Origin of the sequence: Stenotrophomonas sp. FSL W7-1447, assembly GCF_037966425.1 — a bacterium.
Lineage (GTDB): Bacteria > Pseudomonadota > Gammaproteobacteria > Xanthomonadales > Xanthomonadaceae > Stenotrophomonas > Stenotrophomonas pavanii.
The window spans coordinates 1-57,671 of the sequence record NZ_CP150199.1; the positions used below are offsets into that span (position 1 = coordinate 1).

Annotated in this window: 50 protein-coding genes and 1 pseudogene (1 of these 51 running past the window's edge); 36 read left to right on the forward strand and 15 right to left on the reverse strand. The window is 66.5% G+C overall.

The genetic code is table 11. From position 1 onward, the window contains the following. The 19 genes from dnaA to NSQ78_RS00095 all read left to right on the forward strand — a co-directional run bounded on the left by dnaA (position 1) and on the right by NSQ78_RS00095 (position 19,031). On the forward strand, positions 1-1,332 hold the full coding sequence (dnaA, locus tag NSQ78_RS00005; RefSeq protein WP_339207523.1) for a chromosomal replication initiator protein DnaA: 1,332 nt from the start codon (positions 1-3) through the stop codon (positions 1,330-1,332). Between the two features lie 275 nt (positions 1,333-1,607). After that, a complete protein-coding gene (gene dnaN / locus NSQ78_RS00010; RefSeq protein WP_005411731.1) occupies positions 1,608-2,708 on the forward strand; it encodes a DNA polymerase III subunit beta in 1,101 nt (366 codons plus the stop codon). 951 nt (positions 2,709-3,659) lie between these two features. After that, positions 3,660-4,754, forward strand: coding sequence for a DNA replication/repair protein RecF (gene recF, locus NSQ78_RS00015; protein WP_049468404.1), 1,095 nt, complete (start codon positions 3,660-3,662; stop codon positions 4,752-4,754). A 112-nt stretch (positions 4,755-4,866) separates the two neighbouring features. After that, positions 4,867-7,326, forward strand: a complete 2,460-nt coding sequence (gene gyrB / locus NSQ78_RS00020) for a DNA topoisomerase (ATP-hydrolyzing) subunit B (RefSeq protein ID WP_057494892.1) — start codon at positions 4,867-4,869, stop codon at positions 7,324-7,326. 67 nt (positions 7,327-7,393) lie between these two features. Next, positions 7,394-8,239 carry a CPBP family intramembrane glutamic endopeptidase gene (locus NSQ78_RS00025; protein ID WP_064237344.1) on the forward strand — a complete coding sequence of 282 codons (846 nt, stop codon included), beginning with the start codon at positions 7,394-7,396 and terminating at the stop codon, positions 8,237-8,239. Positions 8,240-8,310: 71 nt separating this feature from the next. Next, on the forward strand, positions 8,311-9,117 hold the full coding sequence (locus NSQ78_RS00030; protein ID WP_057494890.1) for a M48 family metallopeptidase: 807 nt from the start codon (positions 8,311-8,313) through the stop codon (positions 9,115-9,117). Between the two features lie 132 nt (positions 9,118-9,249). Then, positions 9,250-10,443 (forward strand): tetratricopeptide repeat protein, encoded by a 1,194-nt coding sequence (locus NSQ78_RS00035; RefSeq protein WP_064237345.1) that lies wholly within the window; start codon positions 9,250-9,252, stop codon positions 10,441-10,443. A gap of 254 nt (positions 10,444-10,697) precedes the next feature. Next, positions 10,698-11,255 (forward strand): energy transducer TonB, encoded by a 558-nt coding sequence (locus tag NSQ78_RS00040; protein ID WP_188238380.1) that lies wholly within the window; start codon positions 10,698-10,700, stop codon positions 11,253-11,255. Between the two features lie 94 nt (positions 11,256-11,349). Next, positions 11,350-12,111 (forward strand): TonB-system energizer ExbB, encoded by a 762-nt coding sequence (exbB, locus tag NSQ78_RS00045; protein WP_005411738.1) that lies wholly within the window; start codon positions 11,350-11,352, stop codon positions 12,109-12,111. A gap of 61 nt (positions 12,112-12,172) precedes the next feature. Continuing rightward, positions 12,173-12,598: a biopolymer transporter ExbD gene (locus tag NSQ78_RS00050; RefSeq protein WP_005421196.1), complete on the forward strand. Its 426-nt coding sequence runs from the start codon at positions 12,173-12,175 to the stop codon at positions 12,596-12,598. Between the two features lie 3 nt (positions 12,599-12,601). Beyond that, positions 12,602-13,015, forward strand: coding sequence for a biopolymer transporter ExbD (locus tag NSQ78_RS00055; RefSeq protein WP_005411740.1), 414 nt, complete (start codon positions 12,602-12,604; stop codon positions 13,013-13,015). 165 nt (positions 13,016-13,180) lie between these two features. Further along, positions 13,181-14,641, forward strand: a complete 1,461-nt coding sequence (gene cls / locus NSQ78_RS00060; protein WP_064237347.1) for a cardiolipin synthase — start codon at positions 13,181-13,183, stop codon at positions 14,639-14,641. A 40-nt stretch (positions 14,642-14,681) separates the two neighbouring features. Next, entirely contained in the window at positions 14,682-14,951 is a 270-nt protein-coding gene (locus NSQ78_RS00065; protein ID WP_014645412.1) for a hypothetical protein, read from the forward strand. Positions 14,952-14,960: 9 nt separating this feature from the next. Beyond that, a complete protein-coding gene (locus NSQ78_RS00070; protein ID WP_064237348.1) occupies positions 14,961-15,704 on the forward strand; it encodes a pyridoxine 5'-phosphate synthase in 744 nt (247 codons plus the stop codon). Between the two features lie 101 nt (positions 15,705-15,805). Continuing rightward, positions 15,806-16,897, forward strand: a complete 1,092-nt coding sequence (locus tag NSQ78_RS00075) for a PA0069 family radical SAM protein (protein ID WP_057495285.1) — start codon at positions 15,806-15,808, stop codon at positions 16,895-16,897. Positions 16,898-16,939: 42 nt separating this feature from the next. Beyond that, positions 16,940-17,560 (forward strand): hypothetical protein, encoded by a 621-nt coding sequence (locus NSQ78_RS00080; RefSeq protein ID WP_231353146.1) that lies wholly within the window; start codon positions 16,940-16,942, stop codon positions 17,558-17,560. 67 nt (positions 17,561-17,627) lie between these two features. Continuing rightward, positions 17,628-17,810 (forward strand): hypothetical protein, encoded by a 183-nt coding sequence (locus tag NSQ78_RS00085; protein WP_049468500.1) that lies wholly within the window; start codon positions 17,628-17,630, stop codon positions 17,808-17,810. A gap of 291 nt (positions 17,811-18,101) precedes the next feature. After that, entirely contained in the window at positions 18,102-18,305 is a 204-nt protein-coding gene (locus NSQ78_RS00090) for a hypothetical protein (protein WP_149901873.1), read from the forward strand. A 117-nt stretch (positions 18,306-18,422) separates the two neighbouring features. Continuing rightward, complete coding sequence (locus NSQ78_RS00095) at positions 18,423-19,031, forward strand: hypothetical protein (protein ID WP_064237349.1); 609 nt, start codon at positions 18,423-18,425, stop codon at positions 19,029-19,031. 95 nt (positions 19,032-19,126) lie between these two features. Here NSQ78_RS00095 and NSQ78_RS00100 read toward each other — a convergent pair whose 3' ends face one another. From NSQ78_RS00100 to NSQ78_RS00110, 3 genes are all read right to left on the reverse strand, one after another. After that, positions 19,127-19,837, reverse strand: coding sequence for a 2OG-Fe(II) oxygenase (locus NSQ78_RS00100; RefSeq protein WP_064237350.1), 711 nt, complete (start codon positions 19,835-19,837; stop codon positions 19,127-19,129). Between the two features lie 108 nt (positions 19,838-19,945). After that, a complete protein-coding gene (locus NSQ78_RS00105; RefSeq protein ID WP_064237351.1) occupies positions 19,946-20,962 on the reverse strand; it encodes a class 1 fructose-bisphosphatase in 1,017 nt (338 codons plus the stop codon). 266 nt (positions 20,963-21,228) lie between these two features. Next, positions 21,229-22,431: an amino acid aminotransferase gene (locus tag NSQ78_RS00110; protein WP_053461746.1), complete on the reverse strand. Its 1,203-nt coding sequence runs from the start codon at positions 22,429-22,431 to the stop codon at positions 21,229-21,231. A gap of 171 nt (positions 22,432-22,602) precedes the next feature. Between NSQ78_RS00110 and NSQ78_RS00115 the strand changes: the two genes are divergently transcribed. Next, a complete protein-coding gene (locus NSQ78_RS00115) occupies positions 22,603-24,693 on the forward strand; it encodes a TonB-dependent receptor (RefSeq protein ID WP_064237352.1) in 2,091 nt (696 codons plus the stop codon). Between the two features lie 205 nt (positions 24,694-24,898). Here the strand turns inward: NSQ78_RS00115 and NSQ78_RS00120 are convergent, their stop codons facing one another. Continuing rightward, entirely contained in the window at positions 24,899-25,243 is a 345-nt protein-coding gene (locus tag NSQ78_RS00120) for a hypothetical protein (RefSeq protein ID WP_049408878.1), read from the reverse strand. Positions 25,244-25,388: 145 nt separating this feature from the next. Here NSQ78_RS00120 and NSQ78_RS00125 point away from each other — a divergent pair, with 145 nt between their 5' ends. The 3 genes from NSQ78_RS00125 to ligD all read left to right on the forward strand — a co-directional run bounded on the left by NSQ78_RS00125 (position 25,389) and on the right by ligD (position 29,359). Next, a complete protein-coding gene (locus NSQ78_RS00125) occupies positions 25,389-25,787 on the forward strand; it encodes a hypothetical protein (protein ID WP_049468440.1) in 399 nt (132 codons plus the stop codon). A 164-nt stretch (positions 25,788-25,951) separates the two neighbouring features. Then, a complete protein-coding gene (locus NSQ78_RS00130) occupies positions 25,952-26,872 on the forward strand; it encodes a Ku protein (RefSeq protein ID WP_049468443.1) in 921 nt (306 codons plus the stop codon). Positions 26,873-26,875: 3 nt separating this feature from the next. Beyond that, entirely contained in the window at positions 26,876-29,359 is a 2,484-nt protein-coding gene (gene ligD / locus NSQ78_RS00135; RefSeq protein ID WP_064237353.1) for a DNA ligase D, read from the forward strand. Between the two features lie 58 nt (positions 29,360-29,417). Here ligD and NSQ78_RS00140 read toward each other — a convergent pair whose 3' ends face one another. The 4 genes from NSQ78_RS00140 to NSQ78_RS00155 form a co-directional block, all read right to left on the reverse strand. Further along, on the reverse strand, positions 29,418-29,810 hold the full coding sequence (locus NSQ78_RS00140) for a hypothetical protein (RefSeq protein WP_339207540.1): 393 nt from the start codon (positions 29,808-29,810) through the stop codon (positions 29,418-29,420). 165 nt (positions 29,811-29,975) lie between these two features. Continuing rightward, the gene (adhP, locus tag NSQ78_RS00145; RefSeq protein ID WP_049468447.1) at positions 29,976-31,004 is read right to left on the reverse strand and encodes an alcohol dehydrogenase AdhP; all 1,029 of its coding nucleotides are present in this window, start codon (positions 31,002-31,004) and stop codon (positions 29,976-29,978) included. Between the two features lie 96 nt (positions 31,005-31,100). Continuing rightward, complete coding sequence (gene eda / locus NSQ78_RS00150; protein WP_064237354.1) at positions 31,101-31,739, reverse strand: bifunctional 4-hydroxy-2-oxoglutarate aldolase/2-dehydro-3-deoxy-phosphogluconate aldolase; 639 nt, start codon at positions 31,737-31,739, stop codon at positions 31,101-31,103. Beyond that, complete coding sequence (locus NSQ78_RS00155; protein WP_080375592.1) at positions 31,726-32,745, reverse strand: sugar kinase; 1,020 nt, start codon at positions 32,743-32,745, stop codon at positions 31,726-31,728. Before NSQ78_RS00155 ends, eda begins: the two co-directional genes overlap by 14 nt. Positions 32,746-33,028: 283 nt before the next feature. Here NSQ78_RS00155 and NSQ78_RS00160 point away from each other — a divergent pair, with 283 nt between their 5' ends. Together NSQ78_RS00160 and NSQ78_RS00165 are read left to right on the forward strand one after the other, a co-directional pair. Further along, complete coding sequence (locus NSQ78_RS00160) at positions 33,029-35,779, forward strand: TonB-dependent receptor (protein WP_064237355.1); 2,751 nt, start codon at positions 33,029-33,031, stop codon at positions 35,777-35,779. Positions 35,780-35,917: 138 nt separating this feature from the next. Beyond that, positions 35,918-39,721, forward strand: coding sequence for a LamG-like jellyroll fold domain-containing protein (locus NSQ78_RS00165; RefSeq protein WP_064237356.1), 3,804 nt, complete (start codon positions 35,918-35,920; stop codon positions 39,719-39,721). A gap of 39 nt (positions 39,722-39,760) precedes the next feature. On the opposite strand, the gene NSQ78_RS00170 is transcribed toward NSQ78_RS00165, so the two are convergent. The 3 genes from NSQ78_RS00170 to NSQ78_RS00180 are packed head-to-tail and all read right to left on the reverse strand — an operon-like array spanning position 39,761 to position 42,993. Next, positions 39,761-40,348 (reverse strand): cysteine dioxygenase family protein, encoded by a 588-nt coding sequence (locus NSQ78_RS00170; RefSeq protein ID WP_049468456.1) that lies wholly within the window; start codon positions 40,346-40,348, stop codon positions 39,761-39,763. Positions 40,349-40,399: 51 nt separating this feature from the next. Beyond that, on the reverse strand, positions 40,400-42,022 hold the full coding sequence (locus NSQ78_RS00175; protein ID WP_064237357.1) for a carboxylesterase family protein: 1,623 nt from the start codon (positions 42,020-42,022) through the stop codon (positions 40,400-40,402). Further along, entirely contained in the window at positions 42,019-42,993 is a 975-nt protein-coding gene (locus NSQ78_RS00180) for an alpha/beta hydrolase (protein WP_064239577.1), read from the reverse strand. Before NSQ78_RS00180 ends, NSQ78_RS00175 begins: the two co-directional genes overlap by 4 nt. A 173-nt stretch (positions 42,994-43,166) precedes the next feature. Between NSQ78_RS00180 and NSQ78_RS00185 the strand changes: the two genes are divergently transcribed. The 9 genes and pseudogenes from NSQ78_RS00185 to NSQ78_RS00225 all read left to right on the forward strand — a co-directional run bounded on the left by NSQ78_RS00185 (position 43,167) and on the right by NSQ78_RS00225 (position 52,636). Beyond that, positions 43,167-43,994, forward strand: coding sequence for a 2-keto-4-pentenoate hydratase (locus NSQ78_RS00185; RefSeq protein ID WP_049468460.1), 828 nt, complete (start codon positions 43,167-43,169; stop codon positions 43,992-43,994). Positions 43,995-44,034: 40 nt separating this feature from the next. Continuing rightward, entirely contained in the window at positions 44,035-45,036 is a 1,002-nt protein-coding gene (locus NSQ78_RS00190; RefSeq protein WP_053461757.1) for a TRAP transporter substrate-binding protein, read from the forward strand. Between the two features lie 10 nt (positions 45,037-45,046). Continuing rightward, positions 45,047-45,577: a TRAP transporter small permease gene (locus tag NSQ78_RS00195; protein WP_049468464.1), complete on the forward strand. Its 531-nt coding sequence runs from the start codon at positions 45,047-45,049 to the stop codon at positions 45,575-45,577. Between the two features lie 3 nt (positions 45,578-45,580). Next, complete coding sequence (locus NSQ78_RS00200) at positions 45,581-46,864, forward strand: TRAP transporter large permease (protein WP_053461759.1); 1,284 nt, start codon at positions 45,581-45,583, stop codon at positions 46,862-46,864. A gap of 62 nt (positions 46,865-46,926) precedes the next feature. After that, positions 46,927-48,471 (forward strand): annotated as a pseudogene (locus NSQ78_RS00205) (family 43 glycosylhydrolase). A gap of 39 nt (positions 48,472-48,510) precedes the next feature. Then, positions 48,511-49,569, forward strand: coding sequence for a LacI family DNA-binding transcriptional regulator (locus NSQ78_RS00210; RefSeq protein WP_019337388.1), 1,059 nt, complete (start codon positions 48,511-48,513; stop codon positions 49,567-49,569). Between the two features lie 181 nt (positions 49,570-49,750). Next, complete coding sequence (gene kduI, locus NSQ78_RS00215; RefSeq protein WP_053506103.1) at positions 49,751-50,599, forward strand: 5-dehydro-4-deoxy-D-glucuronate isomerase; 849 nt, start codon at positions 49,751-49,753, stop codon at positions 50,597-50,599. An 82-nt stretch (positions 50,600-50,681) separates the two neighbouring features. Next, on the forward strand, positions 50,682-51,437 hold the full coding sequence (kduD, locus tag NSQ78_RS00220) for a 2-dehydro-3-deoxy-D-gluconate 5-dehydrogenase KduD (protein ID WP_339207549.1): 756 nt from the start codon (positions 50,682-50,684) through the stop codon (positions 51,435-51,437). Positions 51,438-51,538: 101 nt separating this feature from the next. Then, positions 51,539-52,636: a GDSL-type esterase/lipase family protein gene (locus NSQ78_RS00225; protein WP_339207551.1), complete on the forward strand. Its 1,098-nt coding sequence runs from the start codon at positions 51,539-51,541 to the stop codon at positions 52,634-52,636. Positions 52,637-52,717: 81 nt separating this feature from the next. On the opposite strand, the gene NSQ78_RS00230 is transcribed toward NSQ78_RS00225, so the two are convergent. Next, positions 52,718-53,368 (reverse strand): DUF4375 domain-containing protein, encoded by a 651-nt coding sequence (locus tag NSQ78_RS00230; RefSeq protein ID WP_080473079.1) that lies wholly within the window; start codon positions 53,366-53,368, stop codon positions 52,718-52,720. A gap of 31 nt (positions 53,369-53,399) precedes the next feature. Further along, positions 53,400-54,293, reverse strand: coding sequence for a phenylalanine 4-monooxygenase (gene phhA, locus NSQ78_RS00235; RefSeq protein ID WP_053461764.1), 894 nt, complete (start codon positions 54,291-54,293; stop codon positions 53,400-53,402). A 125-nt stretch (positions 54,294-54,418) separates the two neighbouring features. Here phhA and NSQ78_RS00240 point away from each other — a divergent pair, with 125 nt between their 5' ends. Further along, the gene (locus tag NSQ78_RS00240; RefSeq protein WP_049468471.1) at positions 54,419-54,904 is read left to right on the forward strand and encodes an Lrp/AsnC family transcriptional regulator; all 486 of its coding nucleotides are present in this window, start codon (positions 54,419-54,421) and stop codon (positions 54,902-54,904) included. A gap of 39 nt (positions 54,905-54,943) precedes the next feature. Here NSQ78_RS00240 and NSQ78_RS00245 read toward each other — a convergent pair whose 3' ends face one another. Together NSQ78_RS00245 and NSQ78_RS00250 are read right to left on the reverse strand one after the other, a co-directional pair. Beyond that, positions 54,944-55,936: a patatin-like phospholipase family protein gene (locus NSQ78_RS00245; protein ID WP_064239579.1), complete on the reverse strand. Its 993-nt coding sequence runs from the start codon at positions 55,934-55,936 to the stop codon at positions 54,944-54,946. A 240-nt stretch (positions 55,937-56,176) separates the two neighbouring features. Then, the gene (locus tag NSQ78_RS00250; protein WP_049468473.1) at positions 56,177-57,193 is read right to left on the reverse strand and encodes a TIGR00266 family protein; all 1,017 of its coding nucleotides are present in this window, start codon (positions 57,191-57,193) and stop codon (positions 56,177-56,179) included. 159 nt (positions 57,194-57,352) lie between these two features. On the opposite strand from NSQ78_RS00250, the gene NSQ78_RS00255 reads away from it, so the two are divergent. Then, positions 57,353-57,671, forward strand: the start of a protein-coding gene (locus NSQ78_RS00255; RefSeq protein WP_064237359.1) for a TonB-dependent receptor. It continues 1,952 nt past the right edge of the window; the window shows 319 of its 2,271 coding nt (coding positions 1-319); it begins with the start codon at positions 57,353-57,355; its stop codon lies beyond the right edge, outside the window.

A 57,671-nucleotide genomic window follows, 5' to 3' on the forward strand; every position in this document is an offset into this window, starting at 1 on the left:
ATGGATGCCTGGTCCCGTAGTCTCGAGCGCCTTGAAGCGGAGTTCCCGCCGGAAGACGTTCACACCTGGTTGAAGCCGCTGCAGGCCGATCTGCGCGCGGACAGCCTGGTGCTGTATGCACCGAATGCCTTCATCGTCGACCAGGTACGCGAGCTGTACCTGGCCCGTATCCGCGAGCTGCTGGCCCATTTCGCCGGCTTCAGCGACGTTTTTCTTGAAATCGGCTCGCGCCCACGGCCGGTGGAAGCGCAGAACGCGGCCGTTTCCGCGCCGTCGGCGCACATCGCCAGTGAGCCGCAGGTGCCGTTCGCCGGCAATCTGGACAGCCACTACACGTTCGCCAACTTCGTTGAAGGCCGCAGCAACCAGCTGGGTCTGGCCGCCGCCTTCCAGGCAGCGCAGAAACCGGGCGATCGCGCGCACAACCCGCTGCTGCTGTACGGAGGCACCGGCCTGGGCAAGACCCACCTGATGTTCGCCGCCGGCAACGCCATGCGCCAGGCCAATCCAGGTACGAAGGTGCTGTACCTGCGTTCGGAACAGTTCTTCAGCGCGATGATCCGGGCCCTGCAGGAAAAGACCATGGATCAGTTCAAGCGCCAGTTCCAGCAGGTCGACGCGCTGCTGATCGATGACATCCAGTTCTTCGCCGGCAAGGACCGCACGCAGGAAGAGTTCTTCCACACCTTCAACGCGTTGTTCGATGGCAAGCAGCAGATCATCCTGACCTGCGATCGCTATCCACGCGAAGTCGAGGGCCTGGAAGCGCGCCTGAAGTCGCGTCTTGCCTGGGGCCTGTCGGTCGCGATCGAACCGCCGGACTTCGAGACCCGCGCCGCGATCGTGCTGGCCAAGGCACGCGAACGTGGTGCAGAGATTCCCGATGATGTTGCGTTCCTGATCGCCAAGAAGATGCGCTCCAACGTGCGCGACCTCGAGGGCGCGCTGAATACCCTGACCGCCCGCGCCAACTTCACCGGCCGCGCGATCACCACCGAGTTCGCCCAGGAAACCCTGCGCGACCTGCTGCGCGCCCAGCAGCAGGCGATCAGCATTCCCAACATCCAGAAAACCGTTGCCGACTACTACGGCCTGCAGATCAAGGATCTGCTGTCGAAGCGCCGGACCCGCTCGCTGGCCCGCCCCCGTCAGGTCGCCATGGCGCTGACCAAGGAACTGACCGAACACAGCCTGCCCGAGATCGGCGACGCCTTTGCCGGTCGCGATCACACCACGGTGCTGCACGCCTGCCGCCAGATCCGGACCCTGATGGAAACCGACGGCAAGCTCCGTGAGGACTGGGACAAGCTGATCCGGAAGCTGAGCGAATGATGCACGGATGCCGATGAGGCGTCATCGCACAAAACGGTGCAGAATCCGGTAGCAAGCGCGGGACACGTTGTGGATAAAAATGCCGTTTGAAATCGCAGCAGATTTATCCACAGCTTTCCCCACCCCTTGGGGGTCGGTAATGCAGAGGGTTTCGAGGTCTGAAATACCTTTAATTACAAAGACTTAGCATTGTTTTCCAGCGATTCTGTCTCTACCAGCACCACCAAGCTTTTGATTTATTCCACATTTTTTAAAGCATAGGGGCACGGAACCACATGCGTTTCACACTGCAGCGCGAAGCCTTTCTCAAGCCGTTGGCACAGGTCGTCAACGTGGTCGAACGCCGCCAGACCCTTCCGGTTCTGGCCAATTTCCTGGTCCAGGTGCAGAACGGCCAGCTGTCGCTGACCGGTACCGACCTGGAAGTGGAGATGGTGTCGCGGATCGCGGTTGAAGATGCCCAGGACGGCGAAACCACCATTCCCGCCCGCAAGCTGTTCGAGATCATCCGCGCCTTGCCCGACGGCAGCCGGATCACCGTCTCGCAGACCGGTGACAAGATCACCGTGCAGGCCGGTCGCAGCCGTTTCACCTTGGCCACGCTGCCTTCGAACGACTTCCCGTCGGTGGATGAAGTGGAAGCCACCGAGCGCGTCGCCATCGGCGAAGCGACCCTGAAGGAGCTGATCGAGCGCACCGCGTTCGCGATGGCGCAGCAGGACGTGCGCTATTACCTCAACGGCCTGCTGTTCGACCTGCGCGGGGATGCGCTGCGCACCGTGGCGACCGATGGCCATCGCCTGGCACTGTGTGAAACCGATCTGGCCAAGCCGAGCGGTTCCAAGCGCCAGATCATCGTGCCGCGCAAGGGCGTGACCGAACTGCAGCGCCTGCTGGAAAGCGGCGATCGCGAGATCGAGCTGGAAGTCGGCCGCAGCCACGTCCGCGTCAAGCGCGACGATGTCACCTTTACCTCCAAGCTGATCGACGGTCGCTTCCCGGATTACGAAGCGGTGATCCCGATCGGTGCCGACCGCGAAGTGAAGGTCGATCGCGAGGCGCTGCGCGCGTCGCTGCAGCGTGCGGCGATCCTCTCCAACGAGAAGTACCGCGGCATCCGCGTGGAAGTCTCGCCGGGCAACCTGAAGATCAGTGCGCACAACCCGGAACAGGAAGAGGCGCAGGAAGAGATCGAAGCCGACACCACCGTCAGCGACCTGGCGATTGGCTTCAACGTGAACTACCTGCTGGATGCCCTTTCGGCCCTGCGCGATGAGGAAGTCATCATCCAGCTGCGCGATTCCAACTCTTCGGCCCTGGTACGTGAATCCAGCAGCGAGAAATCGCGCCACGTGGTGATGCCGCTGCGGCTCTGACAGCGGTCCTGTTCCACGTGGAACCAGACGACGCCCGGGATATTCCCGGGCGTTTTTTTTGGTTCCACGTGGAGCATCGAAACGTGCATCCGCTGCGCCGGTCTGTGTGGCCGGTTTATCGAGCTTCGGATCGGAGTGAAACAGGCGGTAGGTGTCCCAGGCAATCGCTTGCCCCTGGCCAGGACTCCGGTTCGTCGGACGGCCGCCCGATCAAGAACTCAGTGCTCTTTCCTCAGCCGGTCGGGTTTCCCAGCGGAAGGCGCTGACGCAGGTGAAGGCAGCCGACATCGCGGTGCTCGCGCCTCTGCGAAACGACCCTGTCCACAGGCTGCATTTCCGGCAGATTGGGGCTCGCCTAGCTTCTAAATCTGGGTATAAATCTAAAGCATGGTGGTGATGGTAGCTCCAGATCTGGTGGAAAAACAGGCTATGTTTATGATTTAAAAGATCTTTTTAGGGCTGAAACCCCCTGTATATAGGCCCCACAGCCTGGGGGGGAACCTGTGGATAGTTTCGAGGCCGGTGCAAAGCCGCTTTTTTATCCACAGATTGCCCATATCTTGTGTATAAGTCATACAGTGCCGCTGTGGACAGCGTGAAACGATCGGCGCGAATTTCTTGAAATCTGTGGAACCCTCCAGGACCTTGGGTCTCAGATTTGAAGCAATCTGCAGGAACGGTCGCGGGCTCTCCGTCCGTTATCACGAACCGCTCTCCGTAGACGCGCTGATTTCGCTGAGATCTGGGCGGCTGCTCCCGCCATCGCGGTGCAGAATCGAAGGATTTCGAGGTAACCCGCGACGCCATTGCCGCCACGTGGAACAGGGCATCGTTCTGGACTACCCCGCTCCACGCGGTACGTGGTGCCGTCGGCCCCGGCTTGACCGATGCAGTAAGCTGATGGATTCCCCGCCCCCTCTACCGCCCCGTGCGGATGGTCTTTCGCGCCCCATGCTTATCCGCCGCCTCGCCTTGCACCAACTGCGTCGCTTCAGTGCGGTGGACCTTTCGCCCCAGCCGGGACTGAACCTGCTGACTGGCGACAACGGTGCCGGCAAGACCAGCGTGCTGGAGGCCCTGCATCTGATGGCGTACGGGCGGAGCTTCCGAGGCCGGGTACGCGATGGTCTGGTGCGCCAGGGCCAGGAAGCCCTGGAAATCTTCGTCGAATGGGACGAACAACGCGCGGACCATCCGCCGCACCGCCGGAAGGCCGGCCTGCGCCACAGTGGCCAGGACTGGAAGGGACGATTGGACGGTGAGGACGTGGCCCAGCTGGGCAATCTATGCGCAGCGCTGGCCGTCGTGACGTTCGAGCCCGGCAGCCACGCGCTGGTCAGTGGAGGCGGTGAACCCCGTCGCCGTTTCCTCGATTGGGGCTTGTTCCACGTGGAACCTGATTTCCTGTCCCTGTGGCGCCGCTATTCGCGTGCGCTGAAGCAGCGCAACGCCCTGCTCAAGCAAGGGGGGCCGCCACGGATGCTCGATACCTGGGATCATGAGCTCGCCGAGGCCGGAGAACCTCTGACCAGTCGTCGCCAGCACTACCTGGAGCGCTTGCAGCAGCGCACCGTGGCGCTGGCTGCCAGCCTGGCGCCGCAGCTCGGCATCCAGGGCCTGGAACTCAGTGCGGGGTGGCGTCGGCATGAGCTTCCTCTGGCCGATGCCCTGCTTCTGGCACGGGAACGTGACCGCCAGGCCGGTTACACCTCGGTCGGGCCGCACCGGGCCGATTGGAGCGTGGATTTCCACAGCATTCCCGGTCGTGACGCGCTGTCTCGCGGCCAGGCCAAGCTGACGGCATTGGCGTGCCTGCTGGCACAGGCCGAGGACTACGCGGAGCAGCGCGGCGAGTGGCCGGTGATTGCCCTCGACGATCTGGCTTCGGAGCTGGACCGGACCCACCAGGCGCGGGTACTGGAGCGCCTGCTCAGCGGCCCGGCACAGATCTTTGTCACTGCCACCGAAACCCCGGCAGCGCTGCAGGAGCTGACCCATATTGCCCGGTTCCACGTGGAACATGCACAGATCGTGGCTGTGCCATAGTGGGCACACCAGGGCCGCTCGACCCCGGCTGGTATAATTCGGGTTGGAATCCTTTCATTCTCGGCACATCGCTCCCGGCGGTGGCCGACCTGCGGAGCCTACGGCAAGCGCAATGAGCGACGAACAGAACACCCCGGCAAACAACGGCAATTACGACGCCAACAGCATTACCGCCCTGGAAGGCCTGGAGGCTGTCCGCAAGCGTCCCGGCATGTACATCGGTGACGTGCATGACGGCACCGGTCTGCACCATATGGTGTTCGAGGTCGTCGACAACTCGATCGACGAAGCGCTGGCCGGCCACGCCGACCACGTAGCAGTGACCATCCACGCCGACGGCTCGGTTTCGGTATCCGACAACGGTCGCGGTATCCCCACCGGCAAGCACGAGCAGATGAGTGCCAAGCTGGGTCGCGAGGTGTCCGCCGCCGAAGTGGTGATGACCGTCCTGCACGCAGGTGGCAAGTTCGACGACAACAGCTACAAGGTGTCCGGCGGCCTGCACGGCGTCGGCGTCAGCGTGGTCAACGCGCTGTCGCAGAAGCTGCTGGTGGATGTGTTCCAGAACGGCTTCCACTACCAGCAGGAATTCAGCAACGGCGCCGCCGTGACCGCACTGGCCAAGCTGGAAACCACCACCAAGCGCGGCACCACCGTGCGCTTCTGGCCGTCGACCGTTGCGTTCCACGACAACGTGGAATTCCACTACGACATCCTGGCCCGTCGCCTGCGCGAGCTGTCGTTCCTGAACTCTGGCGTCAAGATCGTCCTCGCCGACGAGCGCGGTGATGGCCGTCGCGACGACTTCCACTACGAAGGCGGCATCCGCAGCTTCGTGGAGCACCTGGCCCAGCTGAAGACCCCGCTGCATCCGAACGTCATCTCGGTCACCGGCGAGCACAACGGCATCGTCGTGGATGTGGCGCTGCAGTGGACCGACTCCTACCAGGAGACGATGTACTGCTTCACCAACAACATTCCGCAGAAGGACGGCGGCACCCACCTCGCCGGTTTCCGCGGTGCGCTGACCCGCGTGCTCAACAACTACATCGAGCAGAACGGCATCGCCAAGCAGGCCAAGATCAACCTGACCGGCGACGACATGCGCGAAGGCATGATCGCGGTGCTGTCGGTGAAAGTGCCGGACCCGAGCTTCTCCAGCCAGACCAAGGAAAAGCTGGTCAGCTCCGACGTGCGCCCGGCAGTGGAAAACGCCTTCGGTGCACGCCTGGAAGAGTTCCTGCAGGAAAACCCCAACGAAGCCAAGGCGATCGCCGGCAAGATCGTTGACGCCGCGCGTGCACGTGAAGCCGCGCGCAAGGCCCGCGACCTGACCCGCCGCAAGGGCGCACTGGACATCGCCGGCCTGCCGGGCAAGCTGGCCGACTGCCAGGAAAAGGATCCGGCGCTGTCCGAACTGTTCATCGTCGAGGGTGACTCGGCAGGTGGCTCGGCCAAGCAGGGCCGCAACCGAAAGAACCAGGCCGTGCTGCCGCTGCGCGGCAAGATCCTCAACGTGGAACGTGCCCGCTTCGACCGCATGCTGTCCTCCGACCAGGTCGGTACGCTGATCACGGCGCTGGGCACCGGCATCGGCCGTGACGAGTACAACCCGGACAAGCTGCGCTACCACAAGATCATCATCATGACCGACGCCGACGTCGACGGCGCCCACATCCGCACCCTGCTGCTGACGTTCTTCTACCGTCAGATGCCGGAGCTGATCGAGCGCGGTTACGTCTACATCGGCCTGCCGCCGCTGTACAAGATCAAGCAGGGCAAGCAGGAGCTGTACCTGAAGGACGACCCCGCGCTGGACAGCTACCTGGCCAGCAGTGCGGTGGAAAACGCCACGCTGGTGCCGGCCACCGGCGAACCAGGCATCGAAGGCCTGGCGCTGGAAAAACTGCTGCTGGCCTACGCCGCCGCGCAGGATTCGATCGAGCGCAACGCCCACCGTTACGACCGCAACCTGCTCGAGGCGCTGGTTGATTTCGTGCCGATGGACATGGAGAGCCTGCGCAGTGCCGGCGACGGCGAAGGCCTGGAAGCGCTGGCCAAGCGCCTCAACCAGGGCAGCCTGGGCAGCCCGCGCTTCAGCCTGGAGCTGCAGGAAGCCAACGATGAGCGTCCGGCCGCCGTGCTGGTGACCCGTCGCCACATGGGCGAGCAGCACATCCAGGTGCTGCCGATGTCGGCGTTCGAGAGTGGTGAACTGCGCGCCATCCACCAGGCGTCGAAGCTGCTGCACGGCCTGGTCCGCGAGGGCGCGACGATTTCCCGCGGCGCCAAGTCGATCGAAGTCGACAGCTTTGCCAAGGCGCAGAGCTGGCTGCTCGAGGAAGCCAAGCGCGGTCGCCAGATCCAGCGATTCAAGGGTCTGGGTGAAATGAATCCGGAGCAGCTGTGGGACACCACCGTGAATCCGGAAACCCGTCGGCTGTTGCAGGTTCGCATCGAAGACGCCGTCGCAGCTGACCAGATCTTCAGCACCCTGATGGGCGATGTCGTCGAGCCGCGTCGCGATTTCATTGAAGACAATGCGCTGAAGGTCGCCAACCTGGATATCTGACACAATCGGCAGCCGGCCGGTGCGCGGGGAGGCGCACCGGCCTCTGTCCCTTGAACGCAGGTATCTGATGTCCGTTTCCGCCCCGGCTTCCGCTCCGCCTCCGGTTCCGCCCGCGTCTGTCCCGCCGCGTGCCGTGGCCCCGCTGGCAGGTTTCTTCATCGACCTGGGTATTGCCGCGATCACCGTGATCGGCCTGAGCATGGTCAGTGGCCTGTTCTGGGGCTTCTACCGCGCGATCATGGTCAGCCGTGCCAATGCGGATGCCAACGGCGGCGCGCTGTCGCCGGATGCCGTCGGCGCAGCGGTCGGCCAGCCCGGTGCCCTGGCGCAGATCCTGATGGCGTTGATCGCTACCGGCGGCGCGGCACTGCTGCTGTACTTCTGGCGGCGTCCGGCAAGCGTCAGTGAACGCCAGGCCTCGCGGCAGGCGCTGCTGAGGCCGTCCACGTGGGGGTGGACCCTGCTGATGGCGACCCTGATCGTACTCGGCAGCAACGGCATCGCCTTCCTTTCCAGGCAGTTCGGGATCGAGCCGGTGCCGACCAACGTGGAACTGATGCAGAGCGCGATCGCGCGCTTCCCACTGTTCCTGGTGCTGTTTGCGGTGGTCCTCGCGCCGGCGTACGAAGAACTGCTGTTCCGCCGCGTCCTGTTCGGGCGCCTGTGGCAGGCCGGCCGCCCCTGGCTGGGCCTGGTCCTCAGCAGCCTGGCCTTCGCGCTGGTCCATGAAGTGCCCGGTGTCAGCAAGAACTCGCTGCTGGGCATGGCGCAGCTGTGGCTGGTCTACGGCGGCATGGGCGCCGCCTTCTGCTGGCTGTACCGGCGTACCGGCACCCTGTGGGCGGCCATCGCCGCGCATGCGCTGAACAACGCGGTGGCGCTGGCCGCAATGGTGTTCCTGGGGTCAACGTAACGCTGTGCCCGCTTGACGAAAGATTAAGCAGGTACGCTACACACTGCGCACATGAACACGGGGGCGGACCCATGAAACAACTGCTGCTGGCTCTAGTCATCACCACCGTCGTCAGTGCCTGCGCGACCACGACCTCGCCTACCGGACGACGGCAGATGGTGGGCGGCGTGTCGCAGGCACAGCTGGACCAGCTCGGCGCGCAGGCGTTTGCCGAGACCAAGCAGAAAGAGAAGATCAGCACCGATGGCCGCCAGAACGGCTACGTGCAGTGCGTGGTCAACGCGCTGGTGGCGCAGTTGCCGCCCCAGTACCGTGGCGTACGGTGGGAGACGGCGGTCTTTGTCGACAAGGAACCCAACGCGTTCGCCCTTCCCGGCGGCAAGGTGGGCGTCAATACCGGCATCTTCACCGTCGCCAAGAACCAGGATCAGCTGGCTGCCGTGATCGGCCACGAAATCGGCCATGTGATCGCCCGCCACCACGAAGAGCGCATTACGCGCCAGATGAGCGCGCAGACCGGCCTGGCTGTTGCCGGTGCCTTGGTTGGAGCTTATGCAGGTGAGTCGGCAGCCAACGCACTGAACCAGTTCGGTGGCATGGGTGCGCAGGCGGCCTTTCTGCTGCCAGGCTCGCGGACCCAGGAAAGCGAGGCCGATGTCATCGGCCAACGGCTGATGGCCCAGGCCGGCTTCAACCCGGCGCAGGCGGTCGATCTGTGGCAGAACATGATGGCGGCCAGCGGTGGTCGCAGCCCGCAGTGGCTGTCCACCCACCCCGATCCGGCCAACCGGATCCAGGAACTGCGCCGTGATGCACCGGGCCTGACGCCGGTGTACCAGCAGGCGCAGGCGGCCGGGCTGCGGCCAAAGTGCGGATGAGTGCGCAGTTCTATGCTGTATTGCAGCACATAAAACGATTTCTCACGCCATCTGTTTCTGATACGTTTGGCGGCTCAGATTTTTCTGACAGTCCGACTTTGCCGCTATCCGGCGGTTCGATCGAGGTGAACGATGATTTTCCGTAACCACAAAGCTGTGCTTTCCGTCCTCGTCGCGACCGCCCTGACCGGCGCCGTGGTCACCGATGCCTTTGCGCAGTCCTCGCGTTCCTCCGACCGTGGCAGCCGCGGCGGCAGCAGCAAGCAGGCCAAGGCCGAACCGCTGTACCCGAATGCGACCCGCCAGGAGCCGACCGCCAAGGCCTCGGCCAAGATGGGCAGCAAGCTGCAGAAAATGATTGACACCTACAACAAGGAAAAGTTCCCGGAAACGCGTGAGCAGGCCGACGCGATCCTGGCCGACAGCGCGTCCAACGAGTACGACAAGTCGCTGGCCGCGCAGCTGGCCTCGCAGGCGGCGTACCAGACCGACGACGTGCCGGGCGCGATCGCGTACCTGAAGCAGGCGATCCAGTTCAACGGCCTGGACAACAACGGTCACTTCCAGTCGATGCTGATGCTCGGCCAGCTGCAGCTGCAGGAAGACCAGACCGCCGAAGGCCTGGCCACCCTGGACAAGTACTTCGCCGAGAGCAAGTCGACCAAGCCGGAAGAGCTGATCGCCAAGGGCCAGGCGCTGTACCAGCTGGAGCGCTACCAGGAAGCGATCCCGGTGCTGAAGCAGGCCATTGCCGGTGCCACCGAGCCGAAGGACAACTGGAACCAGCTGCTGATGGCTGCCCTGTCCGAAGCCGGCCAGACCGGTGAGGCGGTGCAGGCCGCAGAAGCGCTGGCGGCCAAGAACCCGAATGACAAGAAGGCCCAGCTGAACCTGGCCAACATGTACATGCAGGCTGACCAGATGCCGAAGGCCGCCGCGGTGATGGACAAGCTGCGCAGCAGCGGCCAGCTCACCGACGAGCGCGAGTACAAGCAGCTGTACTCGATCTATGCCAACACCGAGAACAAGGAAAAGGACGTCATCGCGGTCATCAACGAAGGGTTGCAGAAGGGCATCCTGAAGCCGGACTACCAGGTCTACCTGGCGCTGGCCCAGTCCTACTACTACTCCGACCAGGTGCCGCAGGCGATCGACGCGTGGCAGAAGGCCGCCCCGCTCTCCAAGGACGGTGAGACCTACCTGAACCTGGCACGCGTCCTGCATGCCGAAGGTCGCATCCCGGAGGCTAAGCAGGCCGCCCAGCAGGCGCTGGCGAAGGGTGTGAAGAACCAGGCTGATGCCAAGAAAATCATCAACCTGAAGTAAGTAGGAATAACGCCTGAACGCCTGCTCAGTTGATGCGCAGGCGCTCAGGATTGGTATAAGCTTGGAGGTTCCTGCGGTGTCATGCACCGCTGATCAGGGATTCCGCCCCCGGCATCCCGGCCCCACTATTGAGCTCTTGGCGCATGACGGAACAACTAGTCGTTCACCGGTACGAACAACCCGATGACAAGGGGCTGAGCTGGCCTCGCATCGTCGGTATCGCGTTTGTAATTGCCCTGCATCTGGCCGCCTTCATGATGCTCCTCATTCCCGCCGTGGCTCCCAAGGCCGTCGCGGAGAAGGAGCGCAACGTCATGGTGACCATCGTCGACGCGCCGCCGCCGCCCCCACCGCCGCCGCCGCCGCCGCCGCCGCAGGATACTCCGCCACCGCCGGTGAAGAATCTGTCGCCGCCGAAGCCGTCGCCCGTACCGCCGCCGCCGCAGGCGCCGGTCGTGGACGTGCCGGAGCCGCGCCCGAACGATATCGTCACCCCGCCGTCGCCCCCGTCGCCGCCGGCTCCGCCGACCCAGATCGAGGCCAGCGTGGACATCTCGTCGAAGGCCATGAATCCGCCGCGCTACCCGCCGGCCGCCTTCCGCGCGGGTATCCAGGGCGAAGTGATCCTGATCATTGATGTCGATGCCAACGGCAACGTCACCAATGTCACGGTGGAAAAGTCCAGCCGTAACCGCGACCTGGACCGTGCTGCGATGGAAGCAGCTCGCAAGTGGCGCTTCAACGCCGCTGAATCTGGCGGTAAGAAGGCGGCAGGTCGCGTTCGCGTCCCGGTCAACTTTGCGCTGAACTGATGCGTCCGGGTGGCCCTCCGGCCACCCCCGCTCCCGGTTCGATTGTTTAGCTTAGCTACACCCTTTATCACCACACACAACAAAGGTAAGCGTCATGCTGCAGGAAATTTTCATCGCCGCTGCTGCCGGGGGCAATCCGTCCAACGCCCTGTCGCAGATGGGCTTCGAGCACCTGATCCACGAAATGACCACCAAGCCGGGTGATTTCGCGGTTTCCTGGGTCGTGCTGCTGACCCTGATCGCCATGTCGGCCATGTCCTGGTACTGGACCGTCATCAACATCTTCCGTGCTACCCGCCTGAAGAGCGCCGCTGACCGCGTCGTCAGCCTGTTCTGGGACACCCCGAACGCGCAGGACGCCATCCGTGCGATGGAAGAGCAGCCGGCTTCGGAGCCGTTCTCGAAGATCGCCCTGGACGCTGCCCAGGCCGCTGCCCACCACCAGCGCGCTGAAGGCGGTGCTACCGGCGGCGTCGGTGAGAACCTGAGCCGTTCGGAGTTCGTCGACCGCGCCCTGCGCCAGGCCGTGACCCGCGAAAGCAACAAGCTGCAGTCGGGCATGACCCTGCTGGCCACCGTCGGTGCAACCGCTCCGTTCGTCGGTCTGCTGGGTACCGTGTGGGGCATCTACGGCGCGCTGATCAAGATCGGTGCCACCGGCTCCGCTTCGATCGACGCCGTTGCCGGCCCGGTGGGTGAAGCGCTGATCATGACCGCGATCGGTCTGTTCGTCGCAATCCCGGCCGTGTTCGCCTTCAACTTCTTCAGCAAGATCAACAGCGCGACCATCAGCAAGTTCGATACCTTCGCGCACGACCTGCACGACTTCTTCGCCACCGGTTCGCGCGTCCGCTAATTGCGGCGCGCGTCACCCAGCGACGAAGTAAGTAGTCACCAAGATCTAGACGGAGCCCGTTATGGCTTTCAGTAGTGGTAACAGCGGCGGCCCCATGGCCGACATCAACGTTACGCCCCTCGTGGACGTGATGCTGGTGCTGCTGATCATCTTCATCATCACGGCGCCCCTGATGTCCCACAAGGTCAAGGTGGATCTGCCGGAAGCCAACCTGATCCAGAAGCCGGAAGATGCTGAAAAGCGTCCGAACCCGATCACGCTGGCAGTCAAGGAAGACGGCTCGATCTACTGGAACGACGAAGAAATCAACAAGCAGACTCTCGAGTCCCGCTTGGCGACCGCCGCACAGCAGACCCCGCAGCCGCCGCTGAACCTGCGTGGTGACCGCACCACCAAGATGCGCGTCATCAACGACCTGACCAAGGTCGCGCAGGAACAGGGCATGCTGGACGTCGGCTTCGTTGCAACCAAAGAAAAGGGGCAATAAGCCATGGCATTCAGTAGTGGTGGTGGCAAGGGCCCCATGGCAGACATCAACGTCACGCCCCTCGTGGACGTGATGCTGGTTCTGCTGATCATCTTCATCGTGACCGCGCCGATCATGACGTACCCGATCGCCGTGGACCTGCCGCAGCGCGTGCTCAACCCACCGCCGCAGCTGGTCGAACCGCCGCCGCCGATCGAGCTGAAGATCGACGCCAGCAACCAGGTCTCGTGGAACAACAGCCCGATCAATACCAGCGAGCTGCAGCAGCGGATGGAGCAGGAGGTCCAGCGTGACCCGACCAACCAGCCGGAACTGCGCATCGACGCCAGCCCGGATTCCGAGTACGACGTGATGGCCAAGGTTCTGGCCGCCGCGAAGAACGCTCAGATGAAGAAGATCGGTTTTGTGCAGCAGTAATCGCTACACCGCAACACAACAGTCATGACGCGACTGCAGACGCCCCTGGAGACAGGGGCGTTTTTTTGTGTTTTCGTCGTGGCGCACGGCTTGGGGTCAGATCCCTTTTCCTGAGCAAAAAGGGATCTGACCCCATCCGGCAGCACGCGCCGCTATGATCGGCGGATGCTCGCCCTCTTCGACTCCCTGCGCCACTGGCTTGACGGCGTCGCCCACCTTGGCTCGATCCTGGCGGTGGCCTACCTGCTGTACCTGTTCGCGCTGGCGGGCTGGATCATGCTGCAGAAGCGTGAGCCGGTGGCCACGCTGAGCTGGATCCTGTCATTGGCACTGCTGCCCTACCTGGGGCTCTTCATCTATTACCTGCTGGGCCCGCAGAAGGTGAAGCGGCAGCGCCTGCGTCGCGGCCGCGCGCGCTCGGGCATGGAGCACTACAGCGATGTCTGCCCGCCCGATGCGGACTGCACCGAGCTGGCCAAGGTCGCCCAGGCCACCACCGGGCTGGCACCGAGCAGCGCCATCGAAGTGACCTGGCTGGTGGACGGCGCCGCGACCTATGACGCGCTGCTCGACGCCATCGCGCAGGCCCGCGACCATGTGCACCTGGAGTACTACATCTTCAACCCCGACCACGCCGGCACCGCGGTGCGCGACGCGCTGGTCGAACGCGCCGGCGCCGGCGTACAGGTGCGCCTGCTGCTGGATGCGGTCGGCTCGTCCGCCCTGCCCCGCCGCTTCCTGCAACCGCTGCTGGACGCCGGTGGCGAGGCGATCTGGTTCCATCCGCGGCAACTGCTGAAGCCGTTCAAGCGTCCGTGGCTGAACCTGCGCACGCACCGCAAGCTGGTGATCGTCGATGGCCGCGTGGCCTTCACCGGTGGCATCAACATCACCGACGAAGAGGACGAGCGCCGCAGGCCCGACGCCTACCGCGACCTGCACATGCGTATCCGCGGCCATGTGGTGCGCAGCCTGCAGCTGGTGTTCGCCGAGGACTGGCTGTACGCCAGCGGCCAGGACCACTCCCGATTCGACATCGCCCGGTTGTGGCCGGCCGATGTGCCGATGCGCGCGGATGGACCGATCAACGCGCAGGTGCTGGTCTCCGGGCCCGACTCGGGCTGGGAGACCATCCACCGCCTGCATGTGGCGGCGATCCAGGAAGCGAACGAGCGGGTGTGGCTGGTGACGCCCTATTTCGTGCCGGGTGAAGCGGCGCGGATGGCGCTGACCTCGGCCGCGCTGGGCGGCCTGGACGTGCGCCTGCTGGTACCGAAGATGAGCGATTCCTGGTTCGTGACCCAGGCCGCACGCTCCTACTTCGATGAGCTGTTGCACGCCGGCGTGAAGATCTATGAGTACGGGCCGCGCATGCTGCATACCAAGGCCTTCATTGCCGATGACGATGTCTGCATCGTCGGCAGCGCCAACTTCGACCACCGCAGCTTCCGGCTGAATTTCGAGCTGTCGATGATGATCAGCGACCGCGGCCGCGTTGCCGCCTTGGCTGAGCTGCTGCAGGGCGAGTTCGACCGCGCCACCCGGGTGCATGACCAGGCCGGCCGCTCGCTGTGGCTGCACCGCCTGCCCGAGGCGTTCGCCCGGCTGGCCTCGCCGCTGCTGTGACGCAGCGCTACACTGCGGCGATCATCCGGGGAGCCCGACTATGTACTGGTTGTACCTGCTGCTGGCGCTGGGCTGCTTTGCCTTCGCGCTGAAGACCCCGAGCGCGGGGTTGATGACCCTGTGCCTGCTGGCGGCGCTCGGTTTCCTGCTGGCCTGGGTGCGCGGCCGCTATGTGGCCCGCTTCGGCGACCTGCAGCGCGACCCGGCCACGCTGATCGATGCCGAGGAACTGCGCCGCCTGCGCGAACAGGCCCAGGCCCGCCGCACTGACGACCACAACGACCACGACCCGTCCCCTCTTTCCAAGTAGTTCCGTTCCATGACCCAGCTCAGCGTCAACGTCAACAAGATCGCCGTCCTGCGCAATTCGCGCGGCGGCGCCGAACCGGACGTGGTGCGCGCCGCCCAGGCCTGCCTGGATGCCGGCGCGCATGGCATCACCGTGCATCCGCGGCCGGACCGCCGGCACATCACCGCCGAGGACGTGCTGGCCCTGTCCGCCCTGACCCGCGCGCGTGGCGTCGAGTTCAACATTGAAGGCAATCCGTTCGCGCCGCCGCGCGAGGGCTACCCCGGCCTGCTGGCGCTGTGCGAACAGACCCGGCCCGCGCAGGCCACCCTGGTGCCCGACGGCGACGGCCAGATCACCTCCGACCACGGCTTCGATTTCGAGCGGGACGCCGGGCGCCTGCGTCCGCTGGTGGCGGCGCTGAAAGTGATGGGCTGCCGGGTCAGCCTGTTCGTCGACGCGGGCAACCCGTTGCTGGAGCGGGCAGCCGAGGTCGGTGCCGATCGCATCGAACTGTATACCGGCCCCTACGCGGAGGCGCACGCGGCGGGCGACGCTGCGGCGATGCTGGAACTGTTCGCCACTGCGGCGCGGCGGGCGCAGGCGGTGGGCCTGGGCGTCAACGCCGGGCACGACCTGTCGCAGGACAACCTGCGCGATTTCCTGGCCCATGTGCCGGACGTGCTGGAGGTATCGATCGGTCATGCGCTGATCGGCGAGGCGCTGTATGACGGGCTGGATGCCACGGTGCGGGGCTATCTGGCCCTGCTGTGACCGACGGATGCGAGGGACACGGGTTGCCTTGTAGGGCCGAGCCCTGAACCCTTCATGCGGCCGTCGCAGCCATTGAGACGGCCACGACGTACCCTGCCGCAATGGGTATTGCGATCAAGGGCCGAGGTTCCACGTCCCACCTTGCCGGGCGCTTCGAAAGCACCGTCAGCGAGGCGGTGGACGACGGCTGGGCGGTCGACGAAAGCGAAGAGTTCCTCGCCCCGCGCCTGCGCACCGAAGTACGCGCCGAGACCGCGCGCAGCATCATCACCCGCAACACTTCGCCGGACGTCGGCTTCAGCCAGTCGGTGAATCCATATCGCGGTTGTGAGCATGGCTGTTCCTACTGTTTCGCGCGTCCCTCGCACGCCTATCTGAACCTGTCGCCGGGCCTGGACTTCGAGACCAAGCTGTTCGCCAAGACCAATGCGCCGCAGCTGCTGCGTAAGGAGCTGTCGAAACCCGGTTACGTGCCGCAACCGATCGCACTGGGCATCAACACCGATGCGTACCAGCCGATCGAACGCAAGTTCAAGCTGACCCGCCAGCTGATTGAAGTGATGCTGGAGACCAGGCATCCGTTCTCGCTGATCACCAAGAACGCACTGGTCGAGCGCGATATCGATCTGCTTGCGCCGCTGGCGGCGGAAAACCTGGTCAGCGTGCACTTCTCGGTGACCTCGCTGGACCCGCATCTCTCCGCGAAGCTGGAACCACGCGCATCGGCACCGCACGCACGGCTGCGTGCGATGAAGCGGCTGCATGAAGCCGGCATTCCGGTCGGCGTGATGGTGGCGCCGGTGATTCCCTGGATCAACGACAGCGAACTGGAAGCCGTGCTGGAGGCCGCACACGACGCAGGTGCGAGCACCGCCGGCTACGTGCTGCTGCGCCTGCCGCTGGAAGTGGCACCGCTGTTCCGCGACTGGCTCGATACGCACCATCCTGATCGCGCCGCGCATGTGATGAGCACCATCCAGCAGCTGCGCGGCGGCAAGGACTACGACAGCCAGTTCGGCACGCGCATGCGGGGCCAGGGCGTGTATGCCGATCTGTTGAGCAACCGCTTCAAGCTGGCGCGCAAGCGTCTTGGGTTCAATGCGCAGAACAGCCATTGGCCGAAGCTGGATTGCAGCCGGTTCCAGAAGCCGCTGCCGCCGAAGAAGGAGTCGCCGCAGGGCAGTCTATTCTAGGGCTCTGGACCGCAGCGCGATCCACCGGCAACAATCCACACCTTGCCGCATCGCCTGGTGTTGTACACGATGAAATGCAGTCACTGCTTCCGTGCCAGTGGTCTTCTTCTCTGCCTTGCGACCCTGCAAGTCCAGGCCCGCGCCCTGCACGAGTGCATCGTTGTTCCGCAGGCCGCGGTCGTCACTGACATGCCGGCTGGCCTGGACGAGTTCGAACAACGTTTGTGGACAGCAAATGCAGGCCAGGTGGTGAGCAAGGGCACTGACACCCTTCTTCTGCTTCGCCTGTTCTCGGAATCACCGGGCGTGATGGATTCCCAAGAGTTCACCAAGGTCACCGGCACCCTGTCTGGATACACTCCGTCCTCTGAAGGGATTCCGGCTGTGCTCGGCGCACGCCTGAGCAGTGGCAGTGCGGGCTTCGCGCACAAGGGAGACTACTGGTTGTCCGATTCAGCGGATATCGAACTACATCGGCCGCACAAGGGCGACAGTCGGATCGAAGTCAAAGTGACGGCTGTTGGGTGGAACAGCTATCGAAAGGAGGACCGTTCCTTCTATCTCCAGATCACCTGTCAACTCGAGGAGATCCCTGTCGAGAAGCTCAGTGCCTGGCAAGGCGGCAACGGCAACCTCTTGGGATCCTTTGGTCCTGCCAGATAATCGAGCGGATCAACCTTTACCCACTACTGGCTTAATTCGATGTATCTGGAACAATGCGATAACTGAAATGAAGATCATCCACTGGCTCGGCATCGCGTTCCTTTGGATGCTTCCATTGAACTTTCTTCTGCTGACGACTGCCAAGTTGATGTCAGGAAACGCGCTTGGGAACGAAGAAATCGTGGGCTTCGGCGTCGCCCTCTTTGGTCTGATGGCGGGAGGGATTCTCTATCGCCGCCGCCCTCGGTAGACGTGAGTTCGTTCGACCATGGTCCAGGTCCAGTGCTGAGAAAGCATTGACTGGAGGTCCTGGCATGGCAGCCTTGAAGAGTGGCGGAGCTCTCCTGGGGCATCACAGAGCTAAGGCAGTCAGAATCATTTCTGACTGGACGACCGCTCGCGGCGGATTCAAGGCACTGGGTACATCATCCGCGGTAAGGCGACTGTGCGAGGAACTTATGGCACCGCGAAAAAGCAGGAAAAGAGATCCAGGATTGCCAGTCGTCCAGCACTGCTTTATGCGATCGCGATTTGGAGAGTGATGAAGATTCTACTTTGGGTACCTGTTGTTGTATTTGCTTTGCTGTCATTGAGAGCAATCGCGTTCGTCGCCTATCAAGGGCTAAATGGAACTGCCTTCGAGGAAGAGGAAATCATTGTCGCGGGGATCGGATTGGTCTGCGGCTGGATCGCCTGGGTGATGTACAAGACCTTGATCAGGCCAGGTAAGAAGCCGAGACCCTGATTCTGAGCCGGTGGTTCCGGGGCGAGCTGGTCGGTGTCGACCGCCGTGATTACGACGCGAGCGATATAAACACTCGCACCGTACGAGTAGATTCTTCTGGGGAGCGCGACTGTGCGAATGAGGTTGTTGATTGCGCTTGTTCTAGGCTTGAGCTGCAGCGCGTGCGCGTCGCTGCTTCCTGGTAGCCATAAGATCAGCGCCTTCTACGTGTCTAACGCCGACTCGGATGTGACCGGCTGCGAAAGGTCTGACCACAGGGAAATTTCACTTGCGTGCCATCGGATTGTTGATGGCGACAATGTTGTAGTGGCATTGCGCGAGTACACAGCGACCAAGATTGATAATGAAAGATGCAAGAAGCTGACATTGATCCTTCCCCCGAATCTGGCGGAGGGAGATGTCTTCAGTTTGACGGAGGGTGATACCAGGGCGTTCTACAGCACTGGCCTCAGCCTGAAACCTGGCAGCACTGGATGCTACGGAAAGGCAGTTTCAGGCAGCGTGGAGATCCTCAGAAAATCCAATGATCTGATGCAGCTTCGCATCAACGCGCGTTTTGATCTCGATAGCCCCGCGGGCTGGAAGGACCACTGCAAGGTGCGCGAGCTCAGCTATGAACTGAATGCCATCCGCAGGCCGCTGGGTCAGCTGGGCGCATGGGAAGGCGTGCCAGCCCCCGGAGATTCTCTTATCAGCGAGGGCAGCCCCGATGGCGGTCTGCCTTAGGAGATAACACTAACCGCTCGCACCACAGCACAGGATCTCGGGGCCTGCTTCATGATCCGGACAAGATGCTGAGAACTTCGAGTGACCAATTTGCTTCACCCTCCTCCAAACAACCTCTGCGCACTCTGGAACAGGATCCAGCTCGTCGCGATGAACTTGTCGCCACCCTGTGGCCGATTCCCGCGGTGGGTGTGGGTGAACGCCGTCGGCGCGATCAGCAGGCTGCCGGTGCGTGGCGCGATCTTGCGGCCCTGGAACAGGAACTCGGTTTCGCCTTCGTCGAAGTCGTCGTTGAGGTAGAGCGTCCACAGCACGTGCCGGTGCAGGGTCTCGGCCTGCGCATCCTTCGGGTACAGCTCGCAGTGCCAGTACGGGTAGCCGCCCTCGCCTGCCGCATACCACTGCAGGTTGATCGCGCCCGGGCGCAGGCAGGTGCGGGCCAGGTCGGCCAGCTGCTGCGGCGGCATGTCGGGAAAGTCCTCGGCAGACAGGCGTCGCGGTTGGCCGTTGCTGTCCTGGATCTGCAACATCAGCGGCGCGATCAAGGCCTGTGGATAACGGCGTAGATAAGTCAGCAGGCCGTTGAACACGGCGATCTGCAGCTGCTGGTCGACGTCCTGCCAGCCGTCCAGGCCACTGATGCGCAGATCCTTGCTGTGCTTGAGTTCGGGGAACACGCCACTGCCCACGGCACCGGGCAGCAGGCCACGCGTGGCACGCATGCGCTCGACGATGGCCGCGCAGACCTCACTGGGGACGGCGTTGTGGATGACTTCGATGAAATCGACCGGGCCCTGCTTGTGCATGCGTGCATTCCTTCGGCGGCAACGGCTTGATGGTGCCGTTTGCCGCCCGCGGTGTCACCCTGCGGTCATGTCATCGAACTGCCATGACCGTCGTCAGGCGTCGAGCCGTCAGCCCTTCGCTTCGTCGTGCGTGTGGTGGTAACGCACCGCTTCGGCCACTTCTTCGCGCGAACCGAGGAACACCGGCACGCGCTGGTGCAGCTGATCAGGCTGGATGTCGAGGATGCGCTCACGGCCCGTCGAGGCGGCGCCGCCGGCCTGTTCGACCAGCAGGCCCATCGGGTTGGCTTCGTACATCAGGCGCAGCTTGCCGGCCTTGGACGGATCCTTCTTGTCCCACGGGTAGATGAAGATGCCGCCGCGGGTCAGGATGCGGTGTACGTCGGCCACCATGCTGGCGATCCAGCGCATGTTGAAGTTCTTGCCGCGCGCGCCTTCCTTGCCCGCCAGCAGGTCGCTGACGTAGGCCTGCATCGGCGCTTCCCAGTGACGCTGGTTGGACATGTTGATGGCGAACTCCTGGGTGGCCGCCGGAATCTGCATGTTCTCGGTGGTCAGCACGAACTCGCCCTTCTCGCGGTCGAGGGTGAAGGCATGGGTGCCGTGGCCGACGGTCAGCACCAGCTGGGTGCTGGGCCCGTAGATGCAGTAGCCGGCGGCGATCTGCTTGCTGCCCGGCTGCAGGAACGCGTCATCGCCCGGCAGTTCGACGTTGGTCGGGCAACGCAGCACGGAGAAGATGGTGCCGACGGAGACATTGACGTCGATGTTGGAGCTGCCGTCGAGGGGATCGAACAGCAGCAGGAAATCGCCGCGCGGGTAGATGTCCGGCACCGGCTGGCTGTGGTCCATTTCCTCCGAGGCACACGCGGCGAGATGGCCACCCCATGCGTTGGCCTCCAGCAGGATCTCGTTGCTGATGACGTCCAGCTTCTTCTGCGCTTCGCCCTGCACGTTGCCGGTGCCGGCGTCGCCGAGCACGCCACCGAGGGCGCCCTTGCTGACGGCGATGGAGATGCTGGTGCAGGCGCGGGCGACCACGGCGATCAGCTGGCGCAGGTCGGCATTGATGCGGCCGGCGTGCTGTTCCTGGATCAGGAAGCGGGTCAACGAAGTACGGGACATGGGCGGGCAGGTCTCGGCAGCGGGAAAACGCCTATTGTCGCCCGTCTGGCGGGGGCGTGCGTGAGCGCGGGAAGGCGTAATCGTTTCCAGATGCGTTGCGCCGCAGAAGCGGGGCGCCCTGCTTCTGTAGAGCCGAGCCCGCGCTCGGCTGCGCTTCGTCCTTCATGCCGCACAAGCCGAGCGTAGGCTCGGCTCTACAGAGACCAGGGCCCAAAAAACAAAGGCGCCTTTCGGCGCCTTTGTCTTCAAACCACTGGAGCGTTGTTTCAGCCCTTGGCGACGGTGGCCACGGCCTTGGCGACGTATTCCAGGTTGTTCTGGTTCAGCGCGGCCACGCAGATGCGGCCGGTGCCGACGGCGTAGATGCCGAACTCGTCGCGCAGGCGCTCGACCTGCTCGCGGCTCAGGCCGGAGTAGGAGAACATGCCGGCCTGCTCGTTGATGAAACCGAACTGCGGCGCGCCGGCGGCGGCCAGCTTCTCGACCAGGCCCTGGCGCAGTGCGTGGATGCGCTCGCGCATCTCGGTCAGTTCCTGCTCCCACATCGCGCGCAGTTCCGGGTGGGTCAGCACGCCGGCCACCAGCGCAGCACCGTGGGTGGACGGGCTGGAGTAGATGGTGCGGATCACGCGCTTGACCTGCGACTGCACCGCCTTGGCGTCAGCGGCGGTCGGCGCCACCATCGACAGCGCACCCACGCGCTCGCCATACAGCGAGAACGACTTGGAGTACGAGTTGGCGACGATGAAGCTGTCGATGCCGGCTTCGGCGATGATGCGCACGGCTGCGCCGTCCTGCTCGATGCCCTTGTCGAAGCCCTGGTAGGCCATGTCGATGAAGGGGAACAGCTGCTTGTCCTTCAGCAGCTGGGCGACCTGCGTCCACTGGGTGACCGTGAGGTCGGCCCCGGTGGGGTTGTGGCAGCAGGCGTGCAGCAGCACCACGGTACCGGCTTCCAGCTTGCCGAGGTCGGCCAGCATGCCGTCGAAATCAACCCCATGGGTGGTCGGGTCGAAATAGGTGTAATCCAGCACCTCGAAACCGGCGGCGCTGAACACGGCGCGGTGGTTTTCCCAGCTCGGGTTGCTCAGTGCAACGGTGGCGTGCGGCAGCAGCTTCTTCAGCACGTCGGCGCCGACGCGCAGCGCACCGCTGCCACCGACGGTCTGCGCGGTGGTGACGCGGCCGGCGGCCAGCAGCGGCGAGTCCTTGCCGAACACCAGCTCACGCGTGGCCTGCGTATAGGCCGGCAGGCCATCGATCGGCAGGTAGCCGCGCGGTTTGGCTTCGGCGGCAAGCTGCTGCTCGATCTGCTTGACGGCGCGCAGCAGCGGAATGCGGCCGCTCTCGTCGTAGTAGATGCCCACACCCAGGTTGACCTTGGTCGGGCGGCTGTCGGCGTTGTACGCCTCGGTCAGGCCCAGGATCGGGTCGCCTGGGACCAGTTCCACGTTTGCAAAGAAGGACACGGCGGTACTCGTTCGGTAGACGGAAAGGGGGAGGAAGTGCGCTACGCGGCTTGCGGCCGTTCGGCCGGAAACAGCCCATCGTAACAAAGCCTGCCGGGGCTGGCCGCCGCCATCGTCATCCACGGCCCCGTACCATGGCGTGCGTTGCCACCGGATCCATCAACCTGAATCATGAATGCTGCTGCACGCCGCCGTTGCCTGCCGTTGTCCGTCCTGCTGCTGCCGCCCTGGGCGGTGGTGGCCGCGCCCGCGCCGACCACCCTGCCCAGCGTGCAGGTGCAGGCTGCGAGGGTGCCGGGCATCGACCCGTTCGCGCTGCCGGCCAGCCAGGACACGGTATGGATCGACGCCAGCCGTGCCGGCACCGGCGTGCAGCTGTCCGAGGCGCTGGCCGGCGTGCCGGGGCTGGTCGCGCGCGACCGTCAGAACTTCGCCCAGGACACCCAGCTGTCGATCCGTGGCTTTGGCGCGCGCTCGACGTTCGGGGTGCGCGGGGTGCGGGTACTGATCGACGGCGTGCCGGCGACCATGCCGGACGGCCAGGGCCAGCTGTCGCACGCCAGCCTGCTGGGTGCCGAGCGCATCGAGGTGCTGCGCGGACCATTCTCGGCGCTGTACGGCAATTCCTCCGGGGGCGTTCTGCAGGTCTGGAGTGCACAGGGCCAGGCCGGGGATCCGTGGCGGCTGCGGCTCAACGCCGGTGCCGACAATACGCTCAGCATCGGCGCGCAACTGAAGGGCGCAGGCCCTGCGCTGGACTACAACATTGCCGCCAACCACTTCCGTACCGATGGCTGGCGCGACCACAGCCGTGCGCGCCGTGAATCGCTCAATGCGCGCATCGGCGGGGAGCTGGGCGGAGGCCGGCTGGAGCTGCTGCTCAATGCACTGGATGCCCCGGACGCGCAGGACCCGCTGGGGCTGAGTCGTGCCCAGGTCGCGGCGGATCCGCGCCAGGCCACCGCCGTGGCGCACCAGTACAACACGCGCAAATCAGTGCGCCAGCAGCAGGCTGGCCTGCGCTGGAGCCGCGAAACCGGGGCGCAGCGCTGGCAGGTCACGGGCTATGCCGGGCAGCGCGCGGTGACCCAGTACCTGCCGATTCCGCCCACCGCACAGGCCAACCCGTTGCATGCCGGTGGGGTGATCGACCTGGAGGGCGGTTATGGCGGGCTGGACGCGCGCTGGGGCTGGCACGGTGATCTTGCCGGCCGGCCGCTGGACCTGGTGGCCGGGCTCAGCGCCGACCGCCAGCGCCAGCACCGCACCGGCTACGAGAACTTCGTGGGCAGCGCCCTGGGGGTGCGCGGGCGCCTGCGCCGTGACCAGATCGATACCGTGCAGAACGTGGACCAGTTCGCCCAGGCATGGTGGCAATGGAGCCCGCGCTGGTCGCTGCTGGCGGGCGTACGCCACAGCAGCGTGCGCTTCGAATCGGACGATCGCTACATCACCGATCGCAACCCGGACGACAGCGGCCACCGTCGCTACCCGGCCACCACGCCGGTCGCCGGCGTCAGCTTCGAGGCCAGCCCGCAATGGCGGCTGCACGTGGCCACCGGCCGTGGCTTCGAGACCCCCACCTTCAATGAGCTGGGCTATCGCGCAGATGGCCTGGCGGGGCTGGCGCTGGATCTGGCAGCAGCGCGCAGCCGCAACGTTGAGGTCGGCAGCAAGTGGCGTACCCAGCAGGGAACCCAGCTCGATATCAGCGTGTTCCGCGCAGATACCGACAACGAGCTGGCAGTTGCGAGCAGTAGCGCAGGGCGCAGCACGTATCGGAACATCGGCCGCACCCGCCGCCAGGGCGCGGAGCTGCAGTATCGCCAGCCGTTGGGCGAGCAGCTGGAACTGCAGCTGGCCTGGACCTGGCTGCAGGCCCAGGTGCGATCGCCGTATCTGACCTCCAACAGCGTGGTCGCCGCCGGCAGCCGCCTGCCTGGCGTTCCGCGCCAACAGGGCTTCGCCCGGCTGCAATGGAGCCCCGGTCCATGGCAGTGGGCGCTGGAGGCGTCGGCCAGCAGCGACACCGTGGTCAACGATGTGGCCACCGAACGTGCACCGGGTTACGCACTGCTGAATCTGGAAGCCGGCCACCGCTGGCGCCTGCCGGGCGGCGAGCTGCGCGCCTTCGCCCGGCTGGAGAACGTGCTGGACCAGGCCTACATCGGCTCGGTGATCGTCAACGACGGCAACGGGCGCTTCTACGAACCCGGCCCGGGACGGCGCGCCAACGTCGGCCTGCAATGGTCGTGGCGCTGAAGGGGCTTTGGACGGCAGCGCGCTGCGTGGGACGTCTGGGGAGGTTGCCGGCCAGCGGCCGGCACTACCCAATTCCGGGGGGACTTGGACGGCAGCGCGCTGCGCAGGACGTCTGGGGAGGTTGCCGGCCAGCGGCCGGCACTACCCCGCAAATCTGGGGGCCTTGGACGGCAGCGCGCTGCTCGGGACGTCTGGCGGTTGCCGGTCAGTCCGGTGCCTTGGCTGGCACGAACGGCGATGTCGGGTCGCTGGCCGGGAAGGTCTCCTCCAGCGCTTCGTCCTGGTTGTCACTCGCGCGCTGCTTGCGTTCGCGGCGCTTGAGCGGGCTTTCCTGGCCGCCACGATGGCGGTCGCCGCCATCCTTGCGGTCCTGGGCCGCCTGTTCAGCCTCGTGCTTCACCGGCAGATGGTCGCTCCCGTGCTCGGCATCGAAGAACGGTGCGCCGGTGCCACGGTAGTCCGCGTTGTCGGCGTCGCGCTTGCCACGCTGCTCGCCGGGAATGGGCGGGTGATTTTCCCGCAACGGGTCTCGGGAGGTCTCTCGGCTCATGGTCTGGCTACCTGCGCTGGGGCCTCCACTACACCGCGCCGCAGGTAAAGCGGCTGCGAACCTGGCGTCATGAACATCTCGCTCACCCCCCGGTAACGGCACCGCGCGTATTCCTGCCCACCCGCCCCCGTTGCAGGAGCCGGCCATGCCCCGTCTTGAACGACCCGCGCCGTCCGTGTTCAACGCCCTGCTCGATCCGCTCGGCCAGCGCACCGCGCAACGCCGCACACGCCGGCATGAAGACCCGCAGGCGGTGGCGCAGGACTACCTGCAGTACATGCTCAGCGATTACGAGGAGCGCCGCGGCCAGGGCCATCGCAACTGGCGTGACCTGTGCCCGGTCTATGCGTTCGCGCTGACCACCCATGCGGCCGACTGGCCGCGCGGGGATGCCGCCGATACCTGCGAGGAACTGGCCGAGCACTGGGAACAGATGCGCGGCCAGTCGCGGCTGGGCTGGTCGCAGGCGCGTCCGGTGGTGGAGGATGCCTGGCGCGCGCTCGACCACATCCCCGCTGCGGCGGTGAGGCCGTTGCTGCAGTAGTGCCGGCCGCTGGCCGGCAACCCCAGGAAACTTCAGGCCGCGAGCTCTGCCGGCCAGCAATCGGCACTACCGCATGTGCGTAGAACCCACGTGCACGGCACGGACACGGGTGGTTTACGCCCGTCGGGCCACGCTGGGCACCCTGCCCTAGCAAAGGTGCGTCCATGGCCCGCCCGATCTGGACCGGTACGCTGTCGTTTGGCCTGCTCAACGTGCCCGTGTCGCTGATGTCCGGCGAACGCCGGGTCGATCTGCAGTTCCGCATGCTGGACTCACGCGACCGCAAACCGATCCGCTTCGAGCGCGTCAACGCCGACACCGGCGAGGAAGTGCCCTGGAAGGACATCGTCAAAGCCTACGAGTACGACAAGGGCAGCTATGTCGTGCTGGAGGAAGGCGACATCCGCTCGGCGGCACCGGAGAGCCATGAGGCGGTCGAAGTGGAATCGTTCGTGGACGCGGCGCAGATCGACCCGCGCTACTACGAGAAGCCCTATCTGCTGGTTCCCGGCAAGAAGGCCGAGAAGGGCTACGTGCTGCTGCGCGAAACACTGCGCAGCACCGGCAAGGTGGGCATTGCCCGGGTGGTGGTGCGTACCCGCGAATACCTGTGCGCGGTGATGCCACATGCCGACGCGCTGGTGCTGATGATCCTGCGTTATCCGCAGGAACTGGTGGATCCCGAGGATTACAAGCTGCCCACCGGAAAGCTCGCCGACTACCGCATCAGCAGCAAGGAAACGGCGATGGCCGAGCAGTTGATCGAGTCGATGTCCGGTGATTGGGACCCGTCGCAGTACCACGACGAGTTCCGCGAACGCCTGCAGCAGGTGCTGAACAAGCGCATCAAGTCCAAGGGCGGCACCACGCGGGTGGAGGATGAACCTGCACCGCGTGAGGACGCCAGCACCAACGTGGTCGATTTCATGGCACTGCTGCAGAAGAGCCTGGATGCGAACAAGCGGACGCCGGCAAAGAAGGCCGCGGCGCGCAAGGCAGCCGCAAAGCCGACGGCAAAGAAGGCCGCAAAGAAGACAACGAAGAAAGCTGCAAAGAAGTCCGCACCCCGGCGCAAGGCAGGCTGAGCCATGTCGCTGCACCAGTACCGGCGCAAGCGCCGGCTCGGCGGTGGCGCCGGGCAGACGCCGGAGCCTGACGACATCCCCGCGCACGGCGATCCGAAGCGCCGGCCGACCTTTGTCATCCAGCTGCATCACGCCAGTTCGCGCCACTACGACTTCCGCCTGGAAATGGAGGGCGTGCTGAAGAGCTGGGCGATACCGAAGGGCCCCTCACTTCGGGCCGGCGAGAAGCGGCTGGCGGTGCAAGTGGAAGACCATCCGCTGTCCTACGCCACGTTCGAGGGCGATATCCCCGAAGGCCACTACGGCGCGGGCCATGTCGAAGTATTCGATCAGGGCACCTGGGCCTGCGAAGGGGATCCGCTTGAGGCACTCGCCGCAGGGAAGATCGACTTCGTGCTGCATGGCCAGCGCCTGGCAGGCGCCTGGAAGCTGGTGCGCACGGCGATGAAGGGGCGCCAGGTGCAATGGCTGCTGATCAAGCGCGATGACGATGCAGCACGCGATGCGGAGGCGGACGACCTGCTGGAGGTGCCCGCGTCGAAAGCCCGACCGTCGAAGAAGCGTGCTGCGACGAAAGCGGTTCGCGCTGCTCCGGCCGCGCGCGCCCGCAGCCGCAGGGCCTCAGCGCGCTGGCGTACCCGCGCGCTGGGGCTGGAAGGCGCGCGCGACACGGCCTATCCCCGCGACTTCAAGCCACAGCTGACCGATCACCGCGACAGTGCCCCGGACGGCGAACGCTGGCTGCATGAGATCAAGTGGGATGGCTATCGGCTGCTGGCCGACCTGCACGAAGGACAGGTGAAGCTCCGTTCGCGCAACGGCCTGGACTGGACGGCCGACTTCCCCGAAGTGGCGCAGGCGGTGCAGGCTCTGCCGGTGGATGATGCGCGCCTGGACGGCGAGCTGGTGGTGCTGGACAAGCAGGGGCGCAGCGACTTCGCCGCGCTGCAGCGGGTGATCGACGGCAGTTCGAAGCAGCCACTGCGCTATATCGTGTTCGACCTGCCCGGCGTGGCCGGCACGGACATCAGTCGTGCACCGTTGCTGGAGCGCAAGGCGCTGCTGAAGGATCTCATCGGGCCCGCGCCGGGCATCCTGGCGTTCAGCGAACACGTGATCGACCATGGACCGCAGGTGTTCGACGCCAGCGGCAAGGCCGGTTTCGAAGGCATCGTCAGCAAACAGGTGGATGCCCCGTACGTGAACACCCGTGCACGCAGCTGGGTGAAGGTGAAGCACGAGGACACCGAGGAGTTCGTGATTGTCGGCCACACTGCACCCAAGGGTTCACGGGTAGGATTTGGCTCGCTTCTGCTGGCGGCGCCGGACAAGGGAGGGCTGCGTTACGTGGGACGGGTCGGCACCGGTTTCGACGATGAGAGCCTTCGCGCGCTGGCCCAGGCCTTGCAGCCATTGGCAGTGACGGCGCCGGTACTGCAGCTGCCGGCACACGTCCCGTTCCGCGCGGCCAGCGTGCGCTGGGTCAAACCGGTGGCGGTGGCCGAGGTGGCCTTCCGTGGCTGGGGCAAGGAAGGCCTGCTGCGCCAGGCCAGCTTCAAGCGGCTGCGCAGCGACAAGCAGAAAAAGGACCTGGGCGTGGACGCAGCAGAGGCCGACGCCGGGTCCGGGGTCCAGATCACGCATCCCGAGCGGGTCGTGTATCCCAGGCAGAAGCTGCGCAAGGGTGACGTGGCCGACTACTACCGGCGCATGGCACGCTGGATCCTTCCTGAAATCGCCGGCCGGCCGCTGTCACTGCTGCGCTGCCCGGATGGCGTCGGCAAGGCCTGCTTCTTCCAGAAACACCATGGCCCCGGGCTGGGCGACGCCGTGCATGCGGTGCCCCTGCAGCAGAAAAGCGGCCGCGAGGACTATGTCTACATCGACGATGCACGGGGCCTGCTGCAACTGGTGCAGATGAATACTCTGGAGCTGCATCCGTGGGGCGCGACCGTGGCCGATCCCGAGCATCCCGATCGCCTGGTGTTCGACCTCGATCCCGGCGAAGGGGTGAGCTGGGCACAGGTGAAAGCCGCCGCGCGCGATGTCCGTGACCACCTGCAGGAGGTCGGCCTGGAGAGCTTCGTGCGGCTGTCCGGTGGCAAGGGCGTGCATGTGGTGGTACCGCTGCAGCCCAAGGGCGACTGGGAACAGGCCAAGGCGTTCTGCGAGGCGTTTGCGCGGGCGATGGCGGAGTGGGCACCGGACCGCTACGTGGCGACCATGAGCAAGGCCAAGCGTGGTGGCGTCATCTTCATCGACTGGCTGCGCAACACGCGCGGCGCCACCAGCGTGTGCTCCTGGTCGCTGCGTGCGCGCGACAGTGCCGGCGTAGCGGTGCCGCTGCGCTGGGAAGAGCTGGCCCGGGTCAGAGCGGCCGATGCGTTCCCGATGGAAAAGGCGCTGGCCCGCGCCAAACGGCTGGACAGTGACCCATGGCAGGGCATCGCGCAGGTGAAGCAGACGCTGCCGTCGCTGAAACGGTAGTGCCGGCCGCTGCAGGATGGGAGGTTGCCGGCCAGCGGCCGGCACCCCCTGCATGCGCTCAGCGCGGGTCGCGCGAGGGGCGGCGGCCGAACCACCAGCCCACCAGCAACTGCAACGGCAGCGATGCCAGCAGCGCAATGACGAACCAGAACGGGAAATCCGCGCCCGTGGTCCACATCGCGTAGCCGCAGCCCAGCGCGATCAGCGACCAGATCGAGAATCCGTGCGAACGCGGCCAGCAGGGCGCGTAGTAGGTGGCAAAGGCGATACCCGCGATGCCGCCGAGCACGCTGAAGGCGAGATCCCAGCCCAGCTGCACGCTGTTGTCGCCAGGCGCCATGTCCAGCAGTGGCGGCAGCCAGCCGGCGACGCTGCTGACCAGTGCAAGCGACAGCACGCCACCGATCAGGGCAACGATGGACAGGAACAGGATCTTGAGCATGGCGGGCATGCGCGCATTGTACGGCTGCCACAGAGTGCCCGCGTTGCCGGTCAGCGGCCGGCACTACCGAACCGCCTGGGTTTGCCGGCCAGTGGTCGGCACTACCGATGAATCGGCATGGCCGCCGCGTCCGTGGGAGAGGGGGACGGAGCGACGGCGGCCATGCACGGAGGGTCAGGCAGCGAAGTCCAGTACGACGCGGCCTTCGATGGTGCCGGCATGCATGCGTGCGAACACGTCGTTGATGTTCTCCAGGCGGTCGGTACTGACCGTGGCCGCGACCTTGCCTTCGGCGGCGAACTGCAGCGATTCCTGCAGGTCCAGGCGGGTGCCGACGATCGAGCCGCGCACGGTGATGCCATTGAGCACCATGCCGAAGATGTCCAGCGGGAAGTTGCCGGGTGGCAGGCCATTGAGCGACACGGTGCCGCCACGGCGGACCATGCCCAGCGCCTGCTCGAACGCCTTGGGCGATACCGCCGTGACCAGGGCGCCATGTGCACCGCCGATCTCCTTCTTCAGGAACGCAGCCGGATCGGTGCTGCGCGCGTTGACGGTGACCTGCGCGCCCAGCTGCCGCGCCAGCGCCAGCTTGCTGTCGTCCACGTCCACGGCGGCGACGTTCAGGCCCATCGCGCGGGCGTACTGCACCGCCATGTGGCCCAGGCCGCCGATGCCGGAGATCGCCACCCAGTCACCGGGCTTGGTGTCGGTGACCTTCAGGCCCTTGTAGACGGTCACGCCGGCGCACAGCACCGGCGCGATCTCGACAAAGCCCACTTCCTTCGGAAGCAGGCCGACATAGTTGGCATCGGCCAGTGCGTACTCGGCGAAGCCGCCGTTGACCGAGTAGCCGGTGTTGCGCTGCGTCTCGCACAGCGTTTCCCAGCCACCCAGGCAGTGTTCGCAATGGCCACACGCCGAGTACAACCAGGGGATGCCGACCCTGTCGCCTTCCTTGACGTGCCCGACCCCGCCACCCACGGCCACGACGTGCCCCACGCCCTCGTGACCGGGGATGAACGGCGGGTTCGGTTTCACCGGCCAGTCGCCCTCGGCGGCGTGCAGGTCGGTGTGGCAGACGCCACAGGCCTCGATCCTGACCAGCACCTCGCCCGCCCCCGGGCGCGGTACCAGGACTTCCTCGATCACCAGTGGCTTGCCGAACTCACGCACGACAGCGGCCTTCATGGTCGAATTCATGTTCGGATCTCCGTAGTGCGCTTGCCCACAGAATGACGCCGGCGCGAGGCCGGCGCTTTGATCACGATCAAACCTTTGAAGATCCGTGCGCCGGGTTCAGCTGGCCAGGACCGACGCTTCGCGGGCCAGGCGCTCGATGGCGTCCCAGTCGCGGGTCTGCAGCAGCGCCGGGGTGGTCAGCCACGAGCCGCCCACGCACAGTACGTTGGGCAGGTGCAGGAACTGCGGCGCAGTCTGCGCGCTGATGCCGCCGGTCGGGCAGAACCGCACCTCGGAGAACGGGCCGTGCCAGGCCGCCAGCAGCGCGGCACCGCCGGCCTGCACGGCCGGGAAGAACTTGAACGTGTCATGGCCGTGTTCCAGGCCCAGGATCAGGTCCGAGGCCGTGGCCGCACCGGGCAGGTACGGCAGGTCGGCATCGCGCGCGGCCGCGTACAGGGCCGGCGTGGCGCCGGGGGACACCGCGAAACGGGTACCGGCCTGCTTCGCCGCCTGCATCTGCGCGGAGGTGAGCACGGTCCCGGCACCGATCACCGCGTCCGGTACGGCTTCGACCATGGCCCTGATCGCGTCCAGCGCCCGCGGCGTGCGCAGCGTCACCTCGATCACCGGCAGGCCGCCGCGGAACAATGCCTGGGCCACGTTGACCGCTTCATCCACATCGTCGGGGGTGTACACCGGGATCACCGGTGCCAGTTTCAGGACCGCGCGTACGCGCGGATCAGCGGCGGACATCGAGTTGCTCCTCGCCCATCAGGGCCAGCACGTCAGCTTCGCTGACAGGATTGAAATCGCCGGGAATGGAGTGCTTCAGCGCCCCGGCGGCCAGGCCGAAACGCACGGTGGCGTCGGCATCAAGGCCGGACAGGATGCCATGCAGGATGCCGGCCGCGAAGGCATCGCCGCCGCCAATGCGGTCGACGATGCCCTGCAGGTGACGCACCGGGGCCTGCGCGCGTGTCCCTCCGCGGCCCAGCAACAGCGCGCCCATCGCATGATGGTCCACGCTCAGCACCTGCCGCTGCGTGCATGCCATCCACTGCAGCTGCGGAAAGGCGCTGAACGCGGCCGCCGCCGCTGCGTCGACCCGCTCCACCGGGTCCGGCTGCGTGAAGCGCGTACCCAGCACGACCTCCATGTCGCGGTAGTCGGCGAACACAATGTCGGCCTGCGCGAACAGCGCGCGCAGCACCGCCTGGGCATCGCCGCCCCAGCGCTGCCAGAGGCGGGGCCGGAAATTGCCGTCGAAGGAGACGCGGACACCGGCCTGGCGTGCCGCGCGCGCCGCCGCCAGCGTGGCGGCAGCCACGTCAGGGCCCAGCGCCGGGCTGACACCGGACAGATGCAGCCACTGTGCGTCCTGCAGCAGCGCAGGCCAGTCATAGTCGGCCGCCGTGCTGCGTGCGAACGCCGAATCCGCGCGGTCATAGACCACTTCACTGGCGCGCTGCACCGCGCCGGTGGTGAGGAAATACAGCCCCATGCGGGCATCCGGCACTTCGCGCACATGCCGGGTATCGACCCCGTGCCGCCGCAGTTCGCCCAGCGCGTGCGCACCCAGCGGGTTGCCCGCCACCGCGCCGACCATCCTCACCTGATGTCCCAGCCGGGACAGCGAGACACCGACGTTGGCCTCGGCGCCGCCCACATGGACCTGCAGCTGCGGCGACTGCAGCAGCAGTTCGTGGCCGGGGGCGCCCAGGCGCAGCAACAGCTCTCCGAAACACACGATACGACCCATCTCAGCTCCTTCACGCGTGCCGCCGGCATGGGACACTGCATGGCATGTAAGTGGACCACGCAGGGGGCGTGGCATTGACCATCGGTGTCATTCTAGACCGAAGTCGCCTTGCAGGTGCTCGATCGACATGACGAAACCATTGTCCTGCAAGCGTCTTGGAGACATTACAGATCTGTTGCGGTGCAAGATGCCCGATCCCGGTGGTGCTGCTAACGTCGGCTTTGACCAGCGGTGTCATTCCGCTACACAGCCGCGATACCAGACCTTTGGGAGAGGGAAAGGCATGCAATCTCGGATCCATGGAAAAAAGACACCGGTTACCTTGCTGGCGATGGGCGTGGCACTTGCCCTGTCGGCAAACGCGACCGCCCAGCAGCAGACCGCTACCGACCTGGACACGGTGAACGTCACAGGCTATCGCGCCAGTGTCGAAAAGGCGCTGGACATCAAGCGCGGCGAGGCCGGCGTGGTCGATGCCATCGTCGCCGAAGACATCGGCAAGTTTCCCGACCTCAATCTGGCCGAATCGCTGCAGCGCATTCCGGGCGTGGTGATCACACGCGAAGCCGGCGAAGGCCGCAACATCTCGGTGCGCGGCCTGGGCCCGGATTTCACCCGCGTGCGCATCAATGGGATGGAAGCGCTGACCACCGTCGGCGCCGGTGACCAGAGCGGCGGTACCAACCGCGGCCGCGGTTTCGACTTCAACGTGTTTGCCTCGGACCTGTTCTCGCAGCTGGTGGTGCGCAAGACCGCCTCGGCCGACGTCGAGGAAGGCTCGCTGGGTGCCACGGTCGACCTGCGCACCGCGCGCCCGTTCGACTACGACGGCTTCACCTTCGCTGCAAGCGGCCAGGCCGGCTACAACCAGATGGCCGAAAAGGCCGACCCGCGGCTGGCCGCGCTGGTCTCCAACACCTTCGCCGATGGTACCTTCGGCGCCCTGCTGTCGGTGGCCTACTCCGAGCGCCAGGCGCTGGAGGAAGGCTCCAACACCGGCCGCTGGGCCAACGGCCCGAGCAATGGCAACTTCGCTGCGTCATCGCCGTTCGCCGCCGCACGCGCCGCCGATGTATTCCACCCGCGCTTCCCGCGCTACGTGCAGATGGAACACGAGCAGAAGCGCCTGGGCGTGACCGGCTCGCTGCAGTGGAAGCCGAGCGACGCCAGTGAAATATCGCTGGACATGCTGTACTCGAAGATCGATGCCACCCGCGACGAGCAGTACATCGAAGCGATTTCCTTCAGCCGTGGCAGCAGCAGCACCCCGCGCCTGGTCGGCAAGCCGAGCACCATCGTCAGGAACGGCGAGATCCGCAACGGCGCGCTGCTGTACGGTGAATTCGACAACGTCGACATCCGTACCGAGAACCGCCACGACGAGTGGAGCACCGAGTTCAAGCAGATCAGCCTGAACGGCCAGCACCGTTTCGGCGACGACTTCACCGTGTCCGGCAAGCTGGGCATCTCGCGCTCCAGGCACGAGAACCCGGTGCAGACCACAGTCATCATGGACAAGTACGACGTCAAGGGCTACAGCTACGACTACCGTGGCAACAGCCGCTTCCCGATCCTCAACTACGGCATCGACCCGACCGACCCCAACGGTTGGGAACTGGCGGAAATCCGCCTGCGCCCGCAGTACGTGGACAACGACTTCGATACCGGCCAGATCGACTTCAACTGGAACATCAGCCCCGGCTTCCGCCTGAAGGGCGGCGTGCTTGCCAAGGACTACACGTTCAAGACCACCGAACTGCGCCGTGCCAGCGAACTGGCCGTGCCGACCTTCGCCAGCGGCAGCAGGATCGTGCCCGTGGACATGATCAACCAGGCCGGCCTGAAGGGCATCAATGGCAATCCGTCCAACTGGGTGGTGCCGAACCTGGATGCAATCGCCGACCAGTTCGACATCTACAGCAACAGCGGCATCTATGCCGTCGCGCCGCGCGCCAACAACGTGCGCAGCGTGGAAGAGAAGGACCGTGGTGCCTACCTGATGGGCGAGTTCAGCACCGAAATCGGCTCGCTGCCGCTGTCTGGCAACTTCGGCGTGCGCTACGTGCGCACCAGGCAGACCTCCACCGGGCTGTCGACGCTGGCCAGTGGTACCACCTCCACCACCGCCACCCGCACCTACGATGACACCCTGCCCTCGTTCAACCTGGTGGCCGAGGTCACGCCCGATTTCCTGATCCGCCTGGGTGCGGCCAAGGTCATGACCCGCCCGGGCCTGGGCAGCCTGACGCCAGGTGCAACCGTGGCCGTGGCCGGTGGTGCGCGCACCATCTCCAGCGGCAATCCCAACCTGGACCCGACGCGCGCCACCAATGTCGATCTGGGCTTCGAGTGGTACTTCGCCGAAGGCGCGATGGCGGGCCTGGGCCTGTTCTACAAGGACATCGAGACCTCGGTGCAGACCCTGCGCGAGAACCGCCCGTACACCGACAGCGGCCTGCCTGCCGAACTGCTGACCGGTACCGGCGCCTCGCCCACCGACGACTTCACCTTCACCCGGCCAGTCAATACCCCCGGCGGTGAGCTGTACGGCGCCGAGGCGAACTACACCCAGCCCTTCACGTTCCTGCCGGGCAAGTGGTCGAACCTGGGCGTGCAGCTGAACTACACCTGGGTCGAATCGAAGATCCAGTACATCAACTCGGCTGGCCAGCCGGTGATGAAGAACGATCTGCTGGGCCTGTCCAAATCGTCATGGAACGCAACCCTGTTCTATGAAGGCGAGACCTTCTCCGCCCGCATCTCGGCCACCAACCGCGATGACTACCTCACCCAGGTGCCCGGTCAGGAAACCGGCTTCAACCTGGACGGCTACCACGGCATGACCGGCACCACGGTCATTGATGCGTCCATCCGCTACAAGATCAGCGACCAGCTGGAACTGAGCCTGGAAGGCATCAACCTGACCAACGAAGCCTCGGATGAATGGGTGTACTCGCCCGCCACCGGCCGCCTGCCACTCCAGTACACCGAAACCGGCCGCCAGTTCCTGCTGGGCGTGCGCTACAAGTTCTGAGCAACGCCGGCGGCGCGTGCCGATACGCGCCGCGGTTCGCCATGACCGCTGCTGCGCCGCAAGGTGCCGCTGCGGCGTGGCCTTGCTACGGTCCGGCGGCCCGCCGCCGGCCGTCGCCCGTTGAAAGGAAATGTCTCCATGCCGCACCGCACGACCGTGTTCCGCTGCCTGCTGCTGGCAGTGGCCCTGGCTGCAGGCGCCGCGACGGCCGCCGCCGATGTCCCCACCCTGCTCTTCCATGTGGATGCCAATCACGGCCTGCAGGCCGTGACCGCTCACGGTGAGGCCGTAGCGAACTTTCGCGACAAGGTCGCCGTGGTCGACGACGGCGAGCATGGCAAGGCCATCCAATGGGAGGACGATGGCGTGCTGGCCTGGGATGCGCCGGGCAACATCCTGGCTCAGCGCGGCACGCTGGCCTTCGACTGGCGTTCACGCTACGCGGTGGGCGAAGCGCCGTTCGTGATCTTCCGCGTCGGCTACGCCGACCACAGCAGCTGGGACATGGCCTGGCTGCGCATCGACTGGAACGGGCACGGCTTCGATGCCTTCGTCACCGATGCCAACCTGGCACGCACACGCGTGTCGTTCCGCATGGATGCACTGCCGCGTCCCGAGCAGTGGTTGCACCTGGCCTTCGCCTGGGATGAGGACCACGGCGTGCGCCTGTTCATCGATGGCCGCGAAGTGGCGCGCGCGCAGGCCACCGGCAATTACGATGCCGCGCTGGACCAGCTCGGCCTTGCCGGGCGGGTAATGGCACCGTACCAGGTGCAGAGTCGCTACAACTTCCTGCGTGGGAGCGATTTCCAGCACATCCGGGTCTACGACCGCACGCTGGATGCGCCGGCGGTAGCAACGCTGGCGCGCGGCCGCGAGCCAGCCAGCGCCGTGGCGATCGGCGATGGCACGCGCGCCTGGCGCCACCGCTTCGGCTGGGAAGGGGCTGCACCCCCAGCGTTGGCGGCCGGCGGCACCCGCATCCGCAAGATCGAATTCGCCGACACCCGCGACCTGAAGGCGTGGATGTGGAAGGCCACCGATGGCATCGCCGAAACCACCTGGCCGGGCGTGTACAACCGCTCGCGCCTGCCCGGCCGCAATGACTACTTCCAGCTTCCGGACTGGAACACCTATGTGGAAGGCGGCCAGCACCTGGACCTGACCCTGCCGGCCACTGAAACGGTGAACCGGGTGGAGATCCGCGGTGCGGCCTTCGGCACCCTTTCCCACGGGCCCGACGCCGAACATGCCACCGACGTGCTGGTCACGCGCCCGCGCGGCGTGGTGCGCAGCGTCGACGACATTGCCGCGCAGCGCGGCGGCGTGCTGCGTTTCAGCAACGCCGAGCAGGAAACACCGATCCAGGAAATCTGGGCCTACCACGTGAGCGAGGGCGGCGAGCCGGAAGGCACGGTGAAGCAGACCTACATCATCGACAGCCACGCGCTGCCCGACTACACCAACCTGGACGCATTGCGCCGCTACATCGACGGACGTTTCCCGGCCGCCGAACGGAGCACGGTGATGGCGCTGCCGAAGGGCGCCGGTTCCCGCCGCCGGGATGCCGGCACCCTGCCCGCACATCCGCAGCCGATCGTGCACGTGCTGATTCCTTCCGGGGTGGGTGACGCGCCGGCCAACCAGCCGCTGATCCGCAGCTGGGCCTACAGCTGGGAGAACATGCACGACGGCCTGGACGGCGTGGCCATCGACCTTCCCGCGCTGGACCTGCCGCCCACCCACGATGGACTGATCCCGCTGAACATCCGCATCAAGGATCCGATCTGGCCGGCGCGCGACATGATCGATGTATCGGTGTCGGTGCCGCCACGGCAGGCGCGCACGCTGTGGCTGGACCTGCGCGATCGCATCCTCACCCCGGACAGCCTGTGGCTGAGCATCGCCTCGGCCGCACCAGGCTTCGATGCCGATGCCCTCGACGGTGCGCAGGTCCGGCTGGTGTTCAAGCCGCGTGCCGACGCGCTGAAGGAGCACGTGGCCGACCGCTTCAACCAGGTCCGCGACAACTGGGGCTTCCTGGTGGAAGAGCACACCACGTCCAAGCGCCAGCGCCTGTACGCGCGCGTGTACGCGGACCTGAGCGACCTGCTGCGGGTGGACCCGGACCATGAACTCGGCCGCCTGTACTGGAACTACATCAGCTACAACAGCCAGGGCCGCCCGCCCTACACGGCGCCTGCCGTGCCCAGGGGCGTGCCGGCGTGGGCATTCAACCAGGTGCAGGACCTGGCGCAGGTGCGGCAGTTCGTCGACTGGTGGATCGACGAACGGCAGGTGGCCTACGGTGACTTCGGTGGTGGCATTTCGGACGATTCCGACCTGACCCAGCAGTGGCCGGGGCTGGCCCTGATGGGCGTGCAGCCGGATCGATTGAACGCCTCGCTGACCGCGCTGTCCGACGCGGTGTACCGCAATGGCATGTTCAGCAATGGCCTGAGCACCATCGAGACCGACGAACTGCACTCGTACGAGGAAGGCATCAACACCAACAGCGCCATGCTCTACCTCAACTGGGGCGATCCGCTGACGCTGGAACGCCTGATGGAAACAGTGAAGGCCTTCGACGAGCGCATCATCCTGCGCAACCCGCAGGGCCACCTGCTGTTCTCCAGCAACTGGTTCGGTGGCAACAAGGTGTACCGCGAACCGAACTGGCAGTGGCAGAAGCCGTACTCGTTCCCGGTGCTGCACCCGGCGTTCCTGCTGGGCCAGTACAATGCCGATCCGACCGGTCGCAAGCTGGTGATCGGCCTGGCCGATGGCTACCTGGCCCACGCAGGCAAGGACGACAAGGGGCGCTTCACCCTGCCCAACGAGATCAACTGGGCCAGCGGTGCCACCCGGGGCGGCGAGTTGAACAATGGCTCCGGCGGCGGCGACACCCTGCATACCTTCTGGGCCGCGTGGCGCTGGACCGGCGATGCGAAGTACCTGCAGGCACTGGACTATCGCGTAGCCCGTGGCGGCCCGGGTGCGCTGGCCAACCTGGGCGAGAACGTGGTGGACATCCTGGGGCGGCAACAGGACTGGTATCCGCTGCTGAGCGCCGAAGCCGATGCGGGAAAGACCGGCTTCGCCAGCCTGATGGCGTGGCAGGCCAGCGGCGACAGGGCCTACATCGCCGCGATGCATGCCGACGGCCTGCAGGCGAAAGTGCAGCGTGCGTACATGAACACCGAGGGCCACTGGTGGTCTGACCGCGTGGAAGCACCCAGCGAATTCCTGCAGCGCGCGCGCCTGGGCGGCATCGCGCTGAAGCGCAACCAGAGCTGGCCCGGCCATACCGTCAGCTGGCGCTTCGACCGCGAGGACGCGGCCGAACAGGTCGCCCTGCTGGTACACGCGCCGTCGCGCGAGCGCTTCACGGTGACCAGCTACAACCTGGGCACGCGCACCATCGGTGCGGACATGACTGGCTGGAACGTGGCGAGTGGTACCTGGCGCATTCGCAGCGGCGTGGATGCCGATGGCGACGGGCGCATCGACGGCCCGGCGGCCGCGCGTACCGTGCAGCTGGAAACCAGCACATCGGTGCCGATGCAGTTCCGCCCCGGCCGGACCGAGGTATTCGAATTCGAGCGGATCAGCGCGGGCACGCCGGTGGAAACCCGCCCGGACCTGGGCATCGGCCGTGGCGATGTACGGGTGGACGGCCGCCAGGTGCACGTGACCGTGCACAGCCTGGGCCATGTCGGCAGCGGCGTGGGCGTGGCGGTGCTGGAAGATGCGCGTGGCCGCGAGATCGCCCGGACCGAAGTGCCGGCGATGGCCGCACCGGCGGACCTGCAGCCGAAGACCGCGGTCGTGTCGTTGCCGTTGCCTGCCGGTGACCGCAGCGGCCTGCGCGTGCGCGTGGCACTGGCCGACGGCGGCGAGGAAGTGACGCAGCTCAACAACCGGGTGGACGTGCCGCGCTGATGCCTGCGCAGGGGCCGGGCCATGCCCGGCCGAACGCGGTCAGGCTGCGTCGGTCTCCATCAGCTTCACCCGCCGCTGGTACCAGTCCTCGCCCAACGGTTCGAACACCGCGCTGCGTTCCATCACGCCCTCGTAGACGTGCAGCGATACCGCCACGTCCGCGTCGCTGGCGTTGCACAGCGTGTGGTACTCGTGCGGCGGAATCAGGCTGCCGGCACTGCCGCGATGGCCGTACAGCGCCGGCTGGGCGGCGAAGCGATGGCGTTCGCCCTCCTGCTCCAGCAGCGCGTACGGGGTGACGACCAGTTCGCCCTGCCAGACCCCTTCCACGCACCACATCGCATCGTGGTCGTGCAGCGGCGTGCCCTGGCCCGGGCCCCAGCACATCGCGATCACGCTGTAGCCCAGGGTCGGGCTGCGATGCAGTTCGCGGCGCGCGTAATGCCCTTCGACCGGGCGCCGCACGCAGGGCGGCAGCTGGATGGACGGATCGACGATGGCCTCACGCAGCACCTGCTGCAGCGCATCGGTGATCGCCTCCGGGGTGCCCAGCATCACCGCGGCATCGATCGCAGCGAACAGGCGCTCCCGGCCGGTGAACGGCAGTGGCGAGGACATCTCTCCCATGGCCCGACTCTAGCCGAGACGGGTTAACAGAATGTTTGCACCACGGTGTCATCACTGCGTGCCGCGCTGCACGAACGGCACTTTCGCGTACAGTGCACGCTCGCCGGCACGGGGATCATCCACTGCGCGGCTGTGCTGATCGAACAGCATGGTCTGGCGCTGCGGCAGACGGTAGGGGGCCCATTGCGACATTCCGCGATGATTGGGGTCGCCGGTCCGGGCAAAGGCGATCAATGCGTCGCTCATCGTGGCCGCCAGCGCCTGCGCGTCCGCACCGCCGCCGGTGCGCGCACCGGGCAGGCCGGCGTTGTCGAACACCAGCGGGATGTCCAGGGTATGGAAGGCGCGCAGCCGGCCCTCCTCCACCGGGGAGCCCCAGTCCAGCTGGTAGGCCCAGGTGGGTGCGGCCCCGCTGGGCTGGCGCGCACGCGCTTCCAGTTCCTCCACTGCGCCACGCCAGGAACGGCCGGCAGTGGTGGCGGCAAAGAACACCTCCGATGGTGTGTAGTGCGGGTACAGGCGCCGGTACTCGGCGATCACCGTCTGCGGCAGCAGATCAACGAACTGCTGGCGTTCCAGCTGCGCCGGCAGCGTCTCCCAGGTCAGCGCGAAGTTGGCCGGGTCATTGCCGAGGAAGGCGCGGGTCTCGTCGCGGGTATTGCCGATCACCATCGGAATGGCGGCCGACTGCAGCGGAGCCTGCGGCCAGAACGGATGCACCGGCAGGGTGACCTCGTCCAGCACCGGCCCGAAGTACAGCGACGTGCTTTCCACCCGCGACGGATCGCGCGCGCGGGTCGCCGCCAGCAGATCGGCGGTGGGCAGTCGCAGCAGTGCCGCCAGGTCCCCTGCGCCTACGGTCTGCATGGCGATCGCCGCGCGCTGCGCGGCGGCACGCGGGCCGGCTGCGGTGACCTGCTGGCCGCTCATGGTCCAGGCGCGCTGGAACAGGCCGCGTGCGGCCGGCATTGCCATCAGCGTAGCGATCTTGGCGCCGCCCCCGGACTGGCCGAACACGGTGATGTTGCCGGCATCGCCACCGAAGGCTGCAGCATGCTCGCGCACCCACTGCAGCGCCTGCACCAGATCGAGCTGGCCGACGTTGCCCGACGCCGCATAGCGTGCATCGCCCAGCGCACCCAGGTACAGGTAGCCGAAGGCATTCAGGCGATGGTTGAGGGTCACCACCACCACATCGCCGCGACGGCACAGCGCACTGCCGTCGTACAGCGGGTCGCTGCCGGAACCGTTGTTGAAGCCACCGCCATGCAGATAGACCAGCACCGGGCGGCGGCCGCCATCCCCCAGCGCCGGCGTCCAGACGTTGAGGAACAGGCAGTCCTCGCTGCCGGGGCCTTCTGCGCCCGCCTGTGGCGCGGCGGCGCCGTAGTCCAGCGCATCGGCGATGCCGTTCCATGCCGCTTCCCGGCGCGGCGGTTGGAAGCGATGGGGGCCGGTGTCGGCACCGTAGCGCACGCCGCGGAACACCAGCACGCCTTGCTCATGCTGGCCGCGCAGGCGCCCCCCGCGCACGCGGACGATCGGCAGGCGGTCGTCGCGTGCACCGGGCATCGCCGCTGCCGGCAGTGTCGCCAGCGTCGCCGTGGCCAACGCCCAGCGCGCGCTGTCGCGCAGGAAGCGGCGGCGCTGCAGGTCGTCCGGTGCTGCCGTCATCGGCCGCCCTCCGCGCCCTTTCCTGCCGTCAGCCACGCCTGCGCCAGCGCCGGCCACAGCGCCAGCGACGAACCACCCTGCAGGTGCATGCCGAAGCCGTGGCCGCCGTGGGCGAACACGTGCAGTTCGTGCTCCACGCCCGCTTCGGCCAGCGCCCGCGCCATCACTTCACTGTTGCGCACGCTGACCACGCGATCGTCAGCGGCATGGATCAGCAGGGTCGGTGGCATGTCCGCGCGCACGTGCTGCTGCACCGAGTACTGGGCCGCCAATGCGGGGTCAGGGTGCTCGCCCAGCAATCGCCCGCGCGAACCGCTGTGCGCATGCGCACCCATGTCGATGACCGGGTAGACCAGCACCGCCCGTGCCGGGCGCGCGCTCAGCTGATCGATCGCATCGCGTGCGGGATAGACCGGAGCATCGAAGCCGGTGGCCAGCCGCGCAGCCACGTGGCCGCCGGCGGAGAAACCCATGACCGCCACGCTGCCGGCCTCCAGGCCGCGGCGTGCGGCCTGGTCGCGTACGACCCGCAGCGCGCGCTGCGCATCGGCCAGCGCCGCCTGGCGGTCCCTGCCCGGCTGCGGCAGGCGGTAGCGAAGCACGAACAGGGTGAAGCCTGCCCGCTGCACCCAGTCCGGTACCAGCGCGCTGCCTTCCTTGTCGATCACCACGCGCTGGTAGCCGCCGCCCGGAATGACCAGCACCGCCTGCCCGTTCGGACGTGGCGGCGCGTGCACGATCATGTACGGCGCATCGATCCCGTCCACGAACCGGTCCGGATGGGCCGGGTCGGGGCTGCGCTCAACGACGCGCGCCGGCCGCGACGCAGCGCTTTCGCCGGGTACCTGCCCGGCGGGCCAGAGCGGCAGGCGTTCGCCCGTCACCTCGCGCCCGGGCCGCTGGCCGTCGCGCAGCGGGACGTCGGTGGCGCGCGCCGGTGCAAGCGTCAACAGAACGGACAGGCACAGCACAAGGGTGGGCAGACGCATGGCGGACCGGGCTCCAGCAAAGGGGGGCAGCGTGCCGCAGGCGCCCCGGAAGCGGGCGTGATGCGCTGCGGCTTGCGTGATGACACCGGTTTACCATATACACCTCCTGCAGACGCTGTCGATGGGCAGTGCAACAACGCAGAGGGAGACCGTTCTTGAGCAACGAACACGGCACACAGGGGCACAGGCCGACGCCGGACGATGCAGCCGCGATCGCCCGCGCCTTCACCGACGCCCGCCGCGCCGGCCAGGCCCTGACAGGGTTTCCCGGGACCATTCCGGCTGATCTGGTGCACGCCTACCGGGTCCAGGACCGCGCCATCGAGGCCTGGGACGATCAGGTGATCGGCTGGAAAGTGGGGTACATCGCCGCCGAGCGCCGCGATGGCTCCGGCGACGAACGCCTGCTGGGGCCGATCTTCAAACGTCAGCTCTGGAATGATACCGGTGGAACAACCGACATTCCGGTATTCGTCGGGGGCTTTGGCGCAGTCGAAGCAGAGTACGTGCTGGAGCTGCTGGAGGACGCCCCGGCCGGACAGTTGCACTGGTCCCCGGAACAGGCCGAAGCCCTGCCCGCGCGCCTGTACATCGGCGTGGAAGTGGCCAGCAGTCCGCTGGCCACCATCAACGAACTGGGTCCGCGCGTGGTGGTGTCCGACTTCGGCAACAACAATGGCCTGGTGCTGGGGCCGGAGATCACCGGCTGGACGGCCCGCGACGAGACTGCGCTGCGTGCGGAGACCGTCATCGACGGCGAGGTGGTCGGCACCGGTGGCGCCACCCGCCTGCCCGGCGGCCTGCGTGCGGCCTATGCCTTCGCGCTGTCCCGTTCGGCGCAGCGTGGCCGGCCGCTGCGCAAGGGCGACCTGATCGCCACCGGCAACGCTACCGGCATCCACGATATCGAGGCAGGACAAACGGCGCTGGTGCGCTTTGCCGGCTTCGGTGACATTGCCTGCCGGGCCGTGCCGGCGGGATGACCGCCGGCCAGCCCTGGTGAACACGCGCGGGAGGGCGCAGATGATCACACGACGTAATTTCCTGGCCGGCGGCGCCGCTGCGCTGGCGACGCCGATGCTCGCTGCCTGCGGGCGTGGGGCCGCCGGCGACGTGGACGGCAGCACCCTGCTGACCGCGACCGACGTGCACGTGGCCGACTACCCCACCGTCACTGCGGTGAAGTGGATCGGCGAGACCCTGCAGCGTGAGACCAACGGCCGCCTGCGGCTGCGGCAGTACCACTCGGGCCAGCTGGGCCGCGAGTCGGAAGCGATCGACATGGCGCGCTTTGGCGCCATCGACATCACCCGCGTGTATGCCGGTGCACTCAACAACGCATTTCCGCTGACCCAGGCACTGTGCCTGCCGTACGTCTTCAGGTCGGTCGCACAGCAGCGCGCCGCACTCGATGGCGGCGTGGCCGACGCGGTGCTGCGTGGCTTTGAAGGCCGCGATCTGGTCGGCCTGGCGATCTACGACTCCGGTGCACGCTGCTTCTACAACACCAAGCACCCCATCGTTTCGCCCAGCGACCTGCACGGCCTGAAACTGCGGGTGGCCTCGTCGGACATCTTCATCCAGCTGATGCGCCTGCTCGGCGCCAACCCGACGCCGATGTCGCTGGGCGACACGTTCTCCGGCATGGAGACCCACATGATCGACGGCGCCGAGAACAACATGCGCAGCTTCCATTCCAGCCGCCATTTCGAAGCCGCGCACTACTGGTCGCAGAGCGACCATTCGTATGCGCCGGACGTGCTGCTGATGTCGCGCGCCCGTTTTGAACGCCTCAGCCCGGATGACCGCCAGCTGCTGCTGCACACCGCCCGCGCATCGGTGGCGGTGATGCGTGAGCAGTGGGACGCATCGGAGGATGCCGCGCGCCGGGCGGTGCTGGCCTACGGGGTGAAAGCCAACGAGGTCGACATGGCGGCCTTCCGCGATGCGGCCCAGCCGCTGCTGAAGCACTACCTGCAGCAGCCTGGCATCGCCGCGCTGGTTGACCGCATCCGTGCCGCCTGAGGATACCGCCATGACCGAAACGACGACGTCCACCACCGGACCCGGCCAGCGCCTGCTGGACCGCATTGCCGACATCGCCATCTACGGCGCCGTCGCCGCCCTGCTGGGGCTGGTGGTGGTGCAGGGCTGGCAGGTGTTCGCGCGCTACGTGATCAACGATTCGCCCAGCTGGACCGAGCCGGTCACCCTGCTGCTGCTGGCCACGGCGATGAGCCTGGGCGCGGCCTGCGGCGTGCACACCAACCGCCACTTCGGCTTCTTCCTGCTGCATGCCTACATGGGCGCCGGCCTGCGCCGCGCGGTGGACGTGCTGGTGCAGCTGGTGGTGGCGGTGCTGGGCGGCTTCATCGCGTTCTGGTCGGCCGACCTGCTGGTCGACGGACTGGACATCAAGACCGCCGGTGCCAACCTGCCGCAGAGCATCAACTACCTGCCGCTGGCGGTGGGGGGCGCGCTGATGCTGATGTTTGCACTGAACCGCGCGTGGAACGCGCTGCAGGCCCGCGCCACCGGCGCCGAAGACGCTGAAGGAGATCGTTGATCCATGGGCATCACCCTCCTGTTCTCCGTATTCGCCGTGCTGCTGCTGCTCGGCGTGCCGGTCGCCTACGCGCTGGCCGCTGCGGCGCTGGCCACCCTGCTGTACCTGGATATCCCCAGCATCGTGCTGGTGCAGCAGATCTCGGCCGGTACCGGCTCCGCTTCGCTCATCGCCATTCCACTGTTCATCTTTGCCGGCGAGATCATGATGCGCGGCGGCATCTCCGAGCGCCTGATCGCACTGGCCTCGTCGCTGGTCGGGCGCCTGCGCGGTGGCCTGGGCCAGGTGTCGATCCTGTCCTCGCTGTTCTTCGGCGGCGTGTCCGGCTCGGCCATCGCCGATGTCTCGGCGGTCGGCGGCACGATGATCCCGCAGATGGTCAAGCGCGGCTACGACCGCGATTTCGCCGTCAACGTCAGCATCACCGCCGCGCTGGTGGCCCTACTGGTGCCTCCGTCGCACAACCTGATCCTGTTCTCCGCTGCCGCCGGCGGGGGCCTGTCCATCGCCGACCTGTTCGCCGCCGGCATTGTCCCTGCGCTGCTGATGACGCTGGCGCTGATGGTCACCGGCTATGTGGTCGCACGTCGCCGCGGCTATGGCGTAGAGGTCTTTCCCGGCTGGCGTGCCGTGGCCCTGCGCATCGTCTCCGCCCTGCCCGGCCTGGGCCTGGTCGCGCTGATCTTCGTCGGTATCCGCGCCGGCATCTTCACTGCCGTGGAAAGCGCGGCGATCGCCGTGGTCTACGCCCTGCTGGTGACCACCGTGCTGTACCGGCAGCTGCGCTGGCGCGAGTTCTTCGACACTGTCATCCATGCCGCGCGCAGTACCGGCGTGATCCTGTTCGTGATCGCCACCGCGGCGGTGTTCGGCTGGCTGCTGGCGTACCTGCAGGTGCCGGCTGCCGCCGTCGAGTTCCTGCAGTCGTTCGCGCACAGCCGCTTCATGGTGCTGCTGATGATCGTGGTGATGCTGCTGTTGCTGGGCACCTTCATGGATCTTGCGCCGATGATCCTGATCTGCACGCCGATCTTCCTGCCGGTGGCGCGCGCCTACGGCATCGATCCGATCCACTTCGGCCTGGTGCTGGTGCTCACCGGCGGCCTCGGCCTGGTCACCCCGCCGGTCGGCTCGGTGCTGTTCATCGGCACCTCCATCGGCAAGATCAGCGTCGGCCAGAGCATGCGCACCATCTGGCCATTCTGGTTCGCCGCGCTGGGCGTGCTGCTGGTGGTCACCTTCTTCCCCGCCCTGTCGCTGTGGCTGCCGGCCGCGCTGCGCGGCTGAGCCGCAAGGAGACTGCCATGCGTGCACTGCGTATCGTCGCCGCCGCCACCCTGTTCGCCGTGTTGCTGCCGGCATGGCCTGCACCCGCGGCGGAGACCGCGCGCGCCCCGGCGCAGTGGGCGCGGGGGCTGGAACACCAGCGCCAGGCGGACCGTGGCGATGGCACGTTCCTCAATCCGGTGCTGGCCGGCGACCATCCGGATCCCTCGGTGCTCAAGGACGGAGACGATTACTACCTCACGCTGTCGTCGTTCGACGCCTATCCCGGCCTGCCGATCTGGCACTCGCGCGACCTGGTGAACTGGCAGCCGCTGGGCCATGCGATCACCCGCAACGTGGGCTCGATCTGGGCGCCGGACATCGTTAAGCACCGGGGGCGCTACTTCATCTACTTCCCGGCGCGGACCGGCGAGCGCCGCAGCAACTTCGTGGTCTGGGCCGATGACATCAAGGGCCCATGGAGCGCACCGATCGACATCGGCCTGGGCGGCTACATCGATCCCGGCCATGCGGTGGGTGAAGACGGCAAGCGCTACCTGTTCCTCAGCGGTGGTGATTACGTGCAACTGGCCGACGATGGGCTGAGCGTGGCCGGCACGCCGAAGCACGTCTACGACGGCTGGCGCTATCCGCAGGACTGGGACGTCGAGGCCTATGCGCAGGAAGGCCCGAAGATCCACCTCCGCAACGGCTGGTACTACATGACCACGGCGGTGGGCGGCACGGCCGGGCCGCCCACCGGCCACATGGTGATCACCGCGCGCTCGCGTTCGATCCACGGACCGTGGGAGAACGCGCCCAACAACCCGATCACGCGCACGCAGTCGGCAGCCGAGCCCTGGTAGTCGCGTGGCCATGCGACGGTGATCGAAGGGACCGATGGGCGCTGGTGGATGATGTACCACGGGTACGAGAACGGCTTCTGGACGCTGGGCCGCCAGGCCCTGCTGGAGCCTATCGAATGGACCGCCGACGGCTGGTTCCGCGCGACCGGGGGCGACCTCGGCCAGCCACTGCGCAAGCCGGCCGGACAGGCACTGTCGCCGCATGGCATGGCGCTGTCGGATGATTTCCGCGGCAGCACGCTCGGCCCGCAGTGGGCGTTCTTCAATCCGGCGCAGGACGAGTACCGGCGGCTGGGTTTCAGCGGCAACGGCCTGGTCCTGCAGGGCAAGGGCAGCACGCCGCGCGATGCGTCACCGCTGACCACCATCGCCGGCGACCGGGCCTACCAGTTCGAGGTGGAGATGGAGATCGCCCCCGGTGCCGTGGGCGGCGCGCTGCTGTTCTACAGCGACCGCCTGTACGTGGGCGTGGGCAGCAATGGCGAGTCGTTCATCATGCATCGCTACGGCGAGGAGCGCCCTGCCCGGCCGGCGCCGGGGCGCGGCGGCCGGCTGTGGCTGCGGGTGACCAACAGCCGCCACATCGTCACCTTCCACTCCAGCACCGACGGGCACACTTGGCAGAAGTATCCGGTTCAGATGGAAGTGTCCGGTTACCATCACAATGTAGCGGGCAGGTTCCTGGCGCTGAAGCCGGCGCTGTATGCGGCCGGCGACGGTGCGGTAACCTTCCGCAACTTCCGCTACCGCGCGCTGGACTGAGCGCGGAGCCGGAATCCCCAGACTTACCGGGTTCAAAACATGTCAGTGCGCAACAAGAACGATGCCGCGACGCCGGCATTGGCGAAGGGCAAGGCAGCCACCATCAACGACATCGCGCGACTGTCGGGCGTATCCAAGAAAACGGTTTCAAGAATCATCAACAACTCGCCGCTGGTGCGCAAGGACACGCGCGACAAGGTGGAGGCGCTGATGCGTGAGGTGGGCTATACGCCCGATCCGCTGGCCCGTGGACTGGCGTTCCGCCGCTCCTTCCTGATCGGCATGGTCTACGACAACCCCACCGCGCAGTACATCGTGGACATGCAGTACGGTGCGCTGGATGCACTGCGTGGTTCCAGCTTCGAGCTGGTGGTGCACCCGTGTGACAGCCGCAGCCCCGGCTACATCGAGGGCGTGCGGCGCTTCGTGCAGCAGCAGAAGCTGCACGGGGTGATCCTGGTGCCGCGTGCCTCGGAAGACCAGGCGCTGGCGGACATGCTTGATGAGATCGGCTGCCGGTTCACCCGCGTGGCAGCGCTGCCGCTGGACGAAAGCTCACAGATGGTGGTCACCCATGACCGCGACGGTGCGGCCGAAGCCGCCGACTACCTGCTCTCGCTCGGCCACCGTGACATTGCCCTGGTGACCGGTCCCAGCGCCTACCGTTCGGCCCATGAACGTACCGCCGGATTCATCGACGCACTGTCCCAGCGCGGCATCGAGCTGCCCAAGGACCGCATCATCGAGGCTGGCTACACCTTCGAATCCGGCGTGGCCGCTGCCGAGAAACTGCTGTTGGGCAAGCGCCGCCCGACCGCCATCTTCACCGGCAATGACGAAATGGCCGCCGGCATCTACAAGGTCGCGCTGCGCGCCGGCATCAACATTCCGCGCCAGCTGTCCATCGTCGGCTATGACGACAGCCCGCTGGCCTCGCGCCTGTGGCCCTCGCTGACCTCGGTGCGCCGGCATACCCGCGATACCGGGCGCACCGCCGCGGCGATGCTGATCCAGCCCGAAGGCCAGGCCGCGCTGCCCATCGCCAGCGTGCGGCCGCACCTGATCGTCCGCGATTCCTGCCAGCCGCCGGAGGATTGATCCCCCGGGGATCACTCCTGCAGGTCACGACCTCTGCCCCATCCACCCGATCCGCCGCGCCTTGCCCGGGCCATCCCGGCATCGTGCGACGCAAAATGACACCGGTTTCCTGTCTGGCTAGAATCGACCGTGAACCGCGCCGGGGCCGACCCGTCGGCCCGCCCCCCGCTCTGGAGACGCCATGTACAGCAAGACCCATTACGCCACCCATCCCGATGCCATCCACGGTGCCAGCAACGACCAGCTGCGTGACCTGTACCTGCTCGATGGCCTGTTCAACGCCGGTGCGGTGACCCTCAAGTACACCCACTACGAGCGCTTCGTGATCGGCGGCGCTGCCCCGGTGGACGCACCGCTGGCCCTGCCGACCCAGACCGAACCCGCTTCGGCCGCAGGCCATCCGTTCCTGGAGCGTCGAGAGCTGGGCGTGATCAACGTCGGCAGCGGAACCGGCAGCGTCACCGTCGATGGCACGGTCTACACGCTGGGCCCGAAGGATGGTCTGTACGTGGCCATGGGCAGCAAGGACGTCGTGTTCGCCTCGCAGGACGCCGCCAATCCCGCCCAGTTCTACCTGGCCTCGACCCCGGCCCATGCCCGCTTCGAGACCCGGCAGCTGTCCATTAAGGATGCCGTCGCCCTGGATCGCGGCGCGCTGGAAACCAGCAACGAGCGCACCATCTACCAGTACATCGTGCCGGCCACCTGCCAGTCCTCGCAGCTGCTGCTGGGGCTGACCGTGCTCAAGCCGGGCAGCGTGTGGAACACCATGCCGCCGCACCTGCACGACCGTCGCAGCGAGGTGTACTTCTACTTCGACCTGGGCGACAGCGACCGCGTCTACCACTTCATGGGCGAGCCGGCCGCGCAGCGCCACATCGTCATCCAGAACAACGAAGCCGTGGTGTCGCCGCCGTGGTCGATCCACATGGGCGCCGGTACCAGCAACTACGCCTTCATCTGGGCGATGGGGGGCGAGAACCTGGATTACACCGACATGCACGTGCTGGACATCTGCCAGCTCAAGTAGGCCCCCAACCTGGCCGCCGTGCACCGTGTGCCGGCGGCCGTCGCGCTGACCCCGCTCGCCCCAATCAAGGAACGCATACGCAATGGCTAATCCCTTCAGCCTGGAAGGCAAGGTCGCTCTGGTAACCGGTGGCAATACCGGTCTGGGACAGGGCATCGCCGTGGCACTGGCTGCCGCCGGCGCTGACGTGGCCGTGGCCGGCATCGCCCCGCCCACCGACACCATCGAAAAGATCACTGCGCTGGGCCGCCGCTGCCTGGCCATCGAAGCCAACCTGATCAGCATCGAACCGGTGGCGCGCGTGGTGCGCGAAACCATTGACGGCCTGGGTGGCCTGGACATCCTGGTCAACAATGCCGGCCTGATCCGCCGCGCCGATGCGGTGGACTTCAGTGAGCAGGACTGGGACGACGTGATGAACGTCAACCTCAAGTCCGCCTTCTTCATCTCACAGGCCGCCGGCCGCCACTTCATCGAACAGGGCCACGGCAAGATCATCAACATTGCTTCGATGCTGTCCTTCCAGGGCGGTATCCGCGTGCCGTCGTACACCGCCAGCAAGAGCGGCATCGCCGGCATCACCCGGCTGCTGGCCAACGAGTGGGCGGGCAAGGGCATCAACGTCAATGCCATCGCCCCGGGCTACATGGCCACCGACAACACCGCCCAGCTGCGCGCCGACGAAGCGCGCAACAAGGCGATCCTGGAGCGCATCCCGGCCGGTCGCTGGGGCACGCCGGATGATCTGGCCGGTGCGGCGGTGTTCTTGGCGTCGTCGGCGTCGGATTACATCAACGGCGCCGTGCTGCCGGTCGACGGTGGCTGGCTGGCGCGCTGACGCGTGAGCCACGGCAGTGCCGGTCGCTGGCCGGCATCTTCGCGAGGCTTCCGCCGTTCATGAGGGTGCCGGCCAGCGGCCGGCACTACCGGAGAACCGCCATGCGCACCCTGTTGCTGCTGTTGCTGCTGTCTTGCACCACCGCACAGGCGGCGCCGGTGCGGGTATTCATCGCCGGTGACTCCACTGCGGCCGCATACGGCCCCGAGCGCGCGCCCCAGGCCGGCTGGGGACAGGCACTGCAGAGCTACCTCGACCCGGCACGCTTCGAGGTGCACAACCATGCCAAGGGCGGTCGCAGCACGCGCAGTTTCATCGACGAAGGGCGCCTGGATGCCATCGCCGCCGAGCTGCGCGGTGGCGATGTGCTGCTGATGCAGTTCGGCCACAACGATGCGAAGTTTGAGGATTCCACGCGCTACACCGATCCGGACCGGGACTACCCCCGCCTGCTGATGCGCTACGTACAGGTGGCTCGCGGGAAAGGCGCCACGCCGGTGCTGGTCACGCCGGTGGCGCGGCTGCTGTACGACTTCGGTTCACTGCTGGACACGCATGGCCGCTACACGCAATCGATGAAGGCCCTGGCCGCGCGCGAGCGGATTGCCCTGATTGATCTGAACGACCGCAGCACGCGCTGGATCCGCGCGCTGGGTGAGCAGGGCGCGCGACCGTACTTCCTGTTCGTGCCCGAACAGAACAAGGCCGACGGCACCCATTTCAGCGTGGCCGGCGCCCATGCGGTGGCCTGCCTGGTACTGCGCGAAGCAGTGCCGCTGCTGCCCGCGCTGCAGCCGGCGCTGGTGCGGGACATCGACTGCGACGTGATGGGTGCAGGGCAGGGCGCCGGTGCGACGGGAGATTCGCAGGTCGTGCACGAAGGCACGATTGCGCGCATGCAGCCCGGCCCGCACGGCGGCGGCGGGCCCACCACCGCGTATCCATTCTTTGCCGGCGCGGCGGACCTGCCCTTCGTGCTGCGCAAGCGCGTGCTACACAAGGGCGCGGGTATCGGCCTGCATCCGCAGCACAAGGATGAGATCTATTACATCGTCAGTGGGCAGGGCAGCTACGTGCTGGACGGCAGGCAGTACGACGTGCACGCCGGGCACGCGCTGCTGACCCGCAAGGGCAGCCGCCATGCGCTGCAGCAGGTGGGTGAGGAGGACCTGGTGGTGCTGCTGGCGTACCCGCGCTGAGCCTGTAGAGCCGAGCCCATGCTCGGCTGTCCTGCCTCCGGTTGATCGCAGCCGAGCATGGGCTCGGCTCCACGCGGGCTGCTACAGCCGCTCGGCGCCGAAGTGCTTCAGCCCGAACCGCGCAAGGTCTTCCGGGCGCTCGAAATAGGCGTCCTCGAACGCTTCCAGCGCCTGCTGTTCGTCTTCGCTCATCGCGTCGTACAGGTCGGTCATTTCCTTGATCGCCGGGTCGTGCTCCAGCCGGTCCAGCAGCCCGCGCATGCCGGCCAGGAGCGCGTGCGTCTGCACTGCGCCCATCGCCTGCAGCGCGCGCAGCGCCAGCTGGCAGGTCGGGTCGCCCCAGTTGCACAGGAACTGCATGAAGCCGCCGTTGTTGATGTCCGCTTCCATACGCCACAGCGCCACCAGTTGCTGGTCCTCGTCGGACAGCGCCTCCAGCGTCCATCCGGCGTCCTTCAGCCGTGCCATCGCCGCATCGTAGCGGTCTTCCCAGACCTGGTTGAGGATATCGACCACGCCCGCCTCGCGCGCCGGCAGCAGGGCCGGCCAGTTCACACCCAGGCCATCGGCGGTGGCGACCCACTGCGCGCGTTGCCCTGCATCGGCTTCAAACAACGCAGGTACCCAGCGCAGCGGCTGGCGGGTGCGCCGGCCATCGGCCAGGGTCAGCAGGATGACGTCGTCGTCGAAGGCGACGTTGGTCACGCGCAGGGCGGCAAACACATCGGTCATGCCGCGCAGGATACCCGCGCGCCGGCCCGCCTCACACGTCGCCGCCGTCGGCCCAGCCTTCACCCGAGCCCTTCTGGAACACGCGGTCGTCGTCCTGCACATCACCGGCAGGCAGGTGCGCCTGGTCGGCCAGTGCTGCGTAGATCGGAGTGAAGTCCGGTGAGGTCGCCTGCATCAGCTGTTCAAAGCTGTCGATGACGAAGTAGGTCTTCTGGAACGTGTCGATGCGGTACTTCGTGCGCATGATCCGCTGCAGGTCGAAGCCGATGCGATTGGGCGCGTCCGATTCCAGCGAGTACAGCGACTCTCCCTTCGACGACACGATACCCGCACCGTAGATGCGCAGGCCGTCCGGCGTATCGATCAGGCCGAATTCCACCGTGTACCAGTACAGGCGGGTGAGATTCTGCAACGCGTCCGGCCCGATCGCGTGGGCCTTGACGCCACCGCGGCCGTAGGCCTCCATGTAGTCGGCAAACACCGGGTTCATCAGCAGCGGCACGTGGCCGAACAGGTCGTGGAACAGGTCCGGTTCGGCGATGTAGTCGATCTGGTCCGGGCGGCGGATCCACCAGGTCACCGGGAAACGTCGGTTGGCCAGGTGGTCGAAGAAATCCAGTTCCGGCAGCAGGCCTTCGACGCCGACCAGCGTCCACCCGGTCGCCGCGCCGAGCACTTCGTTGAGCTGGTCGAAGCGCGGAATCATGTGCGCACTCATCCCCATCTCGTCCTGCGCATCCAGGAACTCCTGGCAGGCGCGGCCGACCAGCAGCTCGCGCTGGCGCTGGTACAGCGTGCTCCAGGTGGCGTGGTCGTCGGCAGTGTAGGTGTCCCACGGTTGCTCGACGAGCGCGGTGGTGTACACCGGCACGTAGCCCTTGTCGGTCTGCTGGTGTTCGACGCGGCGGGGCTGGGCGAGGTCCATGGGGCGCTCCTTGAAGGGATTCCCACGATGCTAGGGCAGGGCGCGCGCAACAGGGTTGCAAAAGTTGCGCCGATTGCCGTTGTTGGCGCAATATCCTTGCGTACTCACCATGTTGCGGGGCAACAATGGCCGGAGAAGTCCAGTTCGATCGCACGGATATACGCCTGCTGGCTGAAATCCAGCGGGACGGGCGCGCTACCAACGCCGAACTGGCGGCGCGGGTGAATCTCTCGCCCTCGGCCTGCCTGCGCCGCCTGCAGCGGCTCGAAAGCGAGGGCGTGATCGTCGGCTATGGTGCGCGCCTGGAGCCACGGCAACTGCGACTGGGCCTGCAGGCCTTCGTGCGCGTGCAGCTGGAAAAGCACGACCAGGCCGCCATCGGCCACTTCGTGGACAGCGTGCAGGGCTGGGATGAGGTGGTGGCCTGCCATGCGTTGACCGGCGACATGGACTACCTGCTGCACGTCTATGTGCGCGACCTGGAGCACTTCTCGCACTTCCTGCTGGACCGGCTGCTCAACGCCGGTGGCGTGGCCGATGCCAATTCCAGCTTCGTGCTGCGCACGGTGAAGGGCTTCCAGGCGTTGCCGTTGTCGCAGCTGGAGTCCTGAGCGGCCACCGGGCATGCCCGGTGGCCACGCATCAAGGGATCAGCACTTGTCCTTGCGGCCCATCAGCCTGCCCAGGCGCGAGGCTTCCTCGCACTTCGGTGCAGCCACCGGGGCCGGTGCCGCTGCGGCGGCGCGTGCGCGCTGCAGCTGCTGGATCTTCGCGCGGATCTGCGGCATGGCCGCCATCGCGGCCTTTTCGCCTTCCAGGATCGCGGTGCCGCGCTGGCTGAAATCGGCCGCGCCGATGTCCAGCACCTTCGGGCGGATGACGATGTCGGCGCGCGCCAGTTCCTGCTCGCCCAGGCGCTGGCCCATGATCGAGATGGACTGGTTGACGATGCCCAGCATGTCCGTCGGCGCCTTGCCGCTGGCCTTGCTGGAAATATCCACGGCGATCACGAAGTCGGCGCCGAGCTGGCGCGCGGCGTCCACCGGCACCGGGCTGACCACGCCGCCGTCGATGTAGTTGCGGCCGCCGATCTTCACCGGTTCGAACACGCCGGGGATGCTGCTCGATGCGCGCACGGCCTGGCCGACATTGCCGCGCACGAAGATGGCGCGCTCGCCGGTTTCCAGCTGGGTGGCGACGGCGGCGAATGGCTTTTTCAGGCGCTCGGCGGGACGGTTGGCAACCTGCTCGTTGACGTAGTCCTGCAGCTTCTGGCCCTGCACCAGGCCACCGGAGAACAGGCGCACGTCGCGGATGCTGGCTTCATCCAGCGCCACGGCCTTGCTCTGCATCTGGAAGGCGTCCATGCCGCTGGCATACAGGGCGCCGACCACGCTGCCGGCGCTGGTGCCGGCGACCACGGCCGGCTCGAAGCCGTTGGCCTCCAGCATCTTGATCACGCCGATATGGGCGAAGCCCTTGGCCGCGCCGCCGCCGAGGGCGATGCCGATCTTCACCGGCTTGGCCTGCGGGACCACGGTCGGTGCCGGCGGCGGGGTGGGGCGGACCGGCTCGCCACCGCAGCCGGCCAGCAGGCCGATCAGGGCGACGGACAGCAGCATGCGGGGGTGGAACAGGCTCATCGGCCGTGCGCGCGCGGCGCCGGGTTCAGGAAAGGGCGCCAGCATACCGAAGCCGTGGCAGGGCGGGCAGGGTGGGAAATATCGCCCATTCATAAAGGTAGTGCCGCCGCCGCTGGTACAACCATAGGGAAACTGGCTACGCTACGGTCCATGGGGTTGTTACCAGCGGCTTCGGCACTACCGGGATGCGCGCCAGGGTGCATGGGGCTGCCGGCCAGAGGCCGGCACGACCGGAGCCGCTCAGAACCGGTTGTCGCCGTCCAGCATCCGGCCCAGGCCACCCAGCACCGAGCCTTCGCCGCGGTTCTGGCCGCCGCCCTGCGGCGCGGCCATCCACATGCGGCCGGCCAGGCGCGAGAACGGCAGCGACTGCAGCCAGACCTTGCCAGGGCCGGTCAGCGTGGCCAGAAACACGCCTTCGCCGCCGAACAGCATGCTCTTGATGCCGGTCACCCGGCGCACGTCCATGTCCACGGTCGGGTGGTAGGCCACCACGCAGCCGGTATCCACGTCCAGGCGCTCGCCGGCGGCCAGCTCGCGCTCGATCACGCAGCCGCCGGCGTGGATGAAGACCCAGCCGTCGCCTTCCAGCTTCTGCATGATGAAGCCCTCACCGCCGAACAGGCCGGTCATGATCCTGCGCTGGAACTGCACGCCGATCTGCACACCGCGCGCGCCGGCCAGGAAGCTGTCCTTCTGGCAGATCAGGCGGCCGCCATGCTGGTCCAGTTTCATCGCCAGCACGGTGCCGGGGTAGGGCGCGGCGAAGGCGACCTTGCCCTTGCCGTGGCCGCTCTGGGTGTAGACGGTGGCGAACAGGCTCTCGCCGGTCAGCACGCGCTTGCCGGCGGCCATCACCTTGCCCATGAAGCCACCGCCCGGACCCCCGCTGGCGGCGCCGAACACGGTGTCCATCTGCACGCTCGCGTCCTTGAACATCAAGGCGCCGGCCTCGGCAATGGCGCTCTCGCCGGGGTCAAGCTCGATTTCCACGAACTGCATCTCATGGCCGACGATGCGGAATTCGATGTCGTCGGCGCGGCCGCTGGCGTCGGCGGGGACCGGCGGCGGGGTGCTGGGCATGCCAGGGGCCGTTGACTGCAGTTCGGGCACCTCGGCAATCGACGTCCACCCGCCCATGCCCTGGCACCAGGCCAGCGCGCGCGGATTGGCCAGCGCAAAGCGGCGCGCGGCCTCGTCATCAAGCGGGCCGATGCGTTCGGCCTGGGCAGAGGCGTGGAAGTACCACTGGGTCATTGCGGCGGCTCCGCGGCGCTGGAAAACCCCGAGTCTAGCGAGCGCGCCCGGGGCCGGGCGACAGGGCCATGAACGGCCGGCATTTGCGGGGCAGGTGCTGTATTGCAACAATTATCTGGTAGCGCCGTTTTACCACCCCTCCAAACACAGCCTACCGCCATGTCCCCGACCCGCACTTCCCGTGGCCGATTTCCGGTCGCGCGTCCCCTCGTTGCCGCTCTTTCCGCCCTGCTGCCGCTGGTAGCAGCCGCCCAGGAAACCCCCGCTGCCAAGGATCCGGTTGCCCTCGACGCCCTGCAGGTGACCGCCCAGCGCCGCGTCGAGAACGCCAAGGACGTACCGGTCGCGTTGAGCGCGATCCAGGGCGAGAAGCTGGACGTGCTCGGCTCGGCCGGCGATGACATCCGCTTCCTGGCCGCACGCGTGCCCAGCCTCAACATCGAGTCGTCCTACGGCCGGGCCTTCCCGCGCTTCTACA

Bases quoted from the DNA above. Each gene is read 5' to 3' on its own strand.
- dnaA (WP_339207523.1), top strand. From the start codon at position 1: ATGGATGCCTGGTCCCGTAGTCTCGAGCGCCTTGAAGCGGAGTTCCCG.
- dnaN (WP_005411731.1), top strand. From the start codon at position 1,608: ATGCGTTTCACACTGCAGCGCGAAGCCTTTCTCAAGCCGTTGGCACAG.
- recF (WP_049468404.1), top strand. From the start codon at position 3,660: ATGCTTATCCGCCGCCTCGCCTTGCACCAACTGCGTCGCTTCAGTGCG.
- gyrB (WP_057494892.1), top strand. From the start codon at position 4,867: ATGAGCGACGAACAGAACACCCCGGCAAACAACGGCAATTACGACGCC.
- NSQ78_RS00025 (WP_064237344.1), top strand. From the start codon at position 7,394: ATGTCCGTTTCCGCCCCGGCTTCCGCTCCGCCTCCGGTTCCGCCCGCG.
- NSQ78_RS00030 (WP_057494890.1), top strand. From the start codon at position 8,311: ATGAAACAACTGCTGCTGGCTCTAGTCATCACCACCGTCGTCAGTGCC.
- NSQ78_RS00035 (WP_064237345.1), top strand. From the start codon at position 9,250: ATGATTTTCCGTAACCACAAAGCTGTGCTTTCCGTCCTCGTCGCGACC.
- NSQ78_RS00040 (WP_188238380.1), top strand. From the start codon at position 10,698: ATGATGCTCCTCATTCCCGCCGTGGCTCCCAAGGCCGTCGCGGAGAAG.
- exbB (WP_005411738.1), top strand. From the start codon at position 11,350: ATGCTGCAGGAAATTTTCATCGCCGCTGCTGCCGGGGGCAATCCGTCC.
- NSQ78_RS00050 (WP_005421196.1), top strand. From the start codon at position 12,173: ATGGCTTTCAGTAGTGGTAACAGCGGCGGCCCCATGGCCGACATCAAC.
- NSQ78_RS00055 (WP_005411740.1), top strand. From the start codon at position 12,602: ATGGCATTCAGTAGTGGTGGTGGCAAGGGCCCCATGGCAGACATCAAC.
- cls (WP_064237347.1), top strand. From the start codon at position 13,181: ATGCTCGCCCTCTTCGACTCCCTGCGCCACTGGCTTGACGGCGTCGCC.
- NSQ78_RS00065 (WP_014645412.1), top strand. From the start codon at position 14,682: ATGTACTGGTTGTACCTGCTGCTGGCGCTGGGCTGCTTTGCCTTCGCG.
- NSQ78_RS00070 (WP_064237348.1), top strand. From the start codon at position 14,961: ATGACCCAGCTCAGCGTCAACGTCAACAAGATCGCCGTCCTGCGCAAT.
- NSQ78_RS00075 (WP_057495285.1), top strand. From the start codon at position 15,806: ATGGGTATTGCGATCAAGGGCCGAGGTTCCACGTCCCACCTTGCCGGG.
- NSQ78_RS00085 (WP_049468500.1), top strand. From the start codon at position 17,628: ATGAAGATCATCCACTGGCTCGGCATCGCGTTCCTTTGGATGCTTCCA.
- NSQ78_RS00090 (WP_149901873.1), top strand. From the start codon at position 18,102: ATGAAGATTCTACTTTGGGTACCTGTTGTTGTATTTGCTTTGCTGTCA.
- NSQ78_RS00095 (WP_064237349.1), top strand. From the start codon at position 18,423: ATGAGGTTGTTGATTGCGCTTGTTCTAGGCTTGAGCTGCAGCGCGTGC.
- NSQ78_RS00100 (WP_064237350.1), bottom strand. From the start codon at position 19,837: ATGCACAAGCAGGGCCCGGTCGATTTCATCGAAGTCATCCACAACGCC.
- NSQ78_RS00105 (WP_064237351.1), bottom strand. From the start codon at position 20,962: ATGTCCCGTACTTCGTTGACCCGCTTCCTGATCCAGGAACAGCACGCC.
- NSQ78_RS00115 (WP_064237352.1), top strand. From the start codon at position 22,603: ATGAATGCTGCTGCACGCCGCCGTTGCCTGCCGTTGTCCGTCCTGCTG.
- NSQ78_RS00120 (WP_049408878.1), bottom strand. From the start codon at position 25,243: ATGAGCCGAGAGACCTCCCGAGACCCGTTGCGGGAAAATCACCCGCCC.
- NSQ78_RS00125 (WP_049468440.1), top strand. From the start codon at position 25,389: ATGCCCCGTCTTGAACGACCCGCGCCGTCCGTGTTCAACGCCCTGCTC.
- NSQ78_RS00130 (WP_049468443.1), top strand. From the start codon at position 25,952: ATGGCCCGCCCGATCTGGACCGGTACGCTGTCGTTTGGCCTGCTCAAC.
- ligD (WP_064237353.1), top strand. From the start codon at position 26,876: ATGTCGCTGCACCAGTACCGGCGCAAGCGCCGGCTCGGCGGTGGCGCC.
- NSQ78_RS00140 (WP_339207540.1), bottom strand. From the start codon at position 29,810: ATGCCCGCCATGCTCAAGATCCTGTTCCTGTCCATCGTTGCCCTGATC.
- adhP (WP_049468447.1), bottom strand. From the start codon at position 31,004: ATGAATTCGACCATGAAGGCCGCTGTCGTGCGTGAGTTCGGCAAGCCA.
- eda (WP_064237354.1), bottom strand. From the start codon at position 31,739: ATGTCCGCCGCTGATCCGCGCGTACGCGCGGTCCTGAAACTGGCACCG.
- NSQ78_RS00155 (WP_080375592.1), bottom strand. From the start codon at position 32,745: ATGGGTCGTATCGTGTGTTTCGGAGAGCTGTTGCTGCGCCTGGGCGCC.
- NSQ78_RS00160 (WP_064237355.1), top strand. From the start codon at position 33,029: ATGCAATCTCGGATCCATGGAAAAAAGACACCGGTTACCTTGCTGGCG.
- NSQ78_RS00165 (WP_064237356.1), top strand. From the start codon at position 35,918: ATGCCGCACCGCACGACCGTGTTCCGCTGCCTGCTGCTGGCAGTGGCC.
- NSQ78_RS00170 (WP_049468456.1), bottom strand. From the start codon at position 40,348: ATGGGAGAGATGTCCTCGCCACTGCCGTTCACCGGCCGGGAGCGCCTG.
- NSQ78_RS00175 (WP_064237357.1), bottom strand. From the start codon at position 42,022: ATGACGGCAGCACCGGACGACCTGCAGCGCCGCCGCTTCCTGCGCGAC.
- NSQ78_RS00190 (WP_053461757.1), top strand. From the start codon at position 44,035: ATGATCACACGACGTAATTTCCTGGCCGGCGGCGCCGCTGCGCTGGCG.
- NSQ78_RS00195 (WP_049468464.1), top strand. From the start codon at position 45,047: ATGACCGAAACGACGACGTCCACCACCGGACCCGGCCAGCGCCTGCTG.
- NSQ78_RS00200 (WP_053461759.1), top strand. From the start codon at position 45,581: ATGGGCATCACCCTCCTGTTCTCCGTATTCGCCGTGCTGCTGCTGCTC.
- NSQ78_RS00210 (WP_019337388.1), top strand. From the start codon at position 48,511: ATGTCAGTGCGCAACAAGAACGATGCCGCGACGCCGGCATTGGCGAAG.
- kduI (WP_053506103.1), top strand. From the start codon at position 49,751: ATGTACAGCAAGACCCATTACGCCACCCATCCCGATGCCATCCACGGT.
- kduD (WP_339207549.1), top strand. From the start codon at position 50,682: ATGGCTAATCCCTTCAGCCTGGAAGGCAAGGTCGCTCTGGTAACCGGT.
- NSQ78_RS00225 (WP_339207551.1), top strand. From the start codon at position 51,539: ATGCGCACCCTGTTGCTGCTGTTGCTGCTGTCTTGCACCACCGCACAG.
- NSQ78_RS00230 (WP_080473079.1), bottom strand. From the start codon at position 53,368: ATGACCGATGTGTTTGCCGCCCTGCGCGTGACCAACGTCGCCTTCGAC.
- phhA (WP_053461764.1), bottom strand. From the start codon at position 54,293: ATGGACCTCGCCCAGCCCCGCCGCGTCGAACACCAGCAGACCGACAAG.
- NSQ78_RS00240 (WP_049468471.1), top strand. From the start codon at position 54,419: ATGGCCGGAGAAGTCCAGTTCGATCGCACGGATATACGCCTGCTGGCT.
- NSQ78_RS00245 (WP_064239579.1), bottom strand. From the start codon at position 55,936: ATGAGCCTGTTCCACCCCCGCATGCTGCTGTCCGTCGCCCTGATCGGC.
- NSQ78_RS00250 (WP_049468473.1), bottom strand. From the start codon at position 57,193: ATGACCCAGTGGTACTTCCACGCCTCTGCCCAGGCCGAACGCATCGGC.